Origin of the sequence: Mycolicibacterium parafortuitum, from assembly GCF_002086815.1 — a bacterium.
GTDB lineage: Bacteria > Actinomycetota > Actinomycetes > Mycobacteriales > Mycobacteriaceae > Mycobacterium > Mycobacterium parafortuitum.
This window is the reverse complement of record NZ_MVID01000021.1, coordinates 1-57,671: the sequence shown is the minus strand read 5'-3', so window position 1 is coordinate 57,671 and position 57,671 is coordinate 1. Positions and strand designations below refer to the sequence as shown.

51 protein-coding genes and 1 pseudogene (1 of these 52 running past the window's edge) are annotated in these 57,671 nt (G+C 69.4%); 23 read left to right on the top strand and 29 right to left on the bottom strand.

The features are described 5' to 3' along the window. Positions 1-805 carry the 3' portion of an HNH endonuclease signature motif containing protein gene (locus BST38_RS20365; RefSeq protein WP_083145285.1) on the top strand. Its footprint begins 491 nt before the window's first position, so the window shows 805 of its 1,296 coding nt (coding positions 492-1,296); the start codon falls outside the window, past its left edge; its stop codon occupies positions 803-805. A gap of 7 nt (positions 806-812) precedes the next feature. Here BST38_RS20365 and BST38_RS20360 read toward each other — a convergent pair whose 3' ends face one another. The 4 genes from BST38_RS20360 to BST38_RS20345 are packed head-to-tail and all read right to left on the bottom strand — an operon-like array spanning position 813 to position 3,507. Beyond that, positions 813-1,355 carry a hypothetical protein gene (locus BST38_RS20360; RefSeq protein ID WP_083145284.1) on the bottom strand — a complete coding sequence of 181 codons (543 nt, stop codon included), beginning with the start codon at positions 1,353-1,355 and terminating at the stop codon, positions 813-815. Further along, a complete protein-coding gene (nusB, locus tag BST38_RS20355) occupies positions 1,356-1,847 on the bottom strand; it encodes a transcription antitermination factor NusB (protein WP_083145283.1) in 492 nt (163 codons plus the stop codon). It lies immediately after the preceding gene. Continuing rightward, positions 1,840-2,403: an elongation factor P gene (gene efp / locus BST38_RS20350; RefSeq protein WP_083145282.1), complete on the bottom strand. Its 564-nt coding sequence runs from the start codon at positions 2,401-2,403 to the stop codon at positions 1,840-1,842. The genes nusB and efp overlap by 8 nt, the downstream gene beginning before the upstream one ends. A gap of 21 nt (positions 2,404-2,424) precedes the next feature. Next, complete coding sequence (locus BST38_RS20345; protein ID WP_083145281.1) at positions 2,425-3,507, bottom strand: M24 family metallopeptidase; 1,083 nt, start codon at positions 3,505-3,507, stop codon at positions 2,425-2,427. A gap of 33 nt (positions 3,508-3,540) precedes the next feature. Here BST38_RS20345 and BST38_RS20340 point away from each other — a divergent pair, with 33 nt between their 5' ends. Further along, positions 3,541-4,137, top strand: coding sequence for a B-4DMT family transporter (locus BST38_RS20340; protein ID WP_083145280.1), 597 nt, complete (start codon positions 3,541-3,543; stop codon positions 4,135-4,137). Positions 4,138-4,173: 36 nt separating this feature from the next. Here the strand turns inward: BST38_RS20340 and aroB are convergent, their stop codons facing one another. From aroB to BST38_RS20295, 9 genes are all read right to left on the bottom strand, one after another. Beyond that, a complete protein-coding gene (gene aroB / locus BST38_RS20335) occupies positions 4,174-5,253 on the bottom strand; it encodes a 3-dehydroquinate synthase (RefSeq protein ID WP_083145279.1) in 1,080 nt (359 codons plus the stop codon). Next, positions 5,250-5,912, bottom strand: a complete 663-nt coding sequence (locus BST38_RS20330) for a shikimate kinase (RefSeq protein WP_083145278.1) — start codon at positions 5,910-5,912, stop codon at positions 5,250-5,252. The genes aroB and BST38_RS20330 overlap by 4 nt, the downstream gene beginning before the upstream one ends. Next, on the bottom strand, positions 5,912-7,120 hold the full coding sequence (aroC, locus tag BST38_RS20325) for a chorismate synthase (protein ID WP_110781829.1): 1,209 nt from the start codon (positions 7,118-7,120) through the stop codon (positions 5,912-5,914). Before aroC ends, BST38_RS20330 begins: the two co-directional genes overlap by 1 nt. A gap of 81 nt (positions 7,121-7,201) precedes the next feature. Beyond that, the gene (locus BST38_RS20320; RefSeq protein WP_083145277.1) at positions 7,202-7,645 is read right to left on the bottom strand and encodes a prepilin peptidase; all 444 of its coding nucleotides are present in this window, start codon (positions 7,643-7,645) and stop codon (positions 7,202-7,204) included. Positions 7,646-7,654: 9 nt separating this feature from the next. After that, complete coding sequence (locus tag BST38_RS20315; protein ID WP_083145276.1) at positions 7,655-8,485, bottom strand: shikimate dehydrogenase; 831 nt, start codon at positions 8,483-8,485, stop codon at positions 7,655-7,657. Next, a complete protein-coding gene (mltG, locus tag BST38_RS20310) occupies positions 8,463-9,710 on the bottom strand; it encodes an endolytic transglycosylase MltG (protein WP_083145275.1) in 1,248 nt (415 codons plus the stop codon). Before mltG ends, BST38_RS20315 begins: the two co-directional genes overlap by 23 nt. Next, positions 9,703-10,230 carry a Holliday junction resolvase RuvX gene (gene ruvX, locus BST38_RS20305; protein ID WP_083145274.1) on the bottom strand — a complete coding sequence of 176 codons (528 nt, stop codon included), beginning with the start codon at positions 10,228-10,230 and terminating at the stop codon, positions 9,703-9,705. The genes mltG and ruvX overlap by 8 nt, the downstream gene beginning before the upstream one ends. A 4-nt stretch (positions 10,231-10,234) precedes the next feature. After that, positions 10,235-12,940, bottom strand: coding sequence for an alanine--tRNA ligase (gene alaS / locus BST38_RS20300; protein WP_083145273.1), 2,706 nt, complete (start codon positions 12,938-12,940; stop codon positions 10,235-10,237). A gap of 87 nt (positions 12,941-13,027) precedes the next feature. Continuing rightward, on the bottom strand, positions 13,028-13,429 hold the full coding sequence (locus BST38_RS20295; RefSeq protein WP_083145272.1) for a secondary thiamine-phosphate synthase enzyme YjbQ: 402 nt from the start codon (positions 13,427-13,429) through the stop codon (positions 13,028-13,030). 96 nt (positions 13,430-13,525) lie between these two features. Between BST38_RS20295 and BST38_RS20290 the strand changes: the two genes are divergently transcribed. Next, positions 13,526-13,834 (top strand): GlsB/YeaQ/YmgE family stress response membrane protein, encoded by a 309-nt coding sequence (locus BST38_RS20290; RefSeq protein ID WP_083145271.1) that lies wholly within the window; start codon positions 13,526-13,528, stop codon positions 13,832-13,834. Between the two features lie 86 nt (positions 13,835-13,920). Here the strand turns inward: BST38_RS20290 and BST38_RS20285 are convergent, their stop codons facing one another. From BST38_RS20285 to BST38_RS20275, 3 genes are all read right to left on the bottom strand, one after another. Then, positions 13,921-14,394, bottom strand: coding sequence for an SRPBCC family protein (locus BST38_RS20285; RefSeq protein WP_083145270.1), 474 nt, complete (start codon positions 14,392-14,394; stop codon positions 13,921-13,923). An 87-nt stretch (positions 14,395-14,481) separates the two neighbouring features. Beyond that, positions 14,482-15,822, bottom strand: coding sequence for a replication-associated recombination protein A (locus tag BST38_RS20280; protein ID WP_083145269.1), 1,341 nt, complete (start codon positions 15,820-15,822; stop codon positions 14,482-14,484). A 9-nt stretch (positions 15,823-15,831) separates the two neighbouring features. Further along, positions 15,832-16,671, bottom strand: a complete 840-nt coding sequence (locus tag BST38_RS20275) for a DUF3097 domain-containing protein (protein WP_083145268.1) — start codon at positions 16,669-16,671, stop codon at positions 15,832-15,834. A 76-nt stretch (positions 16,672-16,747) separates the two neighbouring features. Here BST38_RS20275 and BST38_RS20270 point away from each other — a divergent pair, with 76 nt between their 5' ends. Further along, positions 16,748-17,536: an SDR family NAD(P)-dependent oxidoreductase gene (locus BST38_RS20270; protein ID WP_083145342.1), complete on the top strand. Its 789-nt coding sequence runs from the start codon at positions 16,748-16,750 to the stop codon at positions 17,534-17,536. A gap of 11 nt (positions 17,537-17,547) precedes the next feature. Next, complete coding sequence (locus BST38_RS20265) at positions 17,548-18,036, top strand: nuclear transport factor 2 family protein (RefSeq protein ID WP_083145267.1); 489 nt, start codon at positions 17,548-17,550, stop codon at positions 18,034-18,036. Here BST38_RS20265 and BST38_RS20260 read toward each other — a convergent pair. Genes BST38_RS20260 through BST38_RS20240 form a run of 5 tightly spaced genes read right to left on the bottom strand, consistent with a single transcriptional unit; the run spans position 18,033 to position 27,046 of the window. Continuing rightward, positions 18,033-19,118, bottom strand: coding sequence for a zinc-binding metallopeptidase family protein (locus BST38_RS20260; protein WP_083145341.1), 1,086 nt, complete (start codon positions 19,116-19,118; stop codon positions 18,033-18,035). The genes BST38_RS20265 and BST38_RS20260 overlap by 4 nt on opposite strands. Next, a complete protein-coding gene (locus BST38_RS20255; RefSeq protein ID WP_083145266.1) occupies positions 19,111-20,043 on the bottom strand; it encodes a transglutaminase family protein in 933 nt (310 codons plus the stop codon). Before BST38_RS20255 ends, BST38_RS20260 begins: the two co-directional genes overlap by 8 nt. Next, entirely contained in the window at positions 20,040-22,697 is a 2,658-nt protein-coding gene (locus BST38_RS20250; RefSeq protein WP_083145265.1) for a circularly permuted type 2 ATP-grasp protein, read from the bottom strand. The genes BST38_RS20255 and BST38_RS20250 overlap by 4 nt, the downstream gene beginning before the upstream one ends. Next, positions 22,697-26,068 carry a transglutaminase family protein gene (locus BST38_RS20245; RefSeq protein WP_083145264.1) on the bottom strand — a complete coding sequence of 1,124 codons (3,372 nt, stop codon included), beginning with the start codon at positions 26,066-26,068 and terminating at the stop codon, positions 22,697-22,699. Before BST38_RS20245 ends, BST38_RS20250 begins: the two co-directional genes overlap by 1 nt. Positions 26,069-26,113: 45 nt before the next feature. Continuing rightward, complete coding sequence (locus BST38_RS20240; protein WP_083145340.1) at positions 26,114-27,046, bottom strand: DUF389 domain-containing protein; 933 nt, start codon at positions 27,044-27,046, stop codon at positions 26,114-26,116. Positions 27,047-27,231: 185 nt separating this feature from the next. On the opposite strand from BST38_RS20240, the gene BST38_RS20235 reads away from it, so the two are divergent. Genes BST38_RS20235 through BST38_RS20200 form a run of 8 tightly spaced genes read left to right on the top strand, consistent with a single transcriptional unit; the run spans position 27,232 to position 35,356 of the window. Beyond that, on the top strand, positions 27,232-28,029 hold the full coding sequence (locus BST38_RS20235; RefSeq protein ID WP_083145339.1) for a DeoR/GlpR family DNA-binding transcription regulator: 798 nt from the start codon (positions 27,232-27,234) through the stop codon (positions 28,027-28,029). Then, positions 28,026-29,513, top strand: coding sequence for an FGGY-family carbohydrate kinase (locus BST38_RS20230; protein WP_083145263.1), 1,488 nt, complete (start codon positions 28,026-28,028; stop codon positions 29,511-29,513). Before BST38_RS20235 ends, BST38_RS20230 begins: the two co-directional genes overlap by 4 nt. A 26-nt stretch (positions 29,514-29,539) precedes the next feature. Then, entirely contained in the window at positions 29,540-30,862 is a 1,323-nt protein-coding gene (locus BST38_RS20225) for an ABC transporter substrate-binding protein (RefSeq protein ID WP_083145262.1), read from the top strand. Between the two features lie 53 nt (positions 30,863-30,915). Continuing rightward, positions 30,916-31,779: a carbohydrate ABC transporter permease gene (locus BST38_RS20220; protein WP_083145261.1), complete on the top strand. Its 864-nt coding sequence runs from the start codon at positions 30,916-30,918 to the stop codon at positions 31,777-31,779. A gap of 8 nt (positions 31,780-31,787) precedes the next feature. Then, entirely contained in the window at positions 31,788-32,603 is an 816-nt protein-coding gene (locus tag BST38_RS20215) for a carbohydrate ABC transporter permease (RefSeq protein WP_083145338.1), read from the top strand. A 22-nt stretch (positions 32,604-32,625) separates the two neighbouring features. Next, on the top strand, positions 32,626-33,687 hold the full coding sequence (locus BST38_RS20210; protein ID WP_083145260.1) for an ABC transporter ATP-binding protein: 1,062 nt from the start codon (positions 32,626-32,628) through the stop codon (positions 33,685-33,687). 26 nt (positions 33,688-33,713) lie between these two features. Further along, a complete protein-coding gene (locus BST38_RS20205) occupies positions 33,714-34,484 on the top strand; it encodes an SDR family NAD(P)-dependent oxidoreductase (RefSeq protein WP_083145259.1) in 771 nt (256 codons plus the stop codon). A gap of 50 nt (positions 34,485-34,534) precedes the next feature. Then, the gene (locus BST38_RS20200; protein ID WP_083145258.1) at positions 34,535-35,356 is read left to right on the top strand and encodes a BtpA/SgcQ family protein; all 822 of its coding nucleotides are present in this window, start codon (positions 34,535-34,537) and stop codon (positions 35,354-35,356) included. On the opposite strand, the gene BST38_RS20195 is transcribed toward BST38_RS20200, so the two are convergent. Further along, positions 35,357-35,836 carry a winged helix-turn-helix transcriptional regulator gene (locus BST38_RS20195; RefSeq protein ID WP_083145257.1) on the bottom strand — a complete coding sequence of 160 codons (480 nt, stop codon included), beginning with the start codon at positions 35,834-35,836 and terminating at the stop codon, positions 35,357-35,359. A 91-nt stretch (positions 35,837-35,927) separates the two neighbouring features. Here BST38_RS20195 and BST38_RS20190 point away from each other — a divergent pair, with 91 nt between their 5' ends. The 9 genes and pseudogenes from BST38_RS20190 to BST38_RS20150 all read left to right on the top strand — a co-directional run bounded on the left by BST38_RS20190 (position 35,928) and on the right by BST38_RS20150 (position 48,572). Then, entirely contained in the window at positions 35,928-37,127 is a 1,200-nt protein-coding gene (locus BST38_RS20190) for a thiolase family protein (RefSeq protein ID WP_083145256.1), read from the top strand. A 113-nt stretch (positions 37,128-37,240) separates the two neighbouring features. Next, positions 37,241-41,536, top strand: a complete 4,296-nt coding sequence (locus tag BST38_RS20185; protein ID WP_083145337.1) for an AAA family ATPase — start codon at positions 37,241-37,243, stop codon at positions 41,534-41,536. 95 nt (positions 41,537-41,631) lie between these two features. After that, entirely contained in the window at positions 41,632-42,408 is a 777-nt protein-coding gene (locus BST38_RS20180; RefSeq protein ID WP_083145255.1) for a hypothetical protein, read from the top strand. Between the two features lie 15 nt (positions 42,409-42,423). Then, the gene (locus BST38_RS20175; protein ID WP_083145254.1) at positions 42,424-43,605 is read left to right on the top strand and encodes a polyprenyl synthetase family protein; all 1,182 of its coding nucleotides are present in this window, start codon (positions 42,424-42,426) and stop codon (positions 43,603-43,605) included. Next, a complete protein-coding gene (locus BST38_RS20170) occupies positions 43,602-44,057 on the top strand; it encodes a hypothetical protein (RefSeq protein WP_083145253.1) in 456 nt (151 codons plus the stop codon). The genes BST38_RS20175 and BST38_RS20170 overlap by 4 nt, the downstream gene beginning before the upstream one ends. After that, the gene (locus BST38_RS20165) at positions 44,054-44,311 is read left to right on the top strand and encodes a hypothetical protein (protein WP_083145252.1); all 258 of its coding nucleotides are present in this window, start codon (positions 44,054-44,056) and stop codon (positions 44,309-44,311) included. The genes BST38_RS20170 and BST38_RS20165 overlap by 4 nt, the downstream gene beginning before the upstream one ends. Continuing rightward, positions 44,308-45,327: a hypothetical protein gene (locus BST38_RS20160; protein ID WP_083145251.1), complete on the top strand. Its 1,020-nt coding sequence runs from the start codon at positions 44,308-44,310 to the stop codon at positions 45,325-45,327. The genes BST38_RS20165 and BST38_RS20160 overlap by 4 nt, the downstream gene beginning before the upstream one ends. Then, a complete protein-coding gene (locus BST38_RS20155; protein WP_083145250.1) occupies positions 45,320-45,718 on the top strand; it encodes an SCP-2 sterol transfer family protein in 399 nt (132 codons plus the stop codon). Before BST38_RS20160 ends, BST38_RS20155 begins: the two co-directional genes overlap by 8 nt. Beyond that, a pseudogene (locus tag BST38_RS20150) lies at positions 45,715-48,572 on the top strand (FAD-dependent oxidoreductase). The gene BST38_RS20155 and the pseudogene BST38_RS20150 overlap by 4 nt, the downstream one beginning before the upstream one ends. A gap of 14 nt (positions 48,573-48,586) precedes the next feature. Here the strand turns inward: BST38_RS20150 and BST38_RS20145 are convergent. The 7 genes from BST38_RS20145 to BST38_RS20115 form a co-directional block, all read right to left on the bottom strand. After that, complete coding sequence (locus BST38_RS20145; RefSeq protein WP_083145249.1) at positions 48,587-49,519, bottom strand: DUF8686 domain-containing protein; 933 nt, start codon at positions 49,517-49,519, stop codon at positions 48,587-48,589. Positions 49,520-49,550: 31 nt separating this feature from the next. Continuing rightward, positions 49,551-51,320 (bottom strand): aspartate--tRNA ligase, encoded by a 1,770-nt coding sequence (aspS, locus tag BST38_RS20140; RefSeq protein ID WP_083145248.1) that lies wholly within the window; start codon positions 51,318-51,320, stop codon positions 49,551-49,553. A gap of 87 nt (positions 51,321-51,407) precedes the next feature. Next, entirely contained in the window at positions 51,408-51,836 is a 429-nt protein-coding gene (locus tag BST38_RS20135) for a cupin domain-containing protein (protein ID WP_083145247.1), read from the bottom strand. Positions 51,837-51,893: 57 nt separating this feature from the next. Beyond that, a complete protein-coding gene (locus tag BST38_RS20130; protein WP_083145246.1) occupies positions 51,894-52,616 on the bottom strand; it encodes an SDR family NAD(P)-dependent oxidoreductase in 723 nt (240 codons plus the stop codon). A 29-nt stretch (positions 52,617-52,645) separates the two neighbouring features. Further along, a complete protein-coding gene (locus BST38_RS20125; protein WP_083145245.1) occupies positions 52,646-53,257 on the bottom strand; it encodes a sigma-70 family RNA polymerase sigma factor in 612 nt (203 codons plus the stop codon). Positions 53,258-53,367: 110 nt separating this feature from the next. Beyond that, on the bottom strand, positions 53,368-56,160 hold the full coding sequence (locus BST38_RS20120; RefSeq protein ID WP_083145336.1) for a helix-turn-helix transcriptional regulator: 2,793 nt from the start codon (positions 56,158-56,160) through the stop codon (positions 53,368-53,370). 103 nt (positions 56,161-56,263) lie between these two features. Beyond that, positions 56,264-57,019, bottom strand: coding sequence for an SDR family oxidoreductase (locus BST38_RS20115; protein WP_083145244.1), 756 nt, complete (start codon positions 57,017-57,019; stop codon positions 56,264-56,266). A 100-nt stretch (positions 57,020-57,119) separates the two neighbouring features. On the opposite strand from BST38_RS20115, the gene BST38_RS20110 reads away from it, so the two are divergent. After that, positions 57,120-57,620, top strand: coding sequence for an SRPBCC family protein (locus BST38_RS20110; RefSeq protein WP_181792045.1), 501 nt, complete (start codon positions 57,120-57,122; stop codon positions 57,618-57,620). Positions 57,621-57,671 lie beyond the last annotated feature (51 nt).

The window sequence follows — 57,671 nt, the reverse complement described above, 5'->3', positions numbered from 1 at the left end:
CGCCGCGGTGGTGGAGCGCTCCGCCAAGGCCGAACAGGACCGGTGCGTGACCACGCGACCCGCCCCGAACTGCATGGTCTACGTGACCGTCCTGCTGCCCGTCGCCCAGGGTGTGGGGATGTTCGCCGCACTCAAACAGGCGGCCGACACCACCTTCGACGACCGCTCACGCGGCCAGGTCATGGCCGACACCGCCTACGAAAGGGTCACCGGAAGGCAAGCCGCGCAACCGGTTTCGGTGTCATTGAACCTCGTCATGGCGGACACCACGCTGGCCGGCGACGACACCGAACCCGGTTGGCTCGACGGTTACGGCCCCGTACCGGCCGGCTTCGCGTGCAAGCTCACCGGCGATGCGGTCGCCGACAGAGACGCGAAGGCCATGCTGCGTCGCCTGTACCGGCACCCGACAAGTGGCCAGCTGGTCGGAATGGAGTCGCGTGCGCGCACCTTCCCCAAAGGGTTGGCGGCATTCATCGGAATCCGTGACCGCAGCTGCCGTACCCCGTACTGCAACGCGCCGATCCGCCACCACGACCACGCGACGCCCGACCGCGACGGCGGAAAGACCAGCGCGCGCAACGGGCTCGGCCTGTGCGAGGCCTGCAACTACGCCAAGGAGGCGCCGGGCTGGCGGGTCACCACCAGCGAGCGCGACGGTGAGCACACGGCGGAGTTCGTCACGCCGACGCAGGCGAGGTACTACTCGATCGCGCCGCCACCGCCGGGCACGCCGGTGTCGCGGCGCAGCATCGTCGAAGGCCGGTTCAGCGTCGACCTGGTCACCTTCGAGCCCGCGGCCTGACAGGACGCTACATCGAGCGCGAGAGCACCCGACCGAACTGCATCAGCCGCTGCATCTGCGCGAGCCCGCCGTTGTCCACGGACTTCACGAAACGGAAGGATTCGCAATAGATGTCGGTCTCGGCGACCGTCCGCTGCCGCGACCGGGTGATCAACTGCGTGTACATCCGCAGCTTCACCTCCGCCAGCCGCCTCGTTCCGTCACCGAGCACCTCGTACTCGGTGGACAGCACCTGATCGGTGATGGTGGACAGCAGGATCGAGCGCGCCGAAGCCAGCAGTATCCGGCGCGAGCCGCCGTCGTCGGTGTCGGACACGTCGTCGTCGGCGCGCCAGATGATCAGCCGGCGCCCGTCGGTGGCGAGCACTTCCTGCCACAGCGCCTCACCCCAGGATTCCTCGGTGAACCCCCGGGTCATCACGAACGACTTGATCGCGGGCGGTTCGACGACCGACCGGATCTGGTCCACCGCGAGATCGGGATCGCGCAGGTACACCCGTGCCGCGTCCTGCAAGCTGGTGTACGGGGCCCAATCCTGCGGCGCGCCCATCTACGTGTCGCTACCGCCGTCGCGGCCGCCCTGCACCGCAGCCGCCGCGGCGCGGATCTGCGGCGTCACCAGCATCACCTGGCCGAGCACTCCGTTGACGAAGCCGGGCGAATCGTCCGTCGACAGCTGCTTGGCCAGCTCGACGGCCTCGTCGACCGCCACCGGCTCGGGCACGTCCTCGGCGTGCAGCAGCTCCCACACCGCGACCCTCAGCACGGCCCGGTCGACGGCGGGCAGCCGGTCCAGCGTCCAGCCCTGCAGGTGCGCCGAGATCAGGTCGTCGATGTGGGCGGCATGCTCGGTCACCCCGCGCGCCACCGTCACGGTGTACGGGTTCAACGGGGAATGGTCCTCGGAACCCTTCGACGCCAACTCATTCCGTGCCTCGGCGACTTCGGCCGGGGTGATGCCGCGGGCTTCCGCCTCGAACAGCAGGTCGACGGCGCGTTTGCGCGCCTGGTGCCGACCCTTATCGCTCCTGCGGTCAGGCATTGACCCTTCCCAGGTAGCTACCGTCGCGCGAATCCACCTTCAGCTTGTCGCCGGTGTTGATGAACAGCGGCACCTGGATCTCGGCGCCGGTCTCCATCGTGGCGGGCTTGGTGCCGGCACTGGAGCGGTCACCCTGCAGGCCCGGCTCGGTATGGGCGACGAGCAGCTCGACGGTGACCGGAAGTTCCAGATACAGCGGGACGCCGTCGTGGAAGGCGATCTGCACCGGCATGCTCTCCAGCAGGAAGCCGGCGAGGCGGCCGACGAGCGCCTCGGGCAGCGGATGCTGCTCGAAGTCCTCGGAGTCCATGAACACGAAGTCGTTGCCGTCGCGATACAGGTAGGTGGCGTCGCGGCGGTCGACGGTGGCGGTCTCCACCTTCACGCCCGCGTTGTAGGTCTTGTCGACCACCTTGCCGGACACGACGTTCTTCAGCTTCGTGCGCACGAAGGCGGGGCCTTTACCGGGCTTGACGTGCTGGAATTCCACGATCTGCCACAGCTGGCCATCGATCTGAAGGACGAGCCCGTTCTTGAAGTCGGCGGTCGATGCCACGTGGGTTGTACTCCTAGCTTTCTAGAGGATCACCAGTTCCTTCGGGAACCGTGTGAGTAGGTCTGGGCGTTTGTCGACCACGAGCGTGTCCTCGATGCGGACACCGCCGCGGCCGGGCAGGTAGACGCCGGGCTCCACGGTCACCGCAGAGCCAGCAAGCAGTGTACCGGCGGAAGCGGAGTTGATTCCCGGCGCTTCGTGGATCTGCAGCCCCACCCCGTGGCCGAGACCGTGGCCGAAGTTGTCCGCATAGCCGGCGTCGGCGATGACCTGCCGCGATGCGGCGTCGACGTCCTTGAGCGCGACACCGGGTGCCAGCGCCTCGCGACCCGCCCGCTGGGAGTCGGCGACCAGTGAATAGATGTCGCGCTGCCAGTCGGCGATCGGGGAAAGCACGAACGTGCGGGTCATGTCGGAGTGGTAGCCGGCCACCAGCGCACCGAAGTCGATCTTGACGAAGTCCCCGGCGGCCAGCACCGCGTCGGTGGGCCGGTGGTGCGGGATCGCCGAGTTCGCGCCGGTCGCGACGATGGTCTCGAACGACGCTCCGTCGGCACCGTGCGCGAGCATCAGCGACTCGAGCTCGTTGCGGACCTCCTTCTCCGTGCGGCTAACGCGCAGCCCGCCGCCGTCGATCAGATCCCGCAGCGCGGCGTCGGCCGCCTCGCAGGCGAGACGGAGCAGCGCCACCTCGCCGGCGTCCTTGACCTCCCGCAACCCCTCGACGGTGCCCGCGGCCCGGACGAGTTCACACCCGTCGCCCGCCGCGGCCGTCAGCGCCGCGAACGCGTCCACGGTCACGACGTGGCTCTCGAACCCGAGCTTGCGCACCCCGTCCTCGGCGGCACGCTTCGCCAGATGCGGACCGCACGCGCGCTCGATGACCACCTCGGCGTCCGGCGCCTGCTGCGCCGCCTGGGTGCGGTAGCGCCCGTCGGTGGCAAGCACCGGCGTTTCGCGCCCGGCAAGCACCAGCAGGGCGGCGTTCGACCCGGTGAAACCCGACAGGTAACGCACATTGACCAGGTCTGATACCAGCATGGCGTCCAGCCCGGCATTGGCCAGCCGCTCCCGCAGCCGGCCGCGCCGCTGAGAAATCGTCACAGCGGCTGACGGTACTCGCTAAGGTGAGGCCCCATGAGCAAGTGGTTGGTGCGTGGACTGGCGTTCGCGGCCCTGATGGTCATTGTCCGGTTGCTACAGGGGGCGATGATCAACGCCTGGGAGACCAAGGCGGCTCTGATCAGCGCCGTGCTGGTCGCCCTGTACGCCGTGGTGGCCCTGGTCTGGGGTTACGCCGACGGACGTTCCGACGCGCGCCGCAACCCGGACCCGGACCGCCGCGACGACCTCGCGATGACGTGGCTGCTGGCCGGGCTGTTCGCCGGCGTGGTCTCCGGTGTGGTGGCCTGGTTCATCGGCTTGTTCTACAACAACCTCTACGTCGAGGGCCTGATCAACGAGATCACCACGTTCGCGGCGTTCACCGCGCTGCTGGTGTTCGTCTGCGCGATCATCGGCACCGCGCTCGGGCACTGGCTGGTCGACCGTAAGGCTCCGGAGCAGACGCGCCGCCGCGAGGACGACGACCGCGCCGACACCGATGTCTTCGCCGCGGTGCGCGACGACACCGCCGACTACGACTCCTACTCCGGTGCGGAAACCGAGCAGCAGACCTCGTCCGTCGCGCTCGCCGAGGACGAGACCCGCCCGGTCGACAAGCGCGACAACTGATCTGACCGACGCACGCCGAATCCGCGTGCGCGGACGTCAGTCCCGGGCGACCTCGGCGTAGGCGGCGGCCAGCAGCGACGGATCCGGCCCTTCGAGGCGTCCCGGCTTGCCCAGCCCGTCGAGCACCACGAACCGCAACACCCCGGCGCGGGTCTTCTTGTCCCCCAGCATCGCCTCCATCAACTGTGGAAGCGCGTCGGCGTCGTAGCTGACCGGCAGCCCCAGCGACGTCAGGATCGTGCGGTGACGCGCGGCGGTGCCGTCGTCGAGCCGCCCGGCCAGCCGGCCGAGTTCGGCCGCGAACACCAGTCCGACCGACACCGCGGCCCCGTGGCGCCACTGGTAGCGCTCCCGCCGCTCGATCGCGTGCGCCAGGGTGTGGCCGTAGTTGAGGATCTCGCGCAGCTGCGATTCCTTCTCGTCGGCGGCCACGACCTCGGCCTTGACCGCGACGGCACGCCTGATCAGTTCGGGCAGTACGGCACCGGTGGGGTCGAGCGCGGCGTCCGGGTCGGCTTCGATCATGTCGAGGATGACGGGGTCGGCGATGAATCCGGCCTTCACGATCTCGGCCATCCCGGCGATGATCTCGTTGCGCGGCAACGACTCCAGCGTCGCCAGGTCGATCAGCACCGCGGCCGGCTGGTGGAACGCGCCGACGAGGTTCTTGCCCGCTTCGGTGTTGATCCCGGTCTTGCCGCCGACCGCGGCGTCGACCATGCCCAGCAGCGTGGTGGGAACGTGCACGATGTCGATGCCGCGCAACCAGGTCGCCGCCGCGAAGCCGGCCACGTCGGTGGCCGCTCCCCCGCCCAGGCTCACGATCGCGTCCTTGCGGCCGATGCCGATCCGGCCGAGCACCTGCCAGATGAACCCGACGACGGGCAGTTCCTTACCGCCCTCGGCGTCCGGGATCTCGATACGGTGCGCGTCGATCCCGTTGTCCGCCAGGTGCTTCCGGATCACCTCGGCGGTCTCGTTCAGGGTCGGCTGATGCAGGATCGCGACCTTGTGCCGTCCGTCGAGGACACGGCCCAGATCGCCGAGCAGACCTCTGCCGATGATCACCGGGTAGGGCGGATCGGTCCGAACCTCAACCGTCACCGGCTCTGTCACTGCTCGTCCTTTCGCATGCACGACGATCCTTTGCCCTTCTGGGCGGCAACCACGGCGGGGCTCGGCGGCGCCTCGGTCGACGGCGTGGGCGTCAGCGACAGCGGCGCCCGCCGCCACACCGTGCGCCTGCGGCGCCGCTCGGGTTTGGCGTCCCGGTCCTCCAGTCGCGCGCAGATGTAGCGCACGACCGCGCCTGGGTTGCGGTGGTTGGTGTTGACCCGGATGGTGGCGACCTGCCGGTACAGCGGAACACGCTCGGCCATCAGGGCTTTGAACTTCTCGCCGCGGTCGGGTCCGGCGAGCAGCGGCCGTACGGTCGAACCCCCGGTGCGCCGGATACCCTCGGCGGCACTGATCTCCAGGTAGATCACGTTGTGCCCGGCCAGCGCCTCGCGGACACCCTCGGTGGTCACCGCGCCCCCGCCCAGGGACAGCACCCCGTCGTGGGTGGCCAGCGCATCGCGGATCACCTGCTCTTCGATCCGGCGGAACTCGGCTTCGCCGTCGGTGGCGAAGATGTCGGCGATGGTCCGCCCGGTGGTCTGCTCGATCGCGTTGTCGGTGTCCAGCAGCGGAACCTCCAGCGCTTTGGCCAGGCGCCGCCCGATGGTGGACTTGCCCGACCCCGGCAGGCCGATCAGCACCGCCTTCGGAGACATCAGGTCGACATCCCGTTGGTCGACGGTTCCCGCGCGGCCACCGAACGCAGGTAGTTGTCGATGTTGGCCCGTGTCTCGGCCAGGGAGTCGCCGCCGAACTTGGCCAGCGCCGCGCGGGCCAGCACCAGCGCCACCATCGTCTCGACCACCACGCCGGCGGCGGGGACCGCGCACACGTCGGAACGCTGGTGGATCGCGACGGCTTCGTCGCCGGTCGACATGTCGACCGTCGCCAGTGCGCGCGGCACGGTGGAGATCGGCTTCATCGCCGCCCGCACCCGGACGGGCAGCCCGTTGGTCATGCCGCCTTCGAGTCCGCCGGCGCGGTTGGTGGACCGGATCACCCCGTCGGGGCCCGGGTAGATCTCGTCGTGCGCGACGCTGCCTCGCCGGCGTGCCGTCTCGAAGCCGTCACCGATCTCGACGCCCTTGATGGCCTGGATCCCCATCACGGCACCGGCGAGCTGGCTGTCGAGCCGGCTCTCACCGCTGGTGAACGAGCCGAGCCCGACCGGAAGGCCGTGGGCGACCACCTCGACGACGCCGCCGAGGGTGTCGCCGTCGCGTTTGGCCGCCTCGATTTCGGCGATCATCAGTTCTTCGCTGCGCTTGTCGAACGCGCGCACCGGGCTGTCGTCCACGGCGGCCAGATCGGCGGCCTGCGGCGGCGGGCCGTCGTACGGATCGGACGCGCCGATCGAGATCACATGGGACACGATGTCGACGCCGAGCGCCTGCTTGAGGAACGCACGCGCCACCGTGCCGGCCGCGACCCGCGCCGCGGTCTCGCGCGCGCTCGCGCGTTCCAGCACCGGTCGCGCGTCGTCGAAGCCGTACTTGAGCATGCCCGCATAGTCGGCGTGCCCGGGGCGCGGCCGGGTCAACGGCGCGTTGCGGGCGGCGCTGTCGGCCAGCGCCTCGGCGTCGACCGGGTCGGGCGCCATCACGGTCTCCCACTTCGGCCATTCGGTGTTGCCGATCTCGATGGCGATCGGCCCGCCGAGCGTGAGCCCGTGGCGCATACCGGCCAGCAGCGTGACCTGATCCTGCTCGAACTTCATCCGGGCGCCGCGGCCGTAGCCGAGGCGGCGGCGGGCAAGCTGATCGGCGATGTCGCCGGAGGTCACGTGAACGCCGGCGACCATCCCTTCGACCATCGCCACCAGCGCCCGGCCGTGAGATTCACCTGCAGTCGTCCATCGCAACACGCGTCCCAGTTTCGCACGCCAGGTCAGCCGCGTTGAAATCCTGCCACGCCATCGTGCGCGGCCATCGCGCGCACGGCCGTGTCACACCGTCGCGGAAAGCCCGACCACGAGCCCGGCGGCCAGGCACATCGACGGCCCGTGCGGGACCGTCGAGCGCACGCCGCGCAGCCGCCGGCACAGCGCGAGCACGCCGGTCGTCAGCGAGGCGCCCAGCGCGGCGAGCACCCACACGTCGGCGCCGTAGACGCCGGTCAGCGCGCCGAGACCGAGCGCGAGTTTGACGTCGCCGGCACCCAGCGCGGCCGGTGCGATCAGGTGCACGGTGAGGTAGACGCCGAACAGCGCCGCCGCCCCGGCGACCGCGGCAAGGCCGTGCCCGGTGCCGGCCGCGACGACCAGGATCACCGCGGCACCGGGCAGGGTCAGCGTGTTCGGCAGCCGACGGCTCCGAATGTCGCACGCGCTCAACGCGATCAACCAGACCGCGACGCCTGCGGTGGCGATCCCGCCGGCGATCTCCCCCACCTGTCGAGGTTAAGCCCGCACCAGCGCCTGCCTCATCGCCTCTTTCGGAGCCGGCAGCCCGGTGAACTGCTCCACCTGGGCGAAGGCCTGGTTCAGCAGCATCTCGAAGCCGCTGATGACCCGGCCCCCGGCGGCCGCCACCGCCGTGGCGAGCAGGGTCGGCCACGGGTTGTAGATCGCGTCGAGCAGCACCGGTGTGCCGGCCAGCGCCGCGGCGTGCGGGGCGACCGCGTCGGCCGGGACGGTGTTCACCGCGACGTCCACGCGAGCGACGACCTCGGCCAACCGGTCGTCGGGCAGCCCCACCCAGTCGGTGTCCGCCCCGTAGGCACGACCGAGCCGCAGCAGCGGCGCCGCCTTCTCGGGGTTGCGGGCCGCGACGGTCACGTGGGTGATCCCGGTCTGGATCAGCCCGACGACGACGGCGGGGGCGGTCCCGCCCGACCCGATCACGACGGCACGCCGGCCCGTCACCTGTGCATCGGTCAACGCGCCCGCGACCCCGTCGATGTCGGTGTTGTCGGCCCGCCAACCGGTGGCGGTGCGCACCAGGGTGTTCGCCGAACCGACCGCACGGGCCCGCTCGGTCGCCTCGTCGGCGACGCGCAGCGCGGCGAACTTGCCGGGCATCGTCACCGACAGCCCGACCCACTCCGGGCCGAGACCTGCGACCAGGCCGGGAAGTTCGTCCTCACCGCATTCGATGCGGTCGTAGGTCCATCCGTGCAGACCCAGCGCCCGGTACGCGGCCAGGTGCAGTTGCGGGGACCGCGAGTGCGCGATCGGGGAACCCAGCACGGCCGCGCGCCGCGGCGCGTCACCGGGCCGAGTCGAGGACACCGTTGCGGATCGCGAGCTCGATGTTGGCCAGATGCTGTTCGTACTCCTTGGTGAACAGCGTGGTGCCCTGCATGTCGATGGTGACGAAGTACAGCCAGTCACCGGGCTCGGGCTGTTCGGCGGCGACGAGCGCGGGGCCGCCGGGTGAGCAGATCGGGGTGGCGGGCAGGCCGGGCCGCACGTAGGTGTTCCACGGCGTCATCTGCCCGCGGTCGCCGTCGGTGGTCGCGACCTCGATGCGGTCCAGCGGGTAGTTCACCGTGGAGTCGAACTCCAGGGTGCGACGCTCCGCGAGCCGGTTGTAGATCACCCGGGCGACCTTCGAGAAGTCCTCGGGGGTGGCCTCCCGCTGAACCAGGGACGCCACGACGAGCACCTCGTACGGCGTCATGTCGATCGCGGTCGCGGTGGTGAGCAGACCGCTCTGCTCGTACTGCGCCGCACTCGTGGAGATCAGCGTCGCGAGGATGTCCTGCGGAGGCGCCGACGGGTCGATGTTCCAGGTGCCGGGCGCGATCAGGCCCTCCAGCCTGCGGTGGTCGGAGCCCATCGCGTCGACGGCGTCCGTCGCCCACTCCGGCACCCCCAGCTCCAGCGGGGTCGCGGTCGACGCGACGTTCTTGAGGTCCTCGGCGGGCACACAGCGCCGGTCGCCGTCGAGGTCGACGCAGGATGCGTTGGAGATCAGCGTCAGGATGCCCGCGGTGACGGCGTTGGTCTTCACGTCGCGGACGTCGTCGAGCTGGCGGCCCTCCGGGATCACCAGTTTGCCGACCCGGTTGGCCGGATCGGCCAGCCGTTCCACCGCGGACGACGCCGGGATCTCGGTGCGCACCTTGTAGAAGCCGGGTTGGATCGCCGAGATCGCGGAGTTCCCGTCGGCCGCGTCGACGAACGTCTTGACGTTGGCGACGACATTGTTGTCCTGCAGCGTCTGCCCGATCGCGGTGGTCGAGTCGCCGTCGTGGACCTGGATGACCACATCGTTGACGCCGTCACCGGCGAAATCGGTGCTGCTGCCGCCGAACACCGAGTGCCACATCCGCGAGCCGAGGAACACCGCGACGACCGCGACGACGACGAGCATCGACAGTGCGACGACCAGGCCGGCACGCCGGCGGCGCCGCATGCGCTCGGCCCTGGCGCGTTCCCGCCGCGTCATCTTCTGACGGGGCGGGCCCACCGCCAACGGCTCGGCCCGGTCCGTGTGCCAATTGTCAGTCATCCAAGACCTCTCCGTGTGCGGGCAACGCTGCCCGCCTCTGGTCCAGCCAGTTCTGAAGGATCCCCACCGCCGCGGCCTGGTCGATCACCGACCGTTGGCCCCGGGCCCGTACTCCCGCCTCCCGTAACGCCCGCTGCGCGGTCACCGTGGTGAACCGCTCGTCGGCCAACCGCACCGGCACGGGCGCGATCCGCGCTGCCAGCTGGTCGGCGACGTCGGTGGCATCCTGCGCCGACGAACCCGCCCGGTCGGCCAGCGTCCGCGGCAGCCCGACAACGACTTCCACCACCTGATACTCGTCGACCAGCGCCGCGAGCCTGCGCACAAGCTTGTTGGCGCGCCGGTCCCGGGCCACCGTCTCCACCGGCGTCGCGAGGATCGCGTCAGGGTCGCTGACGGCCACGCCGATGCGCACGGTGCCCACGTCCACACCGAGCCGGCGGCCGCGCCCCGGATCGGGGGCCGCGTTCGGATCGCCGGGACGATCGGGTACCCGGCTGGTCCAGTCGGTGTCGGGCACGCGGCTAACTCCGGCCCATCTCCGCACGTATCGCTGCCAGTGCGGCGTCGATACCTGCCGCCCCCTTACCTGATCCCTGTGCCAGATCGGCCTTGCCCCCGCCGCGGCCGTTGACCGCGGCCCCCAGCACCTTGACCAGATCATTGGCGCGCAACCCGCGGTCCTGGGCGGCCTGGTTGACCGCGACCACGAACGGCACCGAGTCGTCGTCGCCCTCGGCGATCAGCGCGACGACGGCTGGATCACTGCCCAGCTTGCCGCGCACGTCCCCGACCAGCGAGCGCAGATCGCCCGCGGAGATCCCGCCGGCCATCCGCTGGGCGACCAGCCGGACGCCGCCGATCTCCTCGGCACCCGCGGCCGCGTTGGCCGCGGCGGCGCGCGCACCGGCCAACCGCAGCCGGTCGAGTTCCTTCTCCGCGGCACGCAACCGGTCCACCAGGTTCTCCACCCGGGCGGGCACTTCGTCGGAGGGCACCTTCAGCGAGGACGCCAGCCCGGCCAGCAGGGCTCGTTCCTTCGCGAGGTGTTTGAACGAGTCCAGCCCGACGTACGCCTCGACACGGCGCACCCCGGAGCCGACCGAGGACTCCCCGAGCACGGTGACCGGACCGATCTGGGCCGAGTTCTGGACGTGGGTGCCGCCGCACAGCTCCAGCGAGAACGGGCCGCCGATCTCGACCACCCGGACCTCGTCGGGGTAGGCCTCCCCGAACAGCGCCATCGCACCCATCGCCTTGGCCTGGTCGAGCGAGGTGTTGAACGTGTTGACCTCGAACGCGGCGATCACGGCCTCGTTGGCGACCACCTCGATGTCGCGACGCTGGTCCTCGCTCAGCGCGCCCTGCCAGTTGAAGTCGAAGCGCAGATAGCCCGGTCGGTTCAGCGAGCCCGCCTGGACCGCATTGGGTCCGAGCACCTGACGCAGCGCGGCGTGCACCATGTGGGTGCCGGAGTGGCCCTGGGTCGCGCCGTGGCGCCAGTTCGGGTCCACCGCAGCGACCACGGTGTCACCTTCGACGAACTCGCCGGACTCGACGGTGATGCGGTGCGCCCACAGTGTTTTCGCGATCTTCTGAACGTCGTTGACGGCGGCTTTCGCGGTCGCCGACGCCCCGGTCCCGGTGACGGTGCCCTCGTCGGCGATCTGACCGCCCGACTCGGCGTAGAACGGGGTGCGGTCGAGGATCAGCTCGACGCGGTCGGGGACGGTGCCGGAGTCGCCGGCCTGCCCGTGGGACACCACCGGGACCCGCTTACCGTCCACGAAGATCCCGAGAATGCGTGCCTCGGTGGTCAGTTCGTCGAAACCGGTGAACTCGGTGGGGCCGGCGTCGACGAGCTCGCGGTAGGCCGACAGGTCGGTGTGCGCCTGCTTGCGTGCGGCCGCATCGGCCTTGGCGCGCCTGCGCTGTTCGGCCATCAGGCCGCGGAAGCCCTCTTCGTCGACCGACAGGCCGGCCTCGGCGGCCATCTCCAGGGTCAGGTCGATCGGGAAGCCGTAGGTGTCATGCAGGGTGAACGCATCGCTGCCCGACAGCACCGTGGCCCCGGACGCCTTGGTGGACTGCGCGGCGTCGTCGAACAGCTTCGACCCGGACGCCAGGGTGCGGTTGAACGCGGTCTCCTCGGCGACCGCGATGCGGTTGATGCGCTCGAAATCGGTGACCAGTTCGGGGTAGGACGGCCCCATCGCGTCGCGCACGGTGGTCATCAGTTCGCCCATGATGGGGCGATCGACGCCGAGCAGCTTGGCGGAGCGGATGATGCGGCGCAGCAGACGGCGCAGCACGTAGCCACGGCCCTCGTTACCGGGGGTGACGCCGTCGCCGATGATGATCGCCGCGGTGCGGCTGTGGTCGGCGATGATCCGGTACCGGACGTCGTCCTCATGGTTGCCCTCGCCGTAACCGCGCGGCGCGATCGCGGCGACCAGGTCGATGACGGGCCGGACCAGGTCGGTCTCGTAGACGTTGTCGACGCCCTGCAGCAGGCACGCGATGCGCTCGACACCCATGCCGGTGTCGATGTTCTTGCGCGGCAGCGGCCCGAGGATTTCGAAGTCGTCCTTCGAGGTGCCCTCGCCGCGCTCGTTCTGCATGAACACGAGATTCCAGATCTCGATGTAGCGGTCCTCGTTGGCCTCGGGTCCGCCGTCGACACCGTATTCGGGTCCGCGGTCGAAGTAGATCTCCGAGCAGGGCCCGCACGGCCCGGGGATCCCCATGGACCAGTAGTTGTCGGCCATCCCGCGGCGCTGGATGCGCTCGAGCGGCAGGCCGGCCACTTGCTGCCAGATCTCGATCGCCTCGTCATCATCGAGATAGACGGTGGCCCAGAGCTTTTCGGGATCGAATCCGTAGCCGCCGTCGTCGACGGAGTTGGTCAGAAGCGACCAGGCCAGTTCGATGGCGCCCTTCTTGAAGTAGTCGCCGAAACTGAAGTTGCCGGCCATCTGGAAGAAGGTGTTGTGCCGGGTGGTGATGCCGACCTCGTCGATGTCCGGGGTGCGGATGCACTTCTGGACGCTGGTCGCCCGTGGGTACGGCGGGGTGCGCTGCCCGAGGAAGTACGGCACGAACTGCACCATGCCCGCGTTGACGAACAACAGGTTGGGGTCGTCGAGGATCACCGAAGCGCTGGGCACCTCGGTGTGGCCCGCCTTCACGAAATGATCAAGGAACCGCTTCCTGATCTCGTGTGTCTGCACGTCCTGACGTCCTTCGGCTCAACCTGCGAATACTCGACCGCACTACAGTACCGGTCTGGGTCGCGAGGGTTTCGACGGACGACGGGGTCAGCCCGCCACGAAGCTGAGCCGGACCGATCGGCGGGGGTTGTCCCTGTTCAGGTCGACCAGCACGATGCTCTGCCAGGTGCCCAGCAGCGGTTCTCCGTCGGCGACGGGCACCGTCACCGACGGGGACACCAGACCGGGCAGCACGTGGTCGGCTCCGTGCCCGGGCGAGCCGTGCCGGTGGCGGTAGCGGTCGTCGCGCGGCAGCAGCCGCTCGAGGGTGTCGACGAAATCGTGATCGGAGCCCGCGCCGGTCTCCAGGACGGCGATGCCCGCCGTCGCGTGCGGCACGAACACATTGCACAGTCCGTCTCCGCGGCCTGCGCAGAAGTCGCGCACCGCATCGGTCAGGTCGACGGTCGTGCGCCGCGAGGTGTCGAGGTCGAGTACGTCGGTGTGCACGAGTCGAGGGTACGGAGAAGTCGTTTGACGCCGGCGTTTATTCGGTCAGGGGCAGGGGTATTTCAGCCGCAGCCGCAACTTCCCACGGAGGTAGAAATGACCATCACCGGCATCATCACCGCGATCCTCGTCGGCATCGTCGTCGGCGTGCTCGCCCGGCTCGTCTTGCCCGGCAAGCAGAAGATCGGCGTACTCCTCACCGTCCTGGTCGGCATCGTCGCGGCGTTGGTCGGTACGGCGCTCGCCCGGGCGATGGGCCTGGCCGCAGTCGCCGGCGACTTCAACTTCGGTGAGTTCATCGTCCAGGTCGTCGTCGCCGTCGCCGGTGTCGCCCTCGTCACCGCATTGATGGGCCGGCGCCGCAGCGGCCTGATGGGCGGCCGCCGCTCGGGCATCCTGCGCTGAGCAACCTGAAGACACCATCCTGGTGATCCCGGCTGGGCCCCCGACCGGCCGGGATCACCCCCGTCTGGAGGCTTTCCGGGCGATAACTACAGCCGGCCCAGCAGCGCGTCGAGTTTCTCGTATCCCTGGGCCATACCGTGTTCCATGCCGGAGGACAGCAGCGCGTCGCGCGCCTCGACGGTCGAACAGATGGACCGCCCGCGGAGCCGTGAGCGGTTCCCGCCGAGGTCGTCGAACCACAGGAATTCGAGATTCACCGAGTCCGGCGCTCCGTCGAATTCAAAGGTTTGCAGGATGAATTCGTTCGGCCGCACGGTGTGGAACGTGCCGTGGAAACCGTACGTGCCCTGCGCGTCCCGATGCGAGTAGCGGTACCCGCCGTGATTGTGGAAGTTCCACTCGGTCATGTCCATCTCCAGCCCGTCCGGGCCCAGCCACTGCGTGATCAGTTCGGGTTCGGCGTGCGCCCGGAACAGCGCGGCGACCGGGGCATCGAAGTCCCGGGTGAATTCCATGGCCAGGGTGTCGACGGGTGTGGTGAGGTCGAGGGCGGTCGTCATGGAAACGTCCTTTCGTGTCGGTGGTTCCACGTGTCGGTGGTTCCCAAGAGTCGACTCGCCCTGAGCCGAGATCTCATCGGCAGGAACTCAGCGCCGCCGGCGGATGATCGCGCGCAGCTTCTCCAACCGCGTGGTGATCTCGCGCTCCGTGCCGTGGTTGGTGGGCCGGTAGTAGTCCACGCCGACCAGTTCGTCGGGCGGATACTGTTGCGACGCAACGCCACCGGGATGGTCGTGGGCGTACTTGTACCCGACCGCGTTGCCGAGTTTCTGCGCCCCGGAGTAGTGCCCGTCGCGCAGGTGGGCAGGCACCAGACCGGCCTTGCCCGCACGGATGTCGGCCATCGCGGCCCCCAGCGCGGTGGTGACCGCGTTCGACTTCGGCGCGGTCGCCAGGTGCACCGTCGCGTGCGCCAGGGTCAGCTGCGCCTCCGGCATCCCGATCAGCTGTACCGTCTGCGCCGCCGCGACCGCGATCGGCAGTGCGGTGGGGTCGGCCATCCCGATGTCCTCGCTGGCCAGGATCATCAGCCGGCGGGCCACGAAGCGCGGATCCTCCCCCGCGACGAGCATCCTGGCCAGATAGTGCAGCGCGGCGTCGACGTCGGAACCGCGCACCGACTTGATGAACGCGCTGACCACGTCGTAGTGCTGGTCGCCGTCGCGGTCGTAGCGCAGCGCCGCCTTGTCCAGCGACTGCTCGATCACCTCGACGGTGACCGTCTCCCCCGATTCCGAGACCGTTTCGGACGCGACTTCCAGCGCCGTCAGCGCGCGCCGCGCATCCCCGGCCGACAGTTGCACCAGTTGGTCGACGGCGTCGTCGGTGACCTCGACCTTGCCGCCGAGCCCCCGCTCGTCGCTGATCGCCCGCCGGAGCACCGTGGCGACATCGGCTGGTGTCAGCGGCTGCAACTGCAGGATCAGCGACCGGCTCAGCAGCGGCGCGACCACGGAGAACGACGGGTTCTCGGTGGTCGCCGCGACGAGCAGCACGACCCGGTTCTCGACCGCGGCCAGCAGCGCGTCCTGCTGGGTCTTGGAGAATCGGTGCACCTCGTCGATGAACAGCACGGTCTGCTCGCCGCGCATCGCCGCCTGCCGCGCGATGTCGATCACCGCGCGGACCTCTTTGACCCCGGCCGCCAGCGCGGACAGCGCCTCGAACCGGCGGCCGGTGGCCTGGGAGATCATCGACGCGAGCGTGGTCTTGCCGGTGCCGGGCGGGCCGTACAGGATCACCGACGCCGCGCCGGAGCCTTCGATGAGCCGGCGCAGTGGCGAGTTCGGTTTGAGCAGGTGGTCCTGGCCGACGACCTCGTCGAGGTTCGCCGGACGCATGCGCACCGCCAGCGGAACGGACGCACCGACCGGTCCCGCGGCGGGCGGCGCCGGCTCCCCGGGCACGTCGAACAGGCTGTCGGACACGCTCCCTGCTTACACGGGTGCGGTGACGAAGTCGATGAGCTCCTCGACCCGACCGATCAGCTCGGGTTCCAGGTCGGTCCAGTCCCGCACCCGGCCCCTGATCTTCTGCCAGGCCGCGGCGATATCGGCCTGGTCGCGGTGCCGCCATCCCAACGCCTCGCACACGCCGTGCTTCCAGTCCTGACCCTTCGGGATCACCGGCCAGGCGGCGATGCCGAGGCGTGCGGGCTTGACCGCCTCCCAGATGTCGATGAACGGATGCCCGACGACCAGCGTGTGCTCACCGCCCGGGCCGCGTCGGACCGCGTCGGCGATACGCGCCTCCTTCGACCCGGTGACGAGGTGGTCGACGAGCACCCCGAGCCGCCGTCCCGGCCCGGGCCGGAAGTCGGCGACGATCGCGGCGAGGTCGTCGACGCCGCCGAGGTACTCGACCACGACGCCTTCGATGCGCAGGTCCTCACCCCACACCTGCTCGACGAGCTCGGCGTCGTGCCGGCCCTCGACGTAGATGCGGCTGGCCAGGGCGACTTTCGCCCGCGCGTTCTTCACCGCGACCGAGCCCGAGGCGGTACGTGTCGGAGCCTTCGGGCCGGCCTTCTTCGGCGCGGTCAGGATGACGGGTTTGCCGTCGATCAGGTAGCCGGGGCCGACCGGGAACGGCTTGGTCCTGCCGTTGCGGTCTTCGAGCTCCATCCGGCCGTACTCGACGCGCACGATCGCGCCGACGAACCCGGTCTGGGCGTCCTCGACGACCATCCCGATCTCGATCGGGGTCTCGACCGAGCGCGGTTTGCGGGCCTGGTGCGGATTGTTGGCCAGGATGTCAGCGCCATAGCGATCAGCCACCGGGTGATCCTAGGAAGAACAGCGGCCATTCCCGCCCAACCGGACCCGTGTGTTGCGCATGAGCCATGATCATCCGGTGACTGATCTGACGGCCTACGGTCCGTGGGCGGTGATCGCGGGCGGCTCCGAAGGGGTCGGCGCCGAGTTCGCCGCGCAGCTCGCCGAGGCAGGCGTGAACCTGGTGCTCGTCGCACGCAAACCGGAGCCGCTGGAACGCACGGCTGCCCGCTGCCGCGAGCTGGGTGTGCAAACCCGCACCCTGGCAATCGATCTCATCGACGGCGTGGACGAGATCGTCACCGCGACCGCGGACCTGGAGGTGGGCCTGCTGATCTACAACGCGGGCGCGAACACCTGCAGCGAGGAGTTCCTCGACGGTGAGCTCGCCGATTTCGGCAGGGTCATCGACTTGAACATCACCGCGTTGATGGCGCTGGTGCAACACTTCGGCCGGCCGATGCGCGAGCGGCGCCGCGGCGGGATCCTGATGGTCGGTTCCATGGCCGGCTACCTCGGTTCGGTGCGGCACAGCGTGTACGGCGGGGTCAAGGCGTTCGGCCGGATCTTCGCCGAGAGCCTGTGGCTTGAGTTGCGCGACTACGACGTTCACGTCCTCGAGCTGGTACTCGGGGTCACCCGCACCCCGGCGATGGAGCGGGTCGGGCTGAACTTCGACGTGCCGGGACTGCGGGTCGCCGAACCCGCCGACGTCGCCGCCGAGGGGCTGAGCCGGCTCCCGCACGGACCGGTGCACGTCGCCGGGGGCAACGATGCCGACGTCGCGCGGCGCAACGATCCCGACCGGGCGAAGGTGGTGCTGGGCACCCACCGGTTCATGCAGAAACTGATCGGTGAGAGCCGATGAGCCCAGACCCGATGAGCGACGAACGACTGGCCGAGTTGGAGCGGCGGCTGCGCCGCGTCGAGGACGAACGCGAGATCGAGCGGATGATCGCCCGGTACGGTCCGTTGGTCGACGCCGGTGACGCCGACGAGGCCGCGGCGCTGTGGGCCGAGGACGGCACCTACGTCGTCGAGGGCTGGACCATGCAGGGCCGCGACGACGTCGCCGCGATGGTCCGCTCCGACGAGCACCAGGGCCTCATCGCGCGCGGGTGCTGCCATTTCCTGGGCCCCGCGGTCGCCACGGTCGACGGCGACGAGGCCACCGCCGTGTGCGAGTCCGTGCTCCTCGTGCACCGCGACGGCCGGTTCGTTGCCGCCCGCGCCGGCGCGAATCACTTCCGGCTGCGCCGGGTCGACGGGCGCTGGCGGATCACCAGCAGGACGTCGATCGCGCTGACCGGCAATCCCGAAGCGCGGCAACTGCTTTCCGACGGTGCCACACCGGGGCGCAGCAGTTAGCCGAGCTGCTGGTTCTGGTCCTCGACCGGGGCGCCGACCTCGGCGAGCTTCACCGGGTTCGACGTGATCTCGTCGATCACCGTGTGGATGAACCGCATCTTCTCCAGCACCGGCGGCGGAAGCACGAACGGGTACACGTCTTCCTTGCCCATCGAGCGGTTCAGCTGGTTCAGCGCCCAGGACAGCGGCAGCCACTGGTCGATCATCACGTCGAAACTGCTGGGGCCCAGCACCCTGCGCTCGTAGGTCGCGGTGGCGGGTGCGAAGCCGAACGCCGCGGCGGTGTCGAGGGTGTCACGGATGTGCAGGTAGTGCGCGAACGTCTCGGCCCAGTCCTCGGCCGGGTGCATCGTGGCGTACGAGGAGACGTAGTCGTCCTCCCAGCCCGCGGGCGCCCCTTCGCTGTAGTGCCGGTCCAGTGCGGCCTGGTAGTCAGCCTCGGGATCACCGAAAAGCTCGTGGTAGCGCTGCAGGTAGTCCTGCGACGTCCCGATCAGCCGGTACTGGTAGTAGTGGCCGATCTCGTGGCGGAAGTGCCCCAGCAGCGTCCGGTACGGCTCGTCCATCGAGATCCGTAGTTGCTCGCGGTGCACGTCGTCGCCCTCGGCGAGATCCAGTGTGATCACGCCGTTCTCGTGGCCGGTGAACACCTTCTCGAACTGGCTGGACAGCAGATCGAAGGCCAGACCGAACTCGTGGTCGACGTCACGGCCGACGATCGGCAGCTTGAGCTCGTGCAGTTCGGCGATCAGCCGGCGCTTGGCCCGCTCCGCGTCGGCGAACGCCGCCAGCGCGACGGTGTCGGCGTCGTTGGGGCGGGTCCGGGTCAGCGCGCACGACACACACAGCTTGGCGATCGGCCCCTTCTCGACCAGCCAGTTACATTCGGCCAGATGCAGATTCGCGCACAGCTGGTACTGCCGCTCGTCGACCGCTCCTGCGTGTTCACTCTCTCCGGGAGGGGCGATCACCAGCAGAGCCATGTCGTCGAGCGAAAAGCCCAGCGCGCTCTTGCAGTTCAGGCACAGCGAGTTCTCGAACGACAACCGTTGCCCGCAGTTGGGGCAGGTGAAGTCACGCACGGAGGACTCCCCCGGCGTGCGGGGCGACATCGACCGAGACGTCGATCACGCTGCTCTCGGAGTCCGTGTAGATGATGCCGCGCAATGGCGGCACATCGGCGTAGTCGCGGCCGAATCCGACCGTCACGTACCGTTCGTCGACCATCTGGTTGTTGGTCGGGTCGAGGCCCAGCCACAGGTTCTGCGGTGTCCACACCGACGCCCAGGCGTGCGTCGCGTCCACTCCCACCATGCGTTCCTTCCCGGGAGGCGGGTCGGTCGCCAGATATCCGGAGACATAGCTGGCGGCCAGACCGTTGGCGCGCAGGCAGGCGATCGCCAGCCGCGCGAAGTCCTGGCATACCCCTTCCCGCGCTGCCAAAACCTCGCTCACCTGGGTGGATACCGTCGTCGACCCCGACCGGTAGGTGAAGTCGGTGTAGATCCGGGACGTCAGGTCGCGCAGCACCTCGATCAGCGGCCGGCCCGCGACGAAACTCGGTGCGGCGTAGGCACGCACCTCGTCGGTGATCTCGGGTGGCTGCAGGTCGAGGGTGAACTCGGTCGCCAGTGCCCCGTCGGCGCCGACGGGGCGCGCGATCTCCCACGGCGCCCGCGCCGACGGCCCCTGGTACAGGTCCGGCGGCGGCGGGTCGACCTCGACGACGGAGCGGCTGGTGACGACCAGCCGGTGGTGCTTTTCGGTGACGTGGAAGTACGAGCTGATGTTGCCGTAGCCGTCCCGGCTGGTGGAGCTGTCCTCGGGTTCGGGCTCGATGACCAGCTCGTGGAACAGGCAGCGTTGACGGGCCGAGTCGCGCGGGGTCAGGAAGCCGCGGCCGTAGGAGCTCGTGACGACATCGGAGTACCGGTACTCGGTGCGGTGGGTGATCTCGTAGGTGCGGCTGGCCGCGGACGCGGTGGGGCCGTCGGGGAACGCCGTCACGGCACCATCCGCCGTTCGTCGGGTCCCCACAGCGGCTGCATGTCGCCCGGCAGGGACAGATGGATCGCGGTGATCACCGACGAGAGCTCACGCAGATCTCGGTGGATGGCCGACATCAGCGCGTCGAGTTCCTCGCGTCGGCCGTCGGCGGTGGCGTCGTCGAGTTCGGCGGGTTCGATGCGGCGCAGCCGGGCGGCGATCTCGTCGACCATCCGTTCGGGGCGCGACGACCCGGTCGCCCCGGGCAGCGACTTCAGGTGCGCGCGTAGCAGTTCGAGTTGGTAGACCAGCGAGCGCGGGTTCTCGACGTCGAACAGCACCAGCTCGGCGACCCCGGCGATGCTGATCTTGCCGGGGTTACGGCGCCGGTAGATGACCAGCGACTCGCACGCCACCAACGTGGACTCGGTGACGGTCTGCTCGGCGCCCGGGGTGCGGACGGTGCTCAGCGTGGAGCGCAGCAGCGCGGTCAGCGCGAGGCCCCGTTCGATGCGTTTGCCGATGTCCATCATGGTCCAGCCGACGTCGCGCACCATCGACTCGGACACCACCCCCGACAGGGCCAGCATCCCGGCCAGGGTCAGCGTGTTGGTCGAGGCGAGGAACGCATCGCCTTCGGCCTGCGAATCCGGCGGTGTGTCAGGGGCGTTCAGCAGCGCCCGCTCGACGGCCGACAGCACCATCCAGGTGTCGTTGGACATCTGGTCGCGCACCGCGCGCGCGGACAACGCCAGCCGCTCCACCGACTGGGCCAGCGAACCGGGGCGGTGCCGATCGGCGGTCAGTGCCCACAGCGTGGTCGGTGCGGTGGCCACCATCTCGGCGTAGTCGCCGCCGGCGCCGGTGTCGGTCCCGGTGAGCTGTCCGAGCGCGGTCAGCAGCACCGGGACGCATTCGCTGCCGTCCATCGTTCTGCGGTAACGGAATTCGTGGTAGCGCTCGCGGGTCACGGTCAGCAGCCGCGCCATCTGCTCGGCGCGTTCGGAGTAGCGGCCGATCCAGAACAGGTCCGACAGCACGCGAGGCGAGCTGACCTCCTGGATCGGGCTCGCCATGGCGGGCGCGGGCAGCCCGGGGGCGTCGCTCGGGATCTTCTCCGCGGTGACCCGGCTCGGGGTGCGCACCCAGACATCTTTGGCGGCAACGGTTTCGAGTTGGTAGGCAGACGGCCCGTCCGCCAGCAGGTAGCCGAGCCCGCCGATCATCGGCGCATACCCGCCACGCTGGGCCACCGTGAACAGCCGCATACCGACCGTAGAGGTCGACAGCCCGCCGGGCAGATAGTCCGACGGCGCCGAGGAGAACTGCGGGAGCTCCTGGCCGACCCACTGCCACGGTGTCGCCGCGATGCGCGCCGCGAGATCGTCGCGCTGGGCCGCCGACAGCGTCGGCCCGGTGATCGGCTCGCCGCCGGTGACCGGTTTGATCAGCAGCGAGGACAGCTTCGCCAGCAGATGCGAGCGTTCGACGTCGATGCCGCCCCAGTACATCGGCGCGGTCGGTAGCAGCGGGGTTTCGCCGAGCAGCGCCTCGGCCAGCTCCGGCAGGAAGCGAAGCAGCCCTGGGCTTTCCAGCACGCCACTGCCCAGGGTGTTGACGACGGTGACCGCGCCGCGCCGCAGCACCTCGACCAGACCGACGACGCCGAGCCGCGATGACGGCCGCAGATCCAGCGGGTCTGCGTAGTGGGCGTCCACCCGGCGCAGCACGACGTCGACGCGCTTGAGGGTGCCCATCGAGCGCATCCACAGCTTGCCGTCGCGCACCACCAGATCGGCGCTCTCCACCAGCGGCAGGCCCAGCACACTGGCCAGATAGGCCTGGTCGAACGCGGTCTCGGAATGGATGCCGGGACTGAGCACGACGATGACGGGTTCCTCGGCGGACTCCGGGGCGGCGTCGACGAGCGCCAGCCGCAGTGCCTGCGCCCACGGCGAGGTCGGCCGCGGGCCGATCTGCTCGTAGAGGTCCGGGATCGCGTGCGCGACCACCCTGCGGTCGGCGAGGGCGTACCCCGCGCCGGACGGCGCCTGCGTCCAGTCGGCGTTGACCACGAAGTCCCCCGACCCGGTCCTGCCGATGTCGCAGCCGTGCATGAACAGCTGGTGTCGTCCGGGCACCTCGATGCCGCGGGCGGGCCGCAGGTACCCGGGGTGGGAGAACAACAGCTCCGGCGGCAGCACACCTTCGGTGATGCAGCGGCGCTGGCCGTACACATCGGTCAGCACGGCGTCGAGCACGCGGGAGCGCTGCACCAGCCCGGCTTCCAGCTGGTCCCAGTCGGACGCCGAGATCACCAGCGGCAGCGCGTCGAGCTGCCACGGCACCGCGACGGTTTCCTCGCCGCCCGGATCGGTGTGCACGTAGGTGATGCCGTCGTTGTCGACGAGCCCGCGCACGACCGCGCGGAGCCGGTCGAGTCCGCCGCGGCCGCGGTCGCGCACGCAATCGGCCAGTTCCTGCCACGCCGGCCGCACGTCGCCCGCCGCGTCGACGAACTCGTCGTAGCCTGCGGGCGGGCCTGCGCCGAGCCGTGGTTGCACGTCGAACAGCGCCTGCTGCGCGCGCATGCTCGTATACGGCGTCAGCGGGTTCTCAACGTCGGTCGCTCCGGCGCCTCGATGCGGGGCCGGAGGGGTCGTGGGGAAGGCCATTACTGCAGAACGGTACGCACTCGCCGCAGATCCAATATCCCCGGTGCACCCACGTCCATCGATTGACGGGCCTGCTTCTCCTTGAGCGCCGCGAGGTCCACGGTGCCGGGGGTGAAGCCGGTGGCCTCGAACCGCCGGGCGCGACGGGACTCGGCCTCGACCGCGTTGACCGGGGGCGTGTCATATGAGCGGCCGCCGGGGTGGGACACGTGGTAGGTGCAGCCGCCGCGCGACACCCCGCTGGCGGCGTCCACGAGCTCGAACCGCAGGGGTCCGTCGACGGTGATCGTCGGGTGCAGCGCGCTGGGCGGCTGCCAGGCCCGGTAGCGCACACCCCCGACCTGGACGTCGGGGTTGTCGGTGGCCAGCATCGGCACCGGGTGGCCGTTGACGGTGACGATGAACCGGTCGCGGTCAGCCCCGATGAGCCGGACCTGCAGGCGCTCCACGGACGAGTCGACGTAGCGAGCGGTGCCGCCTGCCGTCGACTCCTCACCGAGCACGTTCCACGGTTCGATCGCGCCGCGCAGCTCGATCTCCACGCCGCCGAACACCGCGGTGCCGATCCTCGGGAACCGGAACTCGGTGAACGGGTCCAGCCAGCTGGTGTCGAACTCGATGCCGTGCGCGCGCAGATCGGCGGCCACCTCGGCGATGTCCTGGATCAGGAAGTGCGGCAACAGGTACCGCCCGTGCAGGTTGGCGCCGTGGCGGATCAGCGGGGCGCGCAGCGGTTCGGCCCAGAACCAGGCCACCAGCGAGCGCACCAGCAGCGACTGCACCATCGCCATCTGCGGGTGCGGCGGCATCTCGAAGCCGCGCAGCTCGAGCAGGCCGAGCCGGCCGCGCGCGCTGTCAGGGCTGTAGAGCTTGTCGATGCAGAACTCGGCGCGATGGGTGTTGCCGGTGATGTCGGTGAGGAGGTGACGGAGTGCCCGGTCGACGAGCCACGCAGGGGCCCCGGAGCGACCATCAGATGAGGCGGGGCTGTCGACCTTCGACAGCCGGCCGATCTCGGCGAACGCGATCTCCAGCTCGTACAGCGATTCCGGGCGTCCCTCGTCGACCCGCGGCGCCTGCGAGGTGGTGCCGACGAAGCGGCCGGCGAACAGGTAGGACAGCGACGGGTGGCGCTGCCAGTACGTCAGCAGCGATACCAGCAGGTCGGGGCGGCGCAGCAACGGTGAATCCGCGGGCGTGGCGCCGCCGAGGGTGATGTGGTTGCCGCCGCCGGTGCCGCCGTGGGTGCCGTCGACGTCGAACGCCTCGGTCGACAGCCGCGCGAGCCGCGCCTGTTCGTAGAGCGTCTCGAGTTGCTCGCGCTGCTCGGCGAAGCCGGCGGTGGGCGCGACGTTGACCTCGATCACCCCCGGGTCCGGGGTGATCGACATGGACTTCAGCCGCGGGTCGGCCGGCGGGCCGTACCCCTCGATCACCACGGGGCAGTCGATCGCGGCGGCGGCCGCCTCGATCCGGCCGATCAGGTCCACGAAATGCTCGAGTTCGGCGGTGGGCGGCAGGAACACGTACAGCAGCCCGTCGCGGATCTCGGCGACCAGCGCGGTGGTCGGCACCCACTCGTCGTCGTCCTCGGAGGTGACCACCGCAGTGGGTGCGGCCGCGGTGCCGTTGCCGGCCGCTCCGCCCACGGCGAGGGCGGGTCGGCGCTGCAACGGGTCGGCCTCGACCGACGGTTTGGGCGGCTTCCAGCTGATCGAGTCCAACGGCAGGCGCAGACCGGCGGGCGAATCGCCGTCCAGCAGCACGATGCGTCCGCGCCGCAGTGTCCAGTCCGCGCTCGCCCAGCCCTGCTCGTCGTCGCGGCGGTGCAGCGGCAGTACGAACGCGGTCGGTTCGGTGACGGATTCGTCGAGCCGGGCCAGCAGTGCCGCGCGCGCGTCGGGGCTGTCGGCGTCGAGGTCGTCACCGGCGGGCACCGGCGGCCCCTCGGGTTGCCGCACCACAGCGGCCAGCCGGGCCAGTGCGTCCTCGTAGGCCGGGCGAACCTGGCGCTCGGGCAGCCCGAACCCGGAGGCGATCGCGGTCAGCAACCGGCGGGCGGCGTCCGGCGAGATCGCCCTGGTCTGCGGCTGCTCCGGCCACGGATCGGCCAACAGCGTGTCGTCGGTCCACAACGGTTGCCCGTCGGTACGCCAGTGCAGCCCGATCTGCCAGCGCGGCAACGGTTCTCCGGGGTACCACTTGCCCTGGCTGCGCTGCACGAGGCCGTGCGGCGCCCACACCTTCTTGAGCCGGGCCGCCAGCGCGGAGGCACGCCGGCGTTTGTGCGGCCCGTCTGCCGCGGTGGTCCACTCCGGGTCGACCTGGTTGTCGATCGACACGAACGTCGGCTCGCCGCCGACGGTCAGCCGGACGTCCGTGGCGGTCATCCGTTCGTCGACGCGGGCACCGAGCGCGTTGATCGCGGCCCAGCTCGCCTCGCTGTAGGGCAACGTGACGCGCGGGTCCTCGTGGATCCGGGTCACCGCATTGCTGAATTCCAGTGTCGCCTGGCACGGTTCGGTCGCTCCGGTGATCGGGGCCGCCGACTCGGGGTGCGGGGTGGCCGACAGCGGGATGTGCCCCTCCCCGGCGAACAGCCCCGAGGTCGGATCCAGCCCGATCCAGCCGGCACCGGGGATGTACACCTCGGTCCATGCGTGCAGGTCGGTGAAGTCGGCCGGCGGACCCGACGGGCCGTCGAGGGCCTCCACGTCGGAGGTCAACTGCACCAGGTAGCCGGACACGAAGCGTGCCGCAAGGCCTAGTTGGCGCAGGATCGACACCAGCAGCCAGGCCGAGTCGCGGCACGATCCGATGCCGGTGCGCAGCGTGTGATCGGGCGTCTGCACGCCCGGCTCCATGCGCACGGAATACCCGACGTCGGCGTTGACGGCGCGGTTGAGCGCGACGAGAAAGTCGATGGTGCGGGTCCCCGCCGCGATGCCGAAGTTCTTGACCCAGGCTTGCGCGAGGTCACCGGGACCGGAGTTCTCGTCGTCCTCGTCGACCGGGCGCAGATAAGGTTTCAGGTCCTCGGCCAGGCTTTTCGGGTACTCGAACGGGAACGTCTCGGCGTAGTCCTCGATGAAGAAGTCGAACGGGTTGATCACCTTCATGTCGGCGATCAGGCCGACGGTGATGGTCAGATTGCGGGCCCGGGTCGGGAACACCAGTCGCGCCAGGTAGTTGCCGAACGCGTCCTGCTGCCAGTTCACGAAATGGTCGGCCGGCTCCACCTGCAGCGAGTACGCCTCGATCGGCGTGCGCGAGTGCGGCGCCGGACGCAACCGCACGACATGCGGATGGATCTCGACAAGCCTGTCGAAGTTGTAGCTGGTGCGGTGCTCCAGGGCGACCTTGATCCCCATAGCGGCAATCCCACCACACTGCCCTGGCGGCCGCAGGCTGCGCCGTTACGACTTGCGTGCGGTACGGCCGACCAGCCGGCCCCGCGGGCGCAGCACCAGCACCAGCACCCCGGCCAGCACGATGCCGACCAGGTTGACCGCGAGTTGCAGTGCCGATTTGCCCGCCACGTCCCACGCCCCCACCGTCGCGGCCACCACCGCGAAACCGGCGGCGGTCACGGTGTAGACGGAGATGAAGACACCGACGAGCCCCGACGAGCGGGCCGACACCAGCGAGAGCATGCCCGCCGCACCGGCCAGCAGCGCGACCATGAACGACACCGGGCCCACCTGGAAGATGAAGTCGACCTCCTCCACGTGCTGGACGCTGTCGAGGCTGATCCAGCCGATCGATTCGGCGGCCCAGGTGGCGAGCGCGGTGATGCCCATCGCGATCGGGAAGCCGACGACCAGTGCGACGGCGGCCCGCCGCGCCAGCGCCATGCGGCGTTGCACGAGCGCCACCGACAGCGCGGCGAGCGGCCCGAACTCGGGGCCGAGAACCATCGCGCCGACCACGGTCACAGTAGAGTCGGTGACCACACCGATCGCGGTCAGAAGGCAGGCCAGGGTCAGAAACAGCACGAAGGTGACCGACAATGTCGCGTCTTCGCGTGTGCGGCCGATGAGTTCGTCCCACACCACCGCGTCGGCCGGATCGCCCGCGGCGTCGTCCTCGGCCCGGTGCGCGCGGGTGGAGAGCACCGTGTCGAGCACGGTCAGCGTGATCGCACCGCGGTGCTGTGCGTCGAGCCCCTTGAGTTCCTTGATCACGTCGTTCGCGCATTCGCGGGCCAGGTCGGCGGTGATCTCGTCACCCTCGGGATCCAGCGCGGCCCCGGGATACATCAACACGTGCGCGACACCGACCTGCCGGTTCAGGACGTCGAGCACATCGGCGCGCATGTCGGCCGGAACGATGACCCGCAAGTGCAGCACCGGCGCACGGTAACCGGCCCGCACCGCGGATACGAACAGATTCGGACGACACTGGAACAAATGTGGGCACCACACACATCGGTGTTATATATTCACACGACTTGCTTCGCCGGCGCCGTGAAAAGCCAGGTGATGCACGGTAACTCTGTTAATTTTGCACAGCAGAAGTGTTGGTGGCCGTGGATGTGAGAACCCGCCGGGACCGGATCGAACAACGCGTTCGGTCGGCCCGCGAGATCAACTTCGCCGCTCTGGCGGCGGAGTTCGACGTGTCCGAGATGACCATCCGCCGCGACGTCGAGGCACTCGAGGCCCTCGGCGTGGTCCGCCGGGTCGTCGGTGGCGCAATCGCGGTGCAGGGCAAGGACTCCGAGCCCGCATTCGCGACCCGGATGGCCGACGCCGCGCAGGAGAAGGCGCACATCGCCGAGGTGGTCGCCGACCTGATCGGACGCAACGAGACCCTGATCCTGGACTCCGGCAGCACCGCGCTGGCCGTGGCGAACTCGCTGAAGGGCCGTGAGCTCGGCCTGACCGTGGTGACCCCGAGCGTGCTGGTCGCCCTGGCACTGGTCGACGAACCCGATGTCACCGTTGTGCTCACCGGAGGCGAACTGCGGGCCGGCGAACTCAGCATGATCGGTCCCAGCGCCGAGGACACGCTGGCCAACTACAACTGCGACACCTATGTGATGGGGGTGGCCGGCATCGACGGCGAGCGGGGCATCTCGGACTACCACCAGGCCGAGAGCCGGGTGAAGCGCGCGGCGAGCGCACGCGCCGATCGCGTGATCGTCGCCGCCGACAAGAGCAAGCTGGGCCGGGTCACCTTCGTCAGCATCGCCAAGCTGTCCCAGATCCAGGTCATCGTCAGCGACGGTCCGGCCGACCACCCGGCGCTGGTCGCCGCGCGCGGCGCCGGCGTGGACGTCATCTGCGTTGCCTCCCAGGATGATTCGCAGGCCGAGGTGAGCGCCCGATGAGCCGCTACACGATCGGCGTCGACGTCGGCACCACCGGGACCAAGACGGTACTGCTCGACACCACCGACAAGATCGTCGCCACCGCATCGCGCGAGACCGCGCTGCACTCCCCCGGGCCCGGATTCGCCGAGGCCGACACCGCGCAGTGGCACCGCAACGTGATCGAGTCGATCCGCGAGGTCGTGACCCGCAGCGGGGTCGCGCCGGAGGAGATCGCGGCGGTGGCCACCTCCGGGATGGTGCCCGCGGTCATCCCCGTCGATGCGGCGGGAAATCCACTGCGGCACGCGATCTTGCAGAACGACGCCCGCGCCCACCGGGAGGTCACCGACCTCGCCGCGACGCTGTCGGGGGTGGATCTGGTGACTCTGACCGGATCGGCGCTGACCCAACAGTCGGTGGCCCCGACCGCGGTGTGGTTGCGCGAACACGAACCCGACACGTACGCCCGCACCGCACACTGGGTCGGGTCCTACGACTGGGTGCTCTCGGCGCTGGGCGCCGAGCTCCACGTCGAGCAGAACTGGGCGCTGGAATCGGGCCTGTTCACCGTCGGCGGTGACACCGCTGACGTCGTACTGGAGGCCGCCTCGCTCGATCCCGCGACCCTGGCGCCGGTACGGCGTCCCGGCACCCGCGTCGGTGAACTGAGCCGCGCGGCCGCCGAGGCCACCGGGCTGCGCGCGGGAACCGCATTGGTGGTCGGCGGCGCTGATCACGTGCTGTCGGCGTACGCGGCTGGGGTCAACCGTCCCGGCGACGCGCTGGTCAAACTCGGTGGTGCGGGCGACATCCTGGTCGCCAGCGACACCGAGATCGTCGACGAGCGCCTCTATCTCGACGCCCACCCGGTCCCTGGCCGCTGGCTGCCCAACGGCTGCATGGCCACCAGCGGCAGCCTGATCCGGTGGTTCCAGTCCCTGATCGGCGGCGCCGAACTGACCGACCTGGACGACGAGGCCGCCGACCGGGCCCCGGCCGAGATCCTGTGCTTGCCGTACTTTCTCGGCGAGAAGAGCCCGATCCACGATCCGGACCTGCGGGGCGTGTTCGCCGGCATGCACCTCGGCCACACCAGGGCGGACATGTACCGCTCGGTGCTGGAGGCCATCGCGTTCGGGTTCCGCCACCACGTCGACGTGTTCACCGAGATCGGCATCCCGTTCGAGCGGGTGATGATCACCAACGGCGGATCCAAATCCACGCTGTGGAAGCAGATCCACGCCGACGTGCTCGGCCGCGACATGCACCCGGTCATCGGTCACCCGGGCGCCTCGCTCGGCGCGGCGGTGATCGCCGCCATCGGTGTCGGTGCGCTCGACGACTGGTCGGACGCCGCCCGTTTCATCACCCTGGACAAGCCCTACCGCCCGGATCCGGCCCGCCGCGCCGCCTACGACGAGGCCTACGCCACATGGCGCGAACTCGGCGCCGTGATGACGCCCGTCTCCCACAAGATCGCCCGCACCACCCGAATGAAGTGAACAGCGATGAAAGGAACAGCACTGTAATGAGATTCGCTCAAATCCCCACCGCAAGGCGGCGCGGCAAGACCCGTACCGCCTTCCTCGCGATGTTCGCCGCCGGCGCGCTCGCGCTGTCCGGATGCGCCGGCAGCGGCGGACCCGAACAGGTCGAGGCCACCGGCACCGGCGAGGTCTCGACCGACACCTCCGGCACCGTCCGGATCCTGATGGAGAACGTGCCCGACACCGACATCGTGAAATCGATGGTGACGGACTTCAACTCCGAGTACCCCGACATCGACATCCAGATCGAGTCCCTGACGTTCGACCAGATGCGCGACAAGCTGGTGTCGTCCTTCCAGTCGTCCTCCCCGACCTATGACCTGATCGTGGTCGACAACCCGTGGATGGTGGACTTCGCCGACGCGAAGTTCCTGCAGCCTCTCGATGCCCGCATCGACAGCACCCCCGACTACGACGCCGCCGACTTCTTCACCCCGCTGACCGACATCACCACCGTCGACGGGGTCCGCTACGGCGTGCCGTTCTACAACTACGCGCTCGGATACCTCTACAACTCCGACGATCTGGCCGCCGCCGACCAGCAGGTGCCCACGACGCTCGACGAGCTCGTCAGCACCAGCAAGGCGCTCAAGAGCGGTGATCGGGCCGGTATCGCGATGCAGCCGCAGCGCGGATACAAGATCTTCGAGGAATGGGGCAACTGGCTGTTCGCCGCGGGCGGTTCGATCTACGACGCCGACGGCAAGATCACGCTGAACACCCCCGAGGCCAAGCGCGCGCTCGAGGCCTACATCGACGTCTACAACACCGCCGCTCCGGCCAACAGCCTCAGCTGGGGCATGGACGAGGCGCAGCGTTCGGTGGCAGCCAATCAGGCGGCGACGATGATCAACTACAACTGGCAGCTGCCCGCCCTCAACGAGCCGGGCTCCGGGCCGGCCGCGGGCAAGATCAAGCTCGCCCCGATCCCGGGCGGCAAGCAGGTGCTGGGTTCGTGGAGCTGGGCGATTCCGGCCAACTCGGCCACCCCTGACGCGGCGTGGGCGTTCGTCTCGTGGATCACGGCCAAGCCCAACGACGTGGTGCGCACCGAGAAGGGTGGCGCGGCGATCCGCAAGAGCACGCTGCAGGATCCGGCGGTGCTGCAGGGCCAGTTCGGTGAGGACTACTACCGCACGGTCGAGCAGCTGCTCCAGGACGCGGCTCCGCTCACGCAGGGTCCCAGCGGCGAGGAGATGATCCAGGCCGTCGGCACCGAGCTCAACGAGGCCGTCGCCGGCAAGAAGAGCGTCGACGACGCACTGGCCGCGGCGCAGGCCGAGGCCGAGAAGATCCAGGGCTGACAAGCCCTTTCCCAGCCGGGAAACCGACCACCCACGAAAGGAGCGAGGCCACCGTGAAATTTCAACACGGCATGGTCGCCCCCCTCGTCGCGCTTTTCGTCGGGGTGGTCGGTTTCCCCCTGGGGTACGCGGCCTACCTCAGCGTCACCGACTACAAACTCACCGACCGCGGTGCGCCCGAGATCGTCGGCGCGGACAACTTCGTCGCGACGTTCGGTGACGGCGCGTTCTGGAATGCCTTCGGCACCACCGCGATCTACGTGCTGGTCGCCGTCGGCCTGGAACTGGTGATCGGGCTGGCGATCGCGCTGGCACTGCAGAAGCAGCGCTGGGCACGCGACCTCACCCGGTCGATGCTGCTGGCGCCGATGTTCATCACGCCGATCGCGGTCGGGCTGACGTTCCGCTTCCTGCTCAACGACCAGCTCGGCGCGATCCCGGCGATGCTGCACTCCATCGGCATCGACTACGACTTCTTCGGACCCGGTCGGGCGCTGTACACCCTGGCGTTCATCGACGTCTGGCAGTGGACGCCGTTCATGGTGCTGTTGCTGCTCGCCGGGCTGGAGTCCATTCCGAAGGAACCGCTCGACGCCGCCCGTGTCGACGGCGCCGGCGGCTTCTACGTGCTGCGGCGGGTGACCCTGCCGCTGCTGGCCCCGGTGCTGGTGGTGGCGATCCTGCTGCGCTCCCTCGATGCCATGAAGGTCTTCGAGTACGTCTTCGCGACCACCCGCGGCGGGCCGGGCACCGAGACAGAGACGTTGCAGTACTTCATCTATCAGACCGGGATCCAGTTCTTCCGGCTCGGGTCCGCGTCGTCGATGGCGTTCGTGGTCCTCGTGCTGGTGCTGGCGGTCATCGTGGTCGCGTTCCGGCGGATGGAGAAGACCAAGACCCGGGAGGCGGCCAAGTGAACCGAGCCGTGAACCGAATCTCTGTGGTGACGGTGCTGCGGGTGACGCTGCTGTGGGCGGCGGGCATCTCGGTGCTGTTCCCGATCGTGTGGATCGCGCTGGCCAGCGTGAAAACGGCTGAGCAGCTCAACGATCCGTTCCTGTTGACGTTCACGCCGGACTTCTCGGCGTGGCACAACGTGCTGTCCTCGGGCATCCTCGGTGCCGCGGGCCGCAGCGCTCTGGTCGCGTTGGTGACCGTCGGCATCAGCGTCGTGGTCGGCAGCATGGGCGCTTACGCGATCGCCCGGTTCCGGGCCGGTGGCACCCTGACGCGGTTCGGCATGCTGGCCGCCCAGGTGCTCCCGCCCGCGGTGCTGGTGTTCCCGTTCCTGACGATGGCCTACGCGCTGCGGCTGACCGACACGCTGATACCGGTGATCTTCGCGCACCTGAGTTTCGTTCTGCCGGTGGTGACCTGGTTCCTGATCGGTTTCTTCGAGGCGGTACCGCGCTCGCTGGAGGAGCAGGCCCAGGTCGACGGTTTCACCCGGTTCGCCGCGTTCCGGCTGGTGGTGCTCCCCCAGGTGCTGCCCGGCATCGGCGCGTCGGCCATCTTCGGGTTCACGCTGTCGTGGAACGACCTGTTCTACGGACTGATCCTGGCCCCGGGCAAGGCCGCCATCCTGCCGGTGGCCATCGCCGGATTCAACACGTTCCGCGGGGTGCAGATCGGCTCGATGAGCGCCGCGATCCTGATCGCCGTCGTCCCCGTCGTCATCGCGAGCTTCTTCATCCAACGCAAGCTGGTGCAGGGCATCAGCGGCGGCGCGGTGAAGTTCTAGATACAGATAGGTTTTGCGCACCATGGCAACCGTCCGCTTCTCCGGCGTCAACAAGGCGTACGGAACCACCTCTGTCGTCAGCGATCTCGACCTCGAGCTGCCCGACGGATCCTTCACCGTGCTGGTCGGCCCGTCCGGTTGCGGCAAGTCGACCTCGCTGCGGATGCTGGCCGGGCTCGAAACGGTCACCTCCGGGACCATCACGATCGGCGACCGCGACGTCACCCATCTGCAGCCCCGGGATCGCGACATCGCGATGGTCTTCCAGAACTACGCGCTGTACCCGCACCTGACTGTTGCCGAGAACATCGCGTTCCCGTTGCGCGCCACCAAGACCCCGCGCCGCGAGGCGCTCGCGCGGGCGGCGACCATCGCGGAATCGCTCGGCCTGGCCAAGCTCCTCGCGCGCAAGCCGAAAGATCTCAGCGGCGGTCAGCAGCAACGGGTCGCGATCGGCCGCGCCATCATCCGCGAGCCGTCGGTGTTCCTGTTCGACGAGCCGCTGAGCAACCTCGACGCCAAACTGCGGGTCGAGACCAGAACCGAACTGCTGCAGATCCAGCGCAGGCTCGGCATCACCTCGGTCTACGTCACCCACGACCAGGAAGAGGCGATGACGCTGTCGGACCGCATGATCGTGATGCGCGACGGCAGGATCGCCCAGCAGGGCACCCCGCAGGAGGTGTACTCCCGACCCGCTGACACGTTCGTGGCCACCTTCGTCGGCAGCCCGAAGATGAACCTTCTCGAGGGCGTACTGAGCGCCGGGAACTTCACGCTGTCCAACGGTTTCGCACTTCCGGTGGACGCGGACGGCGCCCAGGGCCCGGTCACCCTCGGCGTGCGACCCGACGATCTGTTGCCCACCGCGGCGGCAGCCGACTCGGCGGCCAGGGTCGCGCTCATCGAACATCTCGGACCGCGAGCCATCGTCACCCTCGACGTGGGCGGCACCGAGCTGACCAGCGTCGTGGAAACCGCACGGCTGACCGGCATCACCGAGGGCACCGCGGTGGACCTGGCCGTCCGGGCGGGCGCCTGCCACCTCTTCGACACCGTCACCGGCCGGCGCGTCGCCGGCTGAAACAAGATAGGAAACGAGAACTACAGATGAGCAGAACAGTCGTGGTGACCGGCGCGGGATCCGGCATCGGCCGCGCGATCGCCAACACACTGGCGCAACGCAATTGGCGGGTGATCGTCACCGACGTCAACGCCGACGCGGCACGCGAGGTGGCCGAGTCCCTCCCCGAGTCGTCCGCCGGTCACGAAGCCGTCCAGCTCGACGTCACCTCCCCCGATGCCGCCGCGGCCGTCGCCGCCGACGTCGCCGGACGGTTCGGCCTCGACGCGTGGGTCAGCAACGCCGGCATCTCCTTCATGCACCGCTTCCTGGAGGCCCCGGTCGAGCGCTTCGACCAGACCATCGACGTGAACCTCAAGGGCGTGTTCGTGTGCGGTCAGGCGGCCGCGCGCGAGATGGTCCGCTCCGGACAGCCGGGCACGATCGTGAACACCGCCTCGATGGCGGGCAAGCAGGGCCGCGTCCCGTTCCTGGCGGACTACGTCGCGTCGAAGTTCGGCGTCGTCGGGCTGACCCAGGCGATGGCCTACGAGCTGGGCGAGCACGGCATCACCGTCAACTGCGTGTGTCCGGGGTTCGTCGAAACCCCTATGCAGTCAAGGGAACTGGAGTGGGAAGCCGAACTGCGCGGCACCACCCCGGAGGGTGTGCGGTCCATGATGATCGCCGACACCCCGCTGGGCCGGCTGGAACAGGCCGACGACGTCGCCCGCGCGGTGGCGTTCCTGCTGTCCGACGACGCCCGCTTCATCACCGGTGAGGCGCTGGCCGTCAACGGCGGCGCCTACATGGACTGAGCGGCACCCCGCCGGTCCCCACGAATTCCCCGTTACAGAAAGGCAATACAGTGACCACCACCTGGATCGACGAGGTCTTCGGCGTACGTAAGCCCGTCATCGCCATGCTGCATCTGTCAGCGCTGCCCGGCGACCCCGGCTACGACTCCGCGGCCGGCATCTCTGCGATCGTGAACCGGGCCCGCACCGAACTCGAGGCACTGCAGGGCGGCGGCGTCGACGCCGTCATGATCAGCAACGAGTTCAGCCTGCCCTACCTGACCAAGACCGAGCCGATCACCGCGATCACGATGGCCCGCATCATCGGTGAACTGCTGCCCGACATCTCGGTGCCTTACGGCGTGAACGTGCTGTGGGACGGCCGGGCGTCGATCGACCTGGCGGTGGCCACCGGCGCGCAGTTCGTCCGCGAGATCTTCACCGGCGTCTACGCCAGTGACTTCGGCCTGTGGGACACCAACGTCGGTGAGGTGGCCCGCCACCGCGCCCGCGTCGGCGGCGCCGGGGTCAAGCTGCTGTTCAACATCGTCCCGGAGTCCGCGAAGTACCTCGCCGACCGTGACCTGGCCTCGATCACCCGCACCACCGTGTTCGCCACCGCTCCCGACGGGATCTGCGTCTCGGGTGCCACGGCAGGCGCGCCGACCGACACCGATGCGCTGCGCACCGTGAAGTCGGCGGCCGGAGACACCCCGGTGTTCGTCAACACCGGGGTGAAGGCCGAGAACGTGGCCGCCCAGCTCAGCATCGCCGACGGCGCCGTCGTCGGAACCTATTTCAAGAAGGACGGCCTGTTCGCCAACGCGGCCGAGAAGTCCCGCGTCGAGGAACTCATGGGAGCCGCCAAGGAGTTCCGCGCCCAACTGGCGTGATCACGGGTTCCCGTTCTGCCTGGCGAGTCGAATGCCCAGCTCGTCAGGCGGAACGGGATGCCCTTCGGCACAAACGATCTCGACCCCGGCCTGCGCGCCGCAGCCCAGATGGGTCAGGCGCAGCTGTGAATCGTCGAGGTGCCTGCGCCCCCACTCGAACATCGCCCACACCACCGGCATGAACTCCGTCCCGGCCTCGGTCAGCACGTATTCGTCGCGGACCCGCTGACCGGGCTCGCGGTACGGCCGCTTGGTCAGCAATCCCGCCTCCACCAGCTCCGAGAGCCGGGCCGACGTCGCGGCCTTGGTGATTCCGACTCGCCGCGCGAAGTCGTCGAAGCGGGTGGTCCCGTAGTAGGCCTCCCTCATCAACAGCATGGCCGATTTGGTGCCGACCAGTGCCATCGTCTTCTCGATCGGGCACCGGCCGATCGCCGACCACTTCGAGCGATCGGCGAGGGGCCCCTGCAGCACTGTCATGTACGTCACTCCACAGCTGGGTTGTTCTGACTGAACCTAGGTGTTACATCTAGGTATACAGAGTAGTACTCAGCGCGGAGCAGGAGGACACATGACCACATACTCGGACCGCGACGCCGTGATCGTCGGGGCGGTACGCACCCCGGTCGGCAAGGGCAAGGCCACCGGCGCGCTGCACGACGTCCTGCCTGCCGACCTGCTCGCACACAGCCTGCGCGAACTGGTGGCACGCACCGGCGTGGATCCGGCCGAGGTCGACGACGTGATCGCCGGCGCGGTGACCCAGGTCGGTGACCAGGCGGTGAACATCGCGCGCAACGCGCTGCTCGGCGCCGGCTTCCCGGAGAGCGTTCCCGGCACCACCGTCGACCGCCAGTGCGGCAGCAGCCAGCAGGCGATCAGCTTCGCCGCGCACGGCGTGCTCGCCGGCGCGTACGACGTCGTGATCGCCGCGGGCGTGGAGTCGATGGGCCGCGTACCGATGGGCTCGTCGGTGCTGCCGGGCAGCAACCCGTTCGGCCTCGACATGACCGCCCGCTATCCCGACGGGTTGGTCGCCCAGGGCATCAGCGCCGAACTGATCGCCGCGAAGTGGGACCTGTCCCGCAGCCGGCTCGACGAGTTCTCCGCACAGAGCCACCAGAAGGCCGCCCGCGCCGCCAAGGACGGACTGTTCGACAACGAGCTCATCCCGATCGCGGGGCTGACCGCCGACGAGATCGTCCGCCCCGACACCACGGTCGACACGCTGGCCGGGCTGCGGCCCGCGTTCTACAACGAGGCGATCGGCGCCAGGTTCCCGCAGATCGACTGGCGGATCACGCCGGGCAACTCGTCGCCGCTGTCGGACGGCAGCGCCGCGGTGATGATCACCAGCGGTGCGGCGGCCCGCCGGCTCGGCCTGCGCCCGCTGGCCCGGGTGCACACGACCGTCGCCGTCGGCTCGGATCCGCTGTACATGCTGACCGGGGTCATCCCGGCGACCGAGAAGGTGCTGGCGAGATCCGGGCTGAGCCTGGCCGACATCGACCTGTTCGAGGTCAACGAGGCGTTCGCCCCTGTCGTGCTCGCATGGGCGGCGGAGCTCGGAGGACGATCTGACTCCGAACTTCTCCTGAAGACAAACGTCAACGGCGGTGCGATCGCGATCGGACACCCGCTCGGCGCCAGCGGTGCGCGGATCATGACCACGCTCGTCAACGCGCTCGAGCAGCGCGACGGCCGCTACGCGCTGCAGACGATGTGCGAGGGCGGCGGGATGGCCAACGCGACCATCATCGAACGCCTGTAGATCACGCCGTTTCCGGTCATCGCGTGTCGCCATACTGGATGCGCCCCGACGGCCAGGTCAATAGCATGAGGACCTGATCCGTTCGAAGGGGACGCGACGCAGTGACTGTTCCGTTGCTGGATATCGACGGCCGCGTCGTAGATCGACGACGTGAGCTCGCCGAGTTGCGCGCCGCCGTCGAGACCGCTGAACGCAGCGGCGGGGCATGTGTCCTGCTCAGCGGCGTGCCCGGAGTCGGCAAATCGACGATCATGCAGAAGTTCGGCGCCGAGGTGGCCTCGCGCAACTGTATCTTCGCGTATGGACGCTGCCGCGACGGCGCGCCCGCGCCCTACACCGCCATCGGCACCGCCCTCACCAGTCTGGTCCAGGCGATGGGCACGACCGCCCCCGCCGAACGGACCCGCTGGCGCACCAGCCTGATCAACACCTCGGCGGTGCTGCCCGCCGTGCTGGCCGAACTGGTTCCGGCCCTGGCCGAGTCGGTCGGCACGGCAGCACCGGTTCTCGAGGTGGACGCCTCTGACGCCCGGCACCGGTTGCATCGCGCGGCAATCCAACTCGTGGCGGCCACGGCGCAGTTCCGCACTCTGATCCTCGCGATCGACGACCTCCAGTGGGCCGATCACGATTCGCTGCTGCTGCTCCACGAGCTGCTGACGGTGGGGCCACGCAACGTGCTGGTCGTCGGAACCTATCGCTCCGGTGAATTCGATTCCTCCGCAGCGGGTTTCGACAGCCCCGGGATCCGCAGCCTGGAACTGGCGCCTTTGGAGCAAGCCGACGTCGAGGACCTGCTCGCCGACGTGGTCGGCGAGGCACAGGAATTGACCGCCGTCGCAGCGGAATTCCACCAACGCACCGGTGGCAATCCGCTGCGGATCCGTCAACTGTTCCACCGCGCCCAGCACGACGGCGCGCTGATCCCCCGCACCGCCAGCAGCCGGCCCGGCTGGGATCTGCGCGTGCTGGCCTCGATCGAGATCTCCGCATCGGAAGCCGAGTTCCTCGGCAACCACCTGAACCTGCTGCGCCCTTCGGACAGAACGGTTCTCGGCGCGTTGTCCTGCATCGGCGGGGAGTTCGACCTCGACGACGCGACCGCTGCGGCGGGTCTGCCCGCCGAAGTGGTATCGCACGCGCTGTGGTCGAGCATGGAACTACACCTGATCGACGCACTCGACAAGCAGGGGCGACGCATCGCCAACGCGATAAGTCGCGATGCCCGTTATCGTTTCAGCCATGACCGGGTCGGCGAGACCGCCCGGGCGGTCCTGTCCGAGGACCAGCGCCGGGAGGTGCACCTGCGGCTGGGCCGCCGGCTGACCCGCCTGGGCGAGGACCGGCTGTTCGAGGCCGCCCGCCACGCCGGGACCGGCGGGCTGCTCCTCGCCGAAGACGACCCCGAGCGCATCGGGTTCGCCGACGTGCTGCGCCGCGCCGCCGAGCGAGCCCGGGCACAGGCGTCGTTCCCGCTGGCGCTGACCTACTTCCGCAGCGGGCTCGACCTGCTCGGCACCAATCGGTGGTTCACCCACCCGTCCCCGACCCGCGAACTGCAGCTCGGAGCGGCGGATGCGGCGCTGCTGGCCGGGGACTTCGGACTGTTGCACCGGCTGCTCGACGAGGCGGCAGGACATCTGACCGAGCAGGCCGACCGGCTCCGCCTGGCCTACCTGCGGGTCAAGAGCCTGTTCGCGATGGACCGGCCGCAGGAGGCGATGGACGAGGGACTACGGGCGCTGTCGGACGTCGGCGAACCGCTGCCGACCGAACCCGGAAAGGCGCGCATCGCCAACGCGGTGCTGCGGATGCGGATGACGATGAACCGGTGGAGCAACGAGAAGCTCCTCGGCCTGCCCCTGTGCGAGGACCCGCTCGTCGTCGAAAAGCTCCGGATGCTGGTGACACTGTGCCACGAGTCCTACAACGCCCGGCCCAACCTGTTCCCGCTGCTGGTGCGCAAACAACTCGAACTGACCCTGGCCCACGGCCACACCCGGTCCTCCCCCCGCATGCTGACCAATTACGGACTGCTGCTGGTGATCCTCGGGGACTACCGCGGAGCCCAGCGGTTCGGCGAGGCCGGTATGGCGCTGGCCGAGCAACCCGGCTATCAGGATGCCCGTCCCGAAACCGCCTTCCTCTACTACTGCTTCATCCGGCACTGGCGGCACCCGGTGCGCAGCGGCCTGGGCAGTCTGCGCGACGACATCGCCGCCGCCCTCGATCAGGGCGACCGCGAGAGCGCCGGATTCCTGGCCGCGACGCTGCTGTCGCAGACCTTCTGGGTTGGCACACCGCTGGCCGACATCGACATGCTCGCGCAGTCACTGATCGCCGACGTGCAGTCCATGCCCGTTCCGAAGCGGTCCTGTCAGGCCATGCAGCAGATGGCGCTGAACCTGATGGGACGCTGCGAGGATGTGCTGCTTCTCGCGGGCGAGAGCGGATACGACGAGCGCGAGGTGGTGCCCGCGGCCGCAGCCGAAGGAGAGGAGGTGATCCTCAGCCAGGCCGCGATCATGAAGCAGGGTCTGCACTTCTGGTCGGGCGACCACGCCGGTGCGTGCGCCGCGACCGAGGAGGTGATGGCGCACGACAGCGGGATGACCGGTACCGCGATCGCGCCCCTGGTGCACATGATCGGCGCGTTGAGCATGATGCAGCAGGCACCGCGGGACCGGGCCACCGCGCATTTCGTGAAGCAGACGCTGGCGCTGCACCGCAAGGCGGCCGAGGGGTCGCCGGAGAACTACGCGGCCGCACTCGCATTGCTCGAGGGTGCCTGGGCACGGGTCCGAGGAAAGTACGACGACGCCGAGCGTCACCTGCACCGGGCGATTCAACTGGCCGACGACAACCACCTGCCGATGATCAGCGCCCGCGCCCACGAGGAGGCGGCCGCCGTCTACGCCGAGACCGGGCGCACCACCTTCCGCGACCACATGCTGCAGTCGGCCTACCGGCGCTGGCTCAACCTGGGCCTGTCGGTGCGCACCGAATGGCTCGCCAAGGAACATCCTTGGCTGGGCGGACACGACCTGGTACGGCCGGAGACAGCGGGTGTCGACCCAGTGGGAGCTCATCAACTGCTGCGCGCACTGTCGGGCGCGCACACCGAGTACGACCTGGCCAACATCGTCCTGCAGTCCGTCGCCGACACCACCGGGGCCGACCGGGTGCTGTTGCTCACCGGCTCGGCCGATGATCTGTCCGTCCGGTCCGCCTATGAGGACGGCGTGGTGTCCACCGTCGAGGGCAACGGAGCCGAATCGGCCTACAACACCGATCTCGTCGGGCGCGCCGCGCTCAGCGGCGTACCCCGCGCATCGGAGCCGGGCGACGGCGACCCTGCCTTGGCGGTTCCGATCCGGTTGCAGGACAAGCTGATCGGGGTGATCTACGCACAGCACAAGGACGCCGCCGGCTGCTTCACCCCCGACCAGGAAGAGGCGCTGTCGTTCCTGTGCGCGCAGGCCGCGGCGCCGCTGTGGAACTTCCAGCTGGAAGCCCGGCTGAAAGCGGCCGACCAGTACCGGCAGTCACTCATCGACGCACAGTCGCGCTTCGTGCCCAACGAGGTGCTGCGCATCCTCGACATCGACGATCTGCGACTGGTGCGCGCCGGACACCGCGTGGAGCGCGAGATGACAGTCCTGATCAGCGATATCCGCGGGTACTCGGCGATCCTGGAGGACATGGACATCACCGAGGCAGGCAACCTCGCGATGGGATTCCTGCGCGCGGTGGAGATGCCGATCGTCAGCTGCAACGGTCTGGTGCAGGACGTCCGCGGTGACGAGATCCTCGCGATCTTCGAATGCGCCGACGACGCGGTACGGGCGGGGCTGGCGATGCTGAGGTCGCTGCGTGAGCACAACGAGGAGCGTCGCGCGGTGGGCTCCGACGAGATCCGGGTCGGCATCGGGATCAACACCGGCAAGGTCGGCGTCGGGCTCGTCGGCGGTGTCAACCGGATGGTGCTGACGGTGATCGGCGATGCGGTGAACCTGGCCGCCCGGATCGAAAGCACCAACAAGCGCTATGGATCCGCTTTGCTCATCTCCGACGCCACCCGGGCGAAGCTGTCAGAACCCTGTGGGTTCGATGTGCGCCGGATGGAGCGGGTGATGGTGGTCAACCGGCGCCGCCCGGTGACGATTTACGAAGTGTTCGACGGTGATTCGGACGATCTGCGAGCAGCCAAACGCGCCGCGGCCCCCCACTATGACGATGCGTTCGCACTGTTCGACGCCGGCGACGTCGAGGCGGCCCGGCGCGCTTTCGAGCAGTGTGCGATGTTGCTGCCCGACGACCCGGTCGCACCGCTGCATCTGGCACACTGCGAGTCCGTGGCCCGCGGCGAGATGTCGGCGGGCCAAAATGTTGTGTTGCAACAGAAATGAGTTTTCTGGCGCGGCAGTGAGAAAACTCTGCCGAACACTTCCCGCGGCCCGTCCTGAGTGTCATGATCTTGACGACACGCAAGGGGGGTCACCGAATGTATTTGACCGCTCAACAATTGGCCGTGGCCAACCAGGCGATAAAAGAGACCTTCGAGACGAGCTGCATCTCCTGGCAGGTGCTCCCGCAGTGGGACACCGGGGATCCCGCGAAGACCGCAGTGCCCGCGGACGATGTCACCACCGCGATTCCGTCCACGGTGGCTGTCGTGGGTGACTCGGAACCCCTGACAGTGACGCTGGCGACGGTGACCTCTGGTTCTCCCGACTTTCTGTTGGCCCGCATCATCGACAAGGCCGTCGATTTGGCGGCCAAAGTGGACAACGCCGTAATACCTACGTTGAGGACGACCGCAGCTAACAGCGTCACCTGGAACAACTCGACCGTCGACAAACTCCTGCTCAGCTTGATCGATGCGCGCACCGCCGTCGAGAAGGCGGGCTATAGGGCGCCGTCGTGTCTCATTACGAACACCGACGGACTCAAAGAAGTCAGCGTATTGGTGAGCGGGTATTCGGTGCAGCAGACGCTACTGGATACCGCCAATATCGGTTCGTTGCAGCGCGCCGAACAAGTAGCCCCCACGACGACAACAAACGCTCGAGCCGTTTTGGTGGGCCGCCGTCAACGGATTCCTCACGGTGGCGCCGCAGACGAATCGCCGGGCGAGGAACCGGTGGACCTCGCAGTGAGTGTGCCGCCCAGCCTTGAGGTTCTCGGCGAGGACGGTGCCAACACCATCAAGTTGGCCGTGCGTGTCCGCTATGCACTACGGATCAAAGACAAATACGGCCTCGTCAAGCTCGACAAATAGCGGAAGCCCTGTGGCATGACCGCGACCTTGCCTGAGGCACAGGCACACTCGGTTCCGCCGAACCCCCTCGAGGAATATCTCGCGCTGTGCAAGGAAGCGTGCGACGGTGAGATCACCCGGCTCTACGGCAGCGCCGACGGGCCGGGCACGCTGCGGGATCTGGTTCTCGACTATCCGCGCCGTGGCGGCAAGGCACTACGGCCCGCGCTGAGCATCGCGATGTGTCTGGGGCTCGGCGGCCACCTCGAAGCCGTCCTGCCGACCGCCGCGACCCTCGAGCTGTATCACAACGCCTTCTTGATCCACGACGACATCGAAGACGAATCCTGGTGGCGGCGCGGCAAACCCACCATGCACATCGCCCACGGCATCCCGGTCGCCGTGAATGTGGGCGACGCGATGCTGTCACTGTCCCTGCAGCCCCTGCTCGACAACGTCGAGCGGGTCGGGCTGGGCCCGGCCCTGCGGATCCTGCGCGCCGTCGCGCACATGACCCGCAAGACGGTCGAAGGCCAGGCCATCGAGCTCGACTGGGTGCGGGCGAATGCGTGGAATCTCACCGACGCCGACTACCTCACGATGGTCGAGTTGAAGACCAGCTGGTATTCGTTCATCACCCCGCTTCAGGCAGGCGCCATCGCCGCGGGTGCGGGCCCGGACCGGCTGACGCCGTTGGAGGTGTTCGGCCGCCACCTCGGTGCCGCCTTCCAGATCACCGACGACCTGCTGAACCTACGGGCCGATCCGCAGGCGTACGGCAAGGAGATCGGCGGCGACCTGTGGGAGGGCAAGCGGACTCTGATGCTGCTGCACGCGCTGCGGAGCGCCGAACCCGCCGAACGCGAACGCGGGGTGCAGATCATGGCGCGGCGGCGCCCGACCGCCGACGACGAACTGGGGCTCGGCGAGCTGCTGGACCGGCTCGCGAGTCGCGGCGAACTCTCCCGCGCCGGGCGCGACGCGATCGATGAACTGCTGCGCACGCAGCACATCGCGCCGCCGAAGACCCTCGCCGACATCCGTTGGCTGTTCGAGCTCATGAACCGGGCCGGATCCCTGGAACACGCCCGGGACGTCGCCGCCCACCACGCGCAGCAGGCCGCGGCCGCGCTCGCCGAGCTGGACTGGTTGCCGGCCAGCCGGCATCGCGACGCGCTGGCCGCGCTGGTCGATTACGTGCACGGACGCACCCGATGAAACCCGAGGACCTGGTGGCCGCGCTCGCCGAGATGGAACGGGTCCGCGAGGCAGTCCTCGACCTCGTCGAACGTCAGGCGCCGCAGCTGCTGCCCGAACCACCCGAGGGCGACGACGCCCAACGCACGATGTTCGAGCTGCTCGTCGGCGTCCGGCGCGCGGTGCTCGGCAACCCCGGGGCCGCGCGCCGCATCCACGACCTGCTGATCGCCCAGGGGCAGCGCTACGCCGAGACCCCCGACGGGGCACGGCTGCGCGACACCCTCGCCTCGTCCGAAGCCGTCGAGAACCTGCGCCTGGTCTGGGAGACGGTGAGCCTCAACGTGCTCGACGGTCCCGCCGCACCGGGGTGCGCGCCGGACGCGTGGGCGGCGCTGTTCGCCGACACCGTCATCGCCGACGGCCTCGACGACGCGGTGCTGTCCCGCCTGCGGCCCGAAGGGTTCGCATGACGCTCTCCGACCCCGTTCCCGCGCTGGCCGAACGCAGTTCGCTGATCGGCTACCTGATGGGCGCCGTCGCACTCGGACAGCTCGTCGAAGCGCTGGCCGAAGATCGTCGCCGCACCGCCGCCGGGCCGCCGGACGATTTCGTGCACCTGCTGCTCGGCGTCGCGAGTCTCGGGAGAGCCGTCGAACGACTCGCGACCGTGGACGGGCCCGCCGGCCCCGTCGGGTCACCGGAGCCGGGTCGGTGGCTGCGATGACCGCCGTGCTGGCCCGCAGCGACTTCGTCCGCGCCCCGATGCTCGCCGCCGCCGACCCGCGCGGCTTCAAGGAGTGGCACCACTTCGTGGTACATGGCCGCGACGCCCACATCTTGATCAACTTCAGCCTGAACACCGAGATCGTGCACGGCAGAACACAACTGGCGCCACGCGTGATCGTCATCGCCCATGACCGGCGCTGGACGGGCGCCATCGAGCGGTTCGGCACCGAGGACCTTTCGGTGTCACCGGACTTCGGCGGGCTGACCATCGGTGACAGCCGGATGAGCGTGACACCGGACGGCTACCGGGTGCAGCTCGACCTACCCCGGCACGGCATCCGCGGCGAGGTCGACTTCACCCCGGTGAGCCGGCCGTTCGTGGTGAACAACCAGCCCGTGGGGGCCGGGCGGATGAGCTGGCTGTTCGTGCCGCGGCTGCGCGCCGACGGCTGGTTGCGCATCGGCGGTGCCGAATACCGGCTCGAGCGGGAACTCGCCTACCACGACCACAACTGGGGCAGGTTCTGGTGGGGCGACGACTTCGGGTGGACCTGGGGAACCGTCCTGCCGACCGAGCGCACCGATCCGTGGTCGCTGGTGTATCTGCAGATGACCGACCGGAGCCGGTTGCGGTTCCACTCCCAGGCGGTCTACCTGTGGCACCACGACGAGCCCGCCGCGATGCTGCTGCGCTCCGCGGTGACGACGCACACCCACGGCACCCTGGCCCACGACGCCGATTGCACCCTCCCACCGGCGATGCGACTCGTCGTGGACGGCCAGGTGCCCGGCGTACCGGAACGCGTGGAGATCACCGCGCGGCGCGGCGCCGACGCGGTGCACGCCGAGTTCCGCGCGTCGTCCTACGCCCGGCTGGTCCATCCCAGCGAGGTCCACCTCGACCGGTCGACCGTGCTGTGCGAGACGAGCGGCACGGCCCGGGTCACCGGGACCATCGCCGGGCGGCCCCTCGACTTCACCGGCGCCGGAGTATTCGAGTTCCTCCATGGCTGAAAGCGTTTCGGAACTGCTTCGGCGTTCGGTCAGGCAGCTGGAAACCGAGGTCCCGGACAGCTACCGGCACACCCTCGACGCGCTGGGACCGCTCGCCGTCGCGCTGTCCGTCGACGGAGAACGGTTCTCGTTGTCGGGCGGGGACCGGCTCGTCGTCACCGACGGCGAGCCGGCGGACGCGGCCGTGTCCATCACCACCAGCCGGGCCACCATGCTCGATGTCCTCGACGCGCACGTCGCGCTCACCGACGCGGTCGAGGCGGGCGCCGTCGAGGTGCGCGGATCTCTGGAACACGTCCTGCGCGCGCATGACACACTGCGCGCGTACGTACACGCCGCGACGCGGGCGCCGAGCCACCACGGCCTGCTGGATGCGTTGAGGGCGTCATGACCGACCCCATCCCGATCCCGACCCCGGCGTCGTGCGACCCGCGCCCCACCGTCGCGGTGCTCGGCGCGGGCATCGCCGGATTGACCGCCGCGCACGAGCTCGCCGAGCGGGGCTTCGACGTCACGGTCTATGAGTCACGCGAGGACGAACGAAACGGGCTCGCCGACGCCGGAGCGCCCGGCACCTACCCGCCGATCAAGCTCGGAGGCCTTGCCGCATCGCAGTATTCGACGCCCGGCAGTGACAGCGGCAGCCGGGCTGAACTGCGCGCGTTCCCCGGGCGGCGCGGCACCCCCCGGCCCCCGAAACGCGCGGTGGCCGGCGAGCACGGCTTCCGCTTCTTTCCCGCGTACTACCTCCATATCTGGGATCTGTTCCAGCGCATCCCCGTCTACGAACAACCCAGCGGCACCGGCGCGCAGCCGACCTCCCGCACCGTGATGGACAACGTGCGCCGCGTGGTCACCCAGGGCCAGACCGTCGCGGGCAGGCCGTCGCTGGTGTTTCCGCGCGAACTGCCCCGCAGCCTCGCCGAATTCCTCAGCGTGATCAGCCAACTGGAGAAAATGGGCCTACCCGCCCACGACATCGCCTTCTTCCAGAGCCGGCTGCTGCGGTTCCTGGTGACCAGTCCGCTGCGCCGGGCCCGTGAATTCCAGAACATGTCGTCCTACGACTTCTTCACCGCCCGCGACGGCGACGACACACCCGGGTACACCTACTCGCCGGCCTTCGATGCGATGCTGCGTGAGATGCCGCGCGTGCTGGTGGCGTTCGATCCGAATTGGGGCGACGCCCGGACGAACATCGTCACCTATCTGCAGTTGTTCCTGAACATGACCCGCCGCGACGACAAGGCCGACGGCGTACTCAACGGCCCCACCACCGAATCATGGCTGGACCACTGGTATCGGCATCTGGTGGCGCTCGGTGTCCGGTTCGTCCGCCGCGCCGCGGCCCGCCTGGAACCGCCTGGCGCCGAACCGGACCGGCCACCGCACCTGCGGCCCCGCGTCCGGGTCACCCTGGACGACGGCACCACGGTCGCCCCCGACTACACCGTCGTCGCCGTCGACGCCCCGGCCGCGGAGTGGATCACCGCCGCCCTGCGCGACGCGGGCACCGGCGGCACCGTGGCTGGCCTCGACGGTTTCGCCACCTTGGTCCCACCCCCGAGAGGCCCGCTGCAACCGCAGCAGTCGAGACCGGCCGCCCGGCGCGATCCGTACGTGCTCGACGAGGTCGGACGCGTCCCGTGGGACCGGTTCCAGACGATGAGCGGCATCCAGTTCTACTTCGACACCGAGTTCCAACTGCTGCGCGGGCACATGTACTACGCGGGAGCGGAATGGGGCCTGTCGTCGATCAACCAGCACGGACTGTGGGAGAACAGACCGAATCTGGTTCGGGACGGCCATGTTTCGGTGCTGTCGGTGGACATCGCCGACTTCAACACCCCGTCGCGCGTGCTGCGCGACGAGTCCGGCCGCGGCAAGGCCGCCCGCGACTGCACGCCCGACGAGATCGCGGTCGAGGTATGGCGGCAGATCGTCACGGCGCTGACCAGTGATGTCGACAATGCGCCGGAGGAACTGCTGCCGTGGCCGGTCTGGTACGCGCTGGACCGGGGTTTGGTCGCCGACGGCGCGGGACAGGGGTCGGGGCGGCTGGTCCGCAACGAGACGCCTTATCTCATCCCGATCGTCGGGGACTGGGTCAACCGGCCCGGCGGCGACCCGTGGAATCCGCACGGCACCTCGTTCACCCAGGTGCCGCCCGACGAGGCCTGGCTCGAGGACCTCGAGCACCGCGGCGTCTGGCAGGCCCGCCACGGCGGCTACCAGGTGCATCACAACTCGGTGGTGTTCGCGGGCACGTGGACGAGGACCTTCACCCGCATCACCTCGATGGAGGCCGCATGCGAGTCGGCGCGGCACGCGGTGAACGCGATCCTCGACCACTACGTATGGGTACACTCCGGCGGCCGCGACCGCCGCGCGAAAACCACACTGCCGTGGCGGTTCCCGTACGGCTTCCTCGACCAGGGCCTGTCCAGCCCGGTGCGGCTGCCGACGCCGGCCGGGGACTACTGCTATGTGTTCGACGTCGAGAACCGCGAACCCGCGGACACCAGGGGCCTGCGCATGCTCGACTCGGAGTACTGCATGCGCTCGCTGCCCCACCCGATCGACCTCCTGCGCCCACCCCGACCCACTCCCGGAGGTAAACAGTGACGACACCGGACCCGTCCCCGTTCGACGCCGATCCACAACTGCTGCAGTATCTGCAGGCCTGGCGGCGGCTGCTGGAGCCGCTTGCGGCGATGACGCCGCCGAACCTGATCCCGCCGTGCCCGGGGATGACGCCCCCGCCGCAGTCCCCCGCGCCCGGCGCGTACGCCGAACAGCTCTTCGGCTACCTGCAGAACTGGCGCCGCCATCTGGAGCAGATGGCGGCGACCACATCTGCTCCCCCACCGGATCCCGGCGCGCCGCCGGCGGGCGCCACGACCGGAGGCACGGGGCCGGCACCCGGCCACATGGTGGTGCTCAAGCCCGAATACGAAGGCACGACGTTCATCGCCCCGATGGATGAGCCCGTGGCGCCGGGCGAATCGCCGGACCTCTTCCGTCAGGCCGCTCCGAGAGCCCGTGGCGCGCAGGTCGATCTGCCGCCCGTCGCCGAGTTCGGTTCACGCTCGCTCGCGGGCGGGATATCCCGCGAGACCCCGCGCACAGCACCCCGTCCAGCTGCGGCTCCCACGCCGGAGAGCCGGCCAGAACGCGTCATCTCCGCGCCGACGCGGTTCAAAGGGCTTGCCGAGCGGGCGCTCAAGAATCAGCACACCGGCTGATCCCAATGGCAGGCTCACACTTTCGGGTTGAGCTGCTCTTCCTCCCTGGTCTGCCGCCACCAGGCCGCCAGGTAGACGACCATCGCCGCGGACAGGGCGAGCAACACCCAGAGAATCACCGCGACGTCGATCCACGCCCCTGTCGGCGGCGCACCCGGAAGGATGTTGCGCAGCGGCACGACGGCGAACAGCATCGCGGCATACCAGGTGATGAACGGCGGCAGGAACTTTCGCCGGTTCAGCAGCATCTCGATCGCGACGAACAGCGCGGTTCCCGGCAGCACCATCAGCACGAGCAAAATCCCGAAGTCGACAGCGTGGGCCCCGCGAGTGCGCTCCAGATGGAACGACACGCTCTGGATCGGACCCCACGGCGCCTCCAGCACCTTGATGTTGCTGTCGACGTCCCAGCCGTTGATCGCGCCGGCGACCACAACGACGGCCGGGACGCTGCGCCGGTTCGCGCCTTCGCCGTAGAACACCTCGACACCGATGGTATTGCTGACGTAATTGTCCAGCGGCCAGTGGTCCGGGTCGCCCACCGCCGTCAGCTCGACCGTGGAGGCGTTGCTCCGAAGATCGTCGTGCATGTGGATCAGCTGACCGTCAGCGGTCCAGGAGCTCAGGCGCACAACGGGATTGGCGGCCGCCTCGGGTCCGGCAGAGAGAATGTCGTTGTCCGGGTGCACGAGGACGTCGACGGTCAGCTTGTTCTCGACGGTCTCCATCTTGCCCAGCCGGAGGATCACCGCCGTCTCCTGGATCACCGAGGACTCGGTGAATTCGAAGGGTTGCGGCGGCTGTTCCAGCAGCCGGTATCCGACCAGCGCGCCGATGTAGACCGCGATCACCACGGCCAGGGTCGTCAGCACCGTCGCATTCAGCGCTTTCGACGAGCCGGAGCGTTCGGACTTGCGGCCGGTTGCCGGCTTCGTATCGGGCTGCACGCGCGGATCGTACCGTGGCAAACCCCGTCGATCAGGCCTCTCGGGACGGTGTGGCGTCGATACCGGATTCTTTGCGCTGCTGCGCGGTGATCGGTGCCGGGGCGTCGGTGAGCGGGTCGACACCGCCACCGGACTTCGGGAAGGCGATCACCTCTCGGATCGAATCCACCCCGGCCAGCAGCGCGGTGATCCGGTCCCAGCCGAATGCGATACCGCCGTGCGGCGGGGCGCCGTAGGAGAACGCGTCGAGCAGGAACCCGAACTTGTCCTGCGCCTCCTCGTGGTCGATGCCCATCATCGCGAACACCCGCTCCTGGATGTCGCGGCGGTGGATACGGATCGAGCCGCCGCCGATCTCGTTGCCGTTGCACACGATGTCGTAGGCGTCGGACAGCGCGGCGCCGGGATCGGTGTCGAAGGTTTCCATCGACTCGGCCTTCGGTGAGGTGAACGCGTGATGCATCGCCGTCCACGCACCGGAGCCCACGGCCACGTCACCGGAGGCGGTGGCGTCGTCGGCGGACTCGAACATCGGGAAGTCGACCACCCAGGTGAACGCCCACGCCTGCGGGTCGATCAGTTCGAGACGCTTGGCGATCTCGATGCGCGTCGCGCCCAGCAGCGCCCGGGCCCCCTTGGCGGGCCCCGCCGCGAAGAAGACGCAGTCACCGGGTTTCGCGCCGACGTGCGCGGCCAGCCCGTCGCGTTCGGCGTCGGACAGGTTCTTGGCCACCGGGCCGCCAAGCGTGCCGTCCTCGCCCACCAGGACGTAGGCCAGCCCCTTGTGGCCGCGCTGCTTGGCGAACTCCTGCCAGCCGTCGAGCGTTCGCCGCGGCTGCGACGCGCCACCGGGCATCACCACCGCGCCGACGTACGGCGCCTGGAACACCCGGAACGTGGTCTCGGAGAAGTAGTCCGTGCACTCGACGAGTTCGACGGCGAAGCGCAGGTCGGGCTTGTCGGAGCCGAACCGGCGCATCGCCTCGGCGTAGCTGATCCGCGGCAGCGGCAGCGGCAGGTCGTAACCGACCAGCGCCCAGACCGCCTTGAGCACCTGCTCGGAGACGGCCATGACGTCGTCGGCGTCGACGAAGCTCATCTCCATGTCGAGCTGGGTGAACTCGGGCTGACGGTCGGCGCGGAAGTCCTCGTCGCGGTAGCAGCGCGCGATCTGGTAGTAGCGCTCCATGCCTGCGACCATCAGCAGCTGCTTGAACAGCTGCGGGCTCTGCGGCAACGCGTAGAACGAGCCCGGCTGCAGGCGGGCGGGCACCAGGAAGTCGCGGGCCCCCTCCGGAGTCGAGCGGGTCAGCGTCGGGGTCTCGATCTCGACGAAGTCATGCGCGGCGAGCACCCCGCGTGCGGCGGCATTCACCTTGGAGCGCAACCGGATTGCGTGGCCGGGCCCCTCGCGGCGCAGATCCAGGTAGCGGTACTTCAGCCGGGCTTCCTCGCCGGCGGTCTCGTCGAGCTGGAACGGCAGCGGGGCGCTCTCCCCGAGCACCGTCAGCGACGTCGCGTTGACCTCGACCTCACCGGTCGGGATGTCGGTGTTCGCGTTGCCCTCGGGACGGATCTCGACGACGCCGGTGACCGCGACACAGAACTCCGAGCGCAACCGGTGCGCCTGTTCGAGCACCTCACCCTCGCGGAACACCACCTGCGACACCCCGGACGCGTCGCGCAGATCGATGAAGATGACGCCGCCGTGGTCGCGGCGCCGGGCCACCCACCCGGCCAGCGTCACCGTCTGGCCGGCATCGGCAGGACGCAATGAACCGGCGGTACGGGTGCGCAGCACGAAGAACTCCTCTTTCAGGGCGGGCGACGGGGCGAGTGTCGACAGATCAGTCTAAGCGGCCCGCCGGGCCCGTCCCGCCACCCGGGTTCACCGCCCCGGCGGCACCCGCAGGTGCGCCCGCGCGGCGAGTTCGTCGGCGTCGACCAGGACGAGCATCGGCTGATCGGGTACGCACAGCATCGTGACGGTGAACCGGCACCGCACGTCATCGCGGTTGTTGGCGTCCGAGTAGTGGATGACCTCGCCGCCCGGCTCCCAGAACGCCTCCCCGGCACGCACCACCCGCGGCGGCTGGCCTTCGAGCTCGAACAGCATCTCGCCCTCCAGCACGAACCCGAACGCCGGCCCGCCGGGATGCCGGTGCGGCGGGGCGCCGGCACTGCCGGGCGGGTAGTCGATCACGACGGTCATCGCGTGGGCGCCGTAGGGGATGAACGGCGGTGTCACCTCCTGCACCACGGTCAGTGCGCTCTCCCAGGACGGGTCGTAGGCCTCGGGTGTCGTCGCTTCTGTCATGTCGGGTCCTTTCGTGGAAACTCAGCGGGGGTTTCAGACGGGCACTCGGACGGGCTTTCAGACGGCGCTGCCGCCGCCGTCGGCGTGCAGCACCGATCCGGTGATGAAGGACGCCCGCGGAGAGGCCAGGAACAGCACGGCCTGGGCGATCTCGTCGGGTTCGGCGGTCCGCCCGAGCGGCAGCGCGCGGCCGAGCTCCTCGTTCGTCTCACCCCATTCGGCCTGTACACCTTCGGTTCTCGTCGGCCCGGGGGCGACGCTGTTGACCCGCACGCCCGCCGCCCCGAACTCCGCGGCCCAGGTGCGCGTCAGCGACTCGACGGCAGCCTTGGAGGCGGCGTACACGCCCGCGCCGGGCACACCTTTCGACGCGACCATCGTGGTGACGTTGATGATGCTGCCGTGGCCGCGGGTGACCATGCCGGGCACCAGCCCGGCCGCGAGGAAGTAGGTGCCGGCGACGTTGGTCGCGAAGGTGCGTTCGAACGCATCGCGGCGCTGGTCGACGGTCAGCGCGGCCGGGAACGCGGCGGCGTTGTTGACCAGGATGTCGACCACCCCGGCACGGTGCACCAGTTCCTGCACCGATTCGGCGTCGGCGAGGTCGGCCCGCAGGAATCGGACAGGTCCGTCGATCGACGCCGCCGCTGCGGCGCCACGGTCGGCGTCGCGGCCGGTGATGGTGACGACGGCGCCCTCTCGGGCCAGAAGCCGGGCACACGCGAGCCCGATGCCCGCGGTGCCGCCGGTGATGAGGGCGTGGTTGTCGGTGAGTTGCATGGATGCTCCGGTGTTGTGTGACGACGCGGTCAGGCGATGACGGCGGCGACGACGGATTCGCCGCGACCGTGGGACAGGTGGGCCAGCGCGATGCGCAGGCGTTTGCGGCCGCGGGACACCCGCGACATCACGGTGCCGATCGGGATGCCGAGGATCACGGCGGTCTCGGCGTAGGTGTAGCCCTCGATGTCGGCGTAGAACAGCACCTCGGCGAAGCCGCCGGGCAGGGAGGCCAGCGCGGACCTGACGTCACCGTCGGGAAGTGCGTCGAGCACTTCGGCCTCGGCCGAGCGCGGCCCACCCGGCAACCGGGAGGCGGTGGCGGCCAGGTCGCGGTCGGTGAGCAGCGCGGCCGACACCTCGGTCACCCGGGCCTGCTTGGCGCGGTGAACGCTGACCCAGCGGTTGTAGAGGATGCGGAACAGCCAGGCCTGGAGGTTGGTGCCGTCTTCGAAGGTGTGGAAACCGCGGTACGCGCGCAACAGGGTGTCCTGCAGCAGGTCCTCGGCCTCGGGTTCACTGCGCGCGAGCCGGCGCGCGCCGCGGCCGAGGACAGCGAGCAGCGGTTCGACCTCTCGGGCGAACCTGGCGGACAGAGCAGCGTCGGGAGCGGATCTGGCGGGCAGAAAGGTGACGGTCATGATCGGATCTCCTGCGGGTGGCGGTGTCTGATTCACCACCTACATTCGCGGGTTCGGCACCGAGGCGAACCCTTGAAAACCCGTAGTCCCCGGCTCTCAGTCCGTGGCTCTCAGGGCGTGCGGGCTGTGGTGCGCAGTTGACGGCGCGAGGTGATGCCCAGCTTCGCGAACACCTTCCGCAGGTGCCATTCCACGGTGTGTGAGCTGATGAACAGCTGGGCGCCGATCTCCTGATTGGTCAGGCCTTCTGCGGCCAGCTGCGCGATCTGCGCCTCCTGGGCGGTGAGGCCCGTGCCTGCGCGGTCCTCGCGGGTGCGCACCTTCTCCCCCGTGGCGACCAGCTCACGGCGCGCGCGTTCGGCGAACCCCCGCGCACCCATCTCGGTGAACGCGTCGTGGGCTGCGGTCAGTTCGCGCCGCGCATCGCTTCGCCGGTTGTTGCGGCGCAACCACTCGCCGTAGATCAGCCGGGTCCGGGCGAGGTGCACGACGACCCGGGTTCTGCTCAACCGTTCGATCGACTCGGCGTAGAGCGCCTCGGCGGCGGCATCGTCGGCCAGCATCGCCTGTGCGCTCGTCAATGCGCCCACGGCCCAGTCGGTTTCGCTGGCGCCGGCACAGGCCTGCAGCGTCGCGAGGGCCTGCGCCGCGGCATCGCAGGCTCCGGTGCGCGTCGCCGCCTCGACCATCTCGTACAGGCACCAGCCGTGGAAGCCGAGGTCCTGGTAGGCGGCGGCGTCGCGGGCCGCCGCATACGCCTCGTCGTACTGTCCGAGTCCGTTGTGCAGGATCGCGGCGGCGTATCCGGTCAACCCGTCCAGACGCCCCTCGCCGCGGGAACAGCCGTCGGCGCGGGCGCTGTCGATGAGCTTCGCGGCCGTCGTGGCGTCACCGCGCCACGCGGCCAGCAGCACCGAGTGGTAGCGCACCGGCGATCGGTGCCCGGTCGCCTCGGTGATCGAGTGCGCCTCCTCGATGAGTTGCTCGGCCGTGGTGAACTCCCCGGCGATCAGGTGCACGCCGGCGCGGTAGGTCAATGCGCGGGGCAATCCGTCGAGGGCGCCGGAGTCCCGGGCGTGACGCACCGCGCACGTCGACAGGGTCCGGATGGCGGCCTCGTCCCACAGCTCGTGCGCGGCCGACTCCTGCAGGATCGGGAACCCCGGCACCCGCAGCCACCGCCCGACGGCGATGTCGTCGGACTCTGCCTGCGCGCACATCCCCCGCACCGCGACATCCAGCGTTTCGGCGCCCGCGCCGTAGCCTCCGATGATCCGTTCGACCATCCCCTTGAGCAGCAGGTCGACCGGCCGCAGCGACCGGTTTCCGCCGATCGCGGGCAGTGCGGCTTCCGCCGCGGCCCGCAGCGCGGCCGGATCGGCGGAACGGCCGCCGTACATCAGTGCCGCGATGGCTTCGAGGTAACTCTCCCGTGAGGAGTCGTCGTCGAGGTTCGCCAGTCGCGCGGCGGCGTCGAGCAGTATCGGCGCGGTGTCGGCGATCTTCGGTGCACCCGCCTCCCCGGCGCGGCTGCGCATGAACTCCATCTGCGCCCGCAACCGTGCCACGTGGGCCTGCTGCTCGGCGGACAGCTCTCCCAGTTCGGCGATCGCGAGCAGTTCGCGGGCGCTGTCGGTGTCCGCGGCGTCACGTTTGGCCTGCGCCGCGGCCAACGCCCTGGCCGACCGCAGCCTCGAGTTCGCGGTCAGGGCGGTGGCCCGCTCCAGAAATGTTGCGGCGGCGGCAATTCCGCCCCTGCCGGTGGCTCGCAGCGCGGCGCGCTCCAGATCGGCGGCGACCTCGTCGTCAGGTCCGGCGGCGGCCTGCGCGGCGTGCCATGCCCGACGGTCGGGGTCGGCCTGCGGGTCGGTCGCGTCGGCCAGCGCGCGGTGCGCGGCCCGCCGCGCGGCGAGGTCTGCCGCCCGATAGGACGCCGACCGGATCAGCGGATGCCGGAACCGCATTCGCGGACCGAACTCGATCAGGTCGTCAGCCTCGGCCGGAGCCAGGTCATCGACCGGGAGCCCCAAACGTGTTGCCGCGCGCAGGAACAACGCAGCGTCGCCGAGCGGCTCGGCGGCCGCGAGCAGCAACAGCTGCCGGGTATTCGTCGGCAGCACCTGAATCCGGCGCACGTAGCTCTGCTCGAGGGCGGCCGGCGACGACCGCTTCCCGGAGATCCAGAACCCGCCCGCCAGCTCGGCGGCCGAGATGCTGCGCGGTACCTCCAGGATCGCCAGGGGCAGTCCGCGGGTCTCGGCGACGATCCGGTCCCGCACCCGCGGATCCATGGCGGCCAACATCACCGAATCCAGCAGCTCCCTGGCCTCGGCATCCGACAGCCCGGTCAGCGGCAGCTCGGGCAGGTCGGCGAGCAGCTCCGGGTGATCACGGACACCGAACACCAGCGCGACCGGTTCGGCGAGCAGGCGCCGCGCGACGAACGCCAATGTCTGCACCGACACCTGGTCGAGCCACTGCGCGTCGTCCACGATGCCGATCACCGGGGCAACCTCGGCCGCCGCGGCGAACAGGCTCAGCACCGCGAGCCCGACGAGGAACCGGTCCGGCGCCGGACCGGCGCCGCGCCCGAAGGCGACGTCGAGCGCTTGTCGCTGCGGCTCGGGCAGCCCGTCGAGGTGCCCGAGCAGCGGTGCGCACAGCTGGTGCAGGCCCGCGTAGGCGAGTTCCATGTCGGATTCGACGCCGGAAACAGCAAGCAGCTGAAAGCCTTCGGCTCGCCGCGCGGCGTAGTCGAGCAGCGCGGTCTTGCCGACTCCCGCCTCGCCACGCAGCACCAGCACCTGGCGGGCACCGGGTTTGACGGCCGCGATCAGCTCGTCGAGTCGCTCGCACTCGGCGGCGCGGCCGCGCAGCGGCGCGGACCGGTCCGGGCTCGACATGGGCATCACCGCGTCCATTCCGCACGGACGCGCGCGAAGGTTCGTCCGATCTTGATGCTGGTGGGGGAAGTGTATTCCGGACTGGGCTTTGTGTGGTCGTGCTTCAGCGTGCGGCCGCCGGTTCGCGAAGCCAATCCTCGAACCGGGTCGCGGACAGCCGCGCGCCGGCCCCCGGGCACAACGTCCGTTCGTCGAGGTCGACGCCCCAGTAGGTGGCGTCGGGGTCGGCGACCACCGGCCTGCCGTCACCGCGGGCGGTCAGCGCCGTGCGCAGGAGATCGGGCAGCAGCACCGCCTCGGGGCCACCGATCTCGACGATGCCGCCCGCCGGGGCATCGACGGCGACGGCTGCGACTCCGCGCGCGACGTCGCGGGCCGCCATCGGCTGGAAGTAGGCCGGCGGCATCCGGACGACACCGTCGACGGTCGCGGAGTCGGCGAGCGTGTCGGCGAACTCGAAGAACTGCGTCGCGTGCACGATCGTGTACGGGACCCGCCCCGCGGCGATGAGTTCCTCCTGGGCGAGCTTGGCCTGGAAGTAGCCACTCTGGGGCGCCATTTCGGCGGTGCCGACGACCGAGAGCGCCACATGGTGGCTGACGCCGGCGGCGGATTCCGCGGCCAGCAGGTTGGTGGTGGCCACCTGGAAGAACTCTTTGGCGGCGTCGTCGAGCGTGGGCGAGTTCGACACGTCGACGACGACGTCCGCGCCGGTGAGCACCTCCTCCAGCCCTTCTCCGGTGTAGGTGTTCACCCCGGTGGACGGCGCGGCCGCGACCGCGTCGTGGCCGTCCCCGGTGAGCTGCGCGACGAGTTTCGAGCCGATGAGGCCGGTCCCGCCGATGACGACGATCTTCATCGTGTGCCTTCCTGAGCGTGGTGAGGTGTATCCGTCCTGCGCGCCAGAACCTCTGGCGGCACCGCCACTCATCCCGGCGCGACACAATGCCCTAAGGTGTATGGTCATGCATCCCTGCGAGCGCGTCGGGCTGGACTTCATCGACACGGCGCCGTACCGCTTCGTCAGCGCCGTGGAACTGGCCATCACCCCCGAGCAACTGTTCGAGGTGCTCGCCGACGAGACGTCCTGGCCGCACTGGGCCAGCGTGATCACCAACGTCACGTGGACGTCGCCGGAGCCTCGTGGTGTGGGCACGACCCGCACGGTCGAGATGCGGGGCGGCATCACCGGCGACGAGGTGTTCCTCGCTTGGGACCCGTTCACCCGCATGGCGTTCCGGTTCGACGCCGCGACCACCCGTAGCATCGCGGCGTTCGCCGAGGACTACCGCGTCGTCGCGACCGAGCAGGGTTGCCATCTGACCTGGGTCATGGCCCTGAAGCCCAATGGGATCGCCGGTCGGTTCGGCCTGTTCACCGGGCGTCCCGTGATGGGCTGGATGTTCCAGAGGTTCCTGCACAACCTGCGCCGCTACACCGACGAGAGGTTCGCGGTCTAGCTTTCGCGCTGTGAGTCAAGGTTGACGTCGGGCGTGGATGATCTGCCGAGG

Excerpts from the sequence above, each read along its gene's own strand:
- BST38_RS20210 (WP_083145260.1), top strand. The coding sequence starts at position 32,626 with ATGGCAACCGTCCGCTTCTCCGGCGTCAACAAGGCGTACGGAACCACC.
- BST38_RS20340 (WP_083145280.1), top strand. The coding sequence starts at position 3,541 with ATGAGCAAGTGGTTGGTGCGTGGACTGGCGTTCGCGGCCCTGATGGTC.
- BST38_RS20125 (WP_083145245.1), bottom strand. The coding sequence starts at position 53,257 with ATGACCGTCACCTTTCTGCCCGCCAGATCCGCTCCCGACGCTGCTCTG.
- mltG (WP_083145275.1), bottom strand. The coding sequence starts at position 9,710 with ATGACTGACAATTGGCACACGGACCGGGCCGAGCCGTTGGCGGTGGGC.
- BST38_RS20110 (WP_181792045.1), top strand. The coding sequence starts at position 57,120 with ATGGTCATGCATCCCTGCGAGCGCGTCGGGCTGGACTTCATCGACACG.
- BST38_RS20115 (WP_083145244.1), bottom strand. The coding sequence starts at position 57,019 with ATGAAGATCGTCGTCATCGGCGGGACCGGCCTCATCGGCTCGAAACTC.
- BST38_RS20290 (WP_083145271.1), top strand. The coding sequence starts at position 13,526 with ATGACCATCACCGGCATCATCACCGCGATCCTCGTCGGCATCGTCGTC.
- BST38_RS20285 (WP_083145270.1), bottom strand. The coding sequence starts at position 14,394 with ATGACGACCGCCCTCGACCTCACCACACCCGTCGACACCCTGGCCATG.
- BST38_RS20230 (WP_083145263.1), top strand. The coding sequence starts at position 28,026 with ATGAGCCGCTACACGATCGGCGTCGACGTCGGCACCACCGGGACCAAG.
- BST38_RS20175 (WP_083145254.1), top strand. The coding sequence starts at position 42,424 with ATGACCGCGACCTTGCCTGAGGCACAGGCACACTCGGTTCCGCCGAAC.
- BST38_RS20265 (WP_083145267.1), top strand. The coding sequence starts at position 17,548 with ATGAGCGACGAACGACTGGCCGAGTTGGAGCGGCGGCTGCGCCGCGTC.
- BST38_RS20225 (WP_083145262.1), top strand. The coding sequence starts at position 29,540 with ATGAGATTCGCTCAAATCCCCACCGCAAGGCGGCGCGGCAAGACCCGT.
- BST38_RS20160 (WP_083145251.1), top strand. The coding sequence starts at position 44,308 with ATGACCGCCGTGCTGGCCCGCAGCGACTTCGTCCGCGCCCCGATGCTC.
- BST38_RS20165 (WP_083145252.1), top strand. The coding sequence starts at position 44,054 with ATGACGCTCTCCGACCCCGTTCCCGCGCTGGCCGAACGCAGTTCGCTG.
- BST38_RS20170 (WP_083145253.1), top strand. The coding sequence starts at position 43,602 with ATGAAACCCGAGGACCTGGTGGCCGCGCTCGCCGAGATGGAACGGGTC.
- BST38_RS20195 (WP_083145257.1), bottom strand. The coding sequence starts at position 35,836 with ATGACAGTGCTGCAGGGGCCCCTCGCCGATCGCTCGAAGTGGTCGGCG.
- BST38_RS20130 (WP_083145246.1), bottom strand. The coding sequence starts at position 52,616 with ATGCAACTCACCGACAACCACGCCCTCATCACCGGCGGCACCGCGGGC.
- BST38_RS20250 (WP_083145265.1), bottom strand. The coding sequence starts at position 22,697 with ATGGCCTTCCCCACGACCCCTCCGGCCCCGCATCGAGGCGCCGGAGCG.
- BST38_RS20190 (WP_083145256.1), top strand. The coding sequence starts at position 35,928 with ATGACCACATACTCGGACCGCGACGCCGTGATCGTCGGGGCGGTACGC.
- BST38_RS20205 (WP_083145259.1), top strand. The coding sequence starts at position 33,714 with ATGAGCAGAACAGTCGTGGTGACCGGCGCGGGATCCGGCATCGGCCGC.
- BST38_RS20135 (WP_083145247.1), bottom strand. The coding sequence starts at position 51,836 with ATGACAGAAGCGACGACACCCGAGGCCTACGACCCGTCCTGGGAGAGC.
- BST38_RS20360 (WP_083145284.1), bottom strand. The coding sequence starts at position 1,355 with ATGGGCGCGCCGCAGGATTGGGCCCCGTACACCAGCTTGCAGGACGCG.
- nusB (WP_083145283.1), bottom strand. The coding sequence starts at position 1,847 with ATGCCTGACCGCAGGAGCGATAAGGGTCGGCACCAGGCGCGCAAACGC.
- BST38_RS20155 (WP_083145250.1), top strand. The coding sequence starts at position 45,320 with ATGGCTGAAAGCGTTTCGGAACTGCTTCGGCGTTCGGTCAGGCAGCTG.
- BST38_RS20120 (WP_083145336.1), bottom strand. The coding sequence starts at position 56,160 with ATGTCGAGCCCGGACCGGTCCGCGCCGCTGCGCGGCCGCGCCGCCGAG.
- BST38_RS20245 (WP_083145264.1), bottom strand. The coding sequence starts at position 26,068 with ATGGGGATCAAGGTCGCCCTGGAGCACCGCACCAGCTACAACTTCGAC.
- BST38_RS20330 (WP_083145278.1), bottom strand. The coding sequence starts at position 5,912 with ATGTCTCCGAAGGCGGTGCTGATCGGCCTGCCGGGGTCGGGCAAGTCC.
- BST38_RS20180 (WP_083145255.1), top strand. The coding sequence starts at position 41,632 with ATGTATTTGACCGCTCAACAATTGGCCGTGGCCAACCAGGCGATAAAA.